This window comes from uncultured Pontibacter sp., from assembly GCF_947492645.1.
GTDB lineage: Bacteria > Bacteroidota > Bacteroidia > Cytophagales > Hymenobacteraceae > Pontibacter.
Genome location: NZ_CANLMZ010000003.1, coordinates 1 through 57,671 on the forward strand (window position 1 = coordinate 1; position 57,671 = coordinate 57,671).

54 protein-coding genes, 1 tRNA gene and 1 pseudogene (1 of these 56 running past the window's edge) are annotated in these 57,671 nt (G+C 45.4%); 20 read left to right on the plus strand and 36 right to left on the minus strand.

The features are described 5' to 3' along the window. The 13 genes and pseudogenes from Q1A23_RS02830 to mltG form a co-directional block, all read right to left on the minus strand. Positions 1 to 3,183, minus strand: a pseudogene (locus tag Q1A23_RS02830) (hypothetical protein); the annotation flags it as partial. 948 nt (positions 3,184 to 4,131) lie between these two features. Beyond that, positions 4,132 to 4,293 carry an AraC family transcriptional regulator gene (locus tag Q1A23_RS02835; protein ID WP_299819202.1) on the minus strand — a complete coding sequence of 54 codons (162 nt, stop codon included), beginning with the start codon at positions 4,291 to 4,293 and terminating at the stop codon, positions 4,132 to 4,134. A 3-nt stretch (positions 4,294 to 4,296) separates the two neighbouring features. Further along, entirely contained in the window at positions 4,297 to 4,545 is a 249-nt protein-coding gene (locus tag Q1A23_RS02840; RefSeq protein ID WP_299819205.1) for a hypothetical protein, read from the minus strand. 116 nt (positions 4,546 to 4,661) lie between these two features. Then, positions 4,662 to 5,111: a cyclic nucleotide-binding domain-containing protein gene (locus Q1A23_RS02845; RefSeq protein ID WP_299819208.1), complete on the minus strand. Its 450-nt coding sequence runs from the start codon at positions 5,109 to 5,111 to the stop codon at positions 4,662 to 4,664. Positions 5,112 to 5,693: 582 nt separating this feature from the next. After that, a complete protein-coding gene (locus tag Q1A23_RS02850; protein ID WP_299819211.1) occupies positions 5,694 to 6,170 on the minus strand; it encodes a hypothetical protein in 477 nt (158 codons plus the stop codon). Positions 6,171 to 6,182: 12 nt separating this feature from the next. Next, entirely contained in the window at positions 6,183 to 7,031 is an 849-nt protein-coding gene (locus Q1A23_RS02855) for a hypothetical protein (RefSeq protein WP_299819214.1), read from the minus strand. Between the two features lie 495 nt (positions 7,032 to 7,526). Further along, a complete protein-coding gene (locus Q1A23_RS02860; RefSeq protein WP_299819217.1) occupies positions 7,527 to 7,706 on the minus strand; it encodes a hypothetical protein in 180 nt (59 codons plus the stop codon). A 218-nt stretch (positions 7,707 to 7,924) separates the two neighbouring features. After that, positions 7,925 to 8,056, minus strand: coding sequence for a hypothetical protein (locus Q1A23_RS02865; RefSeq protein ID WP_299819220.1), 132 nt, complete (start codon positions 8,054 to 8,056; stop codon positions 7,925 to 7,927). Positions 8,057 to 8,064: 8 nt separating this feature from the next. Next, positions 8,065 to 8,259 (minus strand): Arm DNA-binding domain-containing protein, encoded by a 195-nt coding sequence (locus Q1A23_RS02870; RefSeq protein WP_299819222.1) that lies wholly within the window; start codon positions 8,257 to 8,259, stop codon positions 8,065 to 8,067. Between the two features lie 250 nt (positions 8,260 to 8,509). Beyond that, positions 8,510 to 8,594 (minus strand) — tRNA-Ser (locus Q1A23_RS02875). Between the two features lie 148 nt (positions 8,595 to 8,742). Then, entirely contained in the window at positions 8,743 to 9,714 is a 972-nt protein-coding gene (locus Q1A23_RS02880) for a YihY/virulence factor BrkB family protein (RefSeq protein WP_299819225.1), read from the minus strand. Then, positions 9,711 to 10,124 carry a thioesterase family protein gene (locus Q1A23_RS02885; RefSeq protein ID WP_299819228.1) on the minus strand — a complete coding sequence of 138 codons (414 nt, stop codon included), beginning with the start codon at positions 10,122 to 10,124 and terminating at the stop codon, positions 9,711 to 9,713. The genes Q1A23_RS02880 and Q1A23_RS02885 overlap by 4 nt, the downstream gene beginning before the upstream one ends. A gap of 87 nt (positions 10,125 to 10,211) precedes the next feature. Beyond that, positions 10,212 to 11,285 (minus strand): endolytic transglycosylase MltG, encoded by a 1,074-nt coding sequence (mltG, locus tag Q1A23_RS02890; RefSeq protein WP_299819231.1) that lies wholly within the window; start codon positions 11,283 to 11,285, stop codon positions 10,212 to 10,214. Between the two features lie 216 nt (positions 11,286 to 11,501). Here mltG and Q1A23_RS02895 point away from each other — a divergent pair, with 216 nt between their 5' ends. Beyond that, positions 11,502 to 12,128 carry an L-threonylcarbamoyladenylate synthase gene (locus Q1A23_RS02895; RefSeq protein ID WP_299819234.1) on the plus strand — a complete coding sequence of 209 codons (627 nt, stop codon included), beginning with the start codon at positions 11,502 to 11,504 and terminating at the stop codon, positions 12,126 to 12,128. A 56-nt stretch (positions 12,129 to 12,184) separates the two neighbouring features. On the opposite strand, the gene Q1A23_RS02900 is transcribed toward Q1A23_RS02895, so the two are convergent. Then, a complete protein-coding gene (locus Q1A23_RS02900) occupies positions 12,185 to 13,102 on the minus strand; it encodes a lysophospholipid acyltransferase family protein (RefSeq protein WP_299819237.1) in 918 nt (305 codons plus the stop codon). Positions 13,103 to 13,290: 188 nt separating this feature from the next. On the opposite strand from Q1A23_RS02900, the gene Q1A23_RS02905 reads away from it, so the two are divergent. The 5 genes from Q1A23_RS02905 to Q1A23_RS02925 all read left to right on the plus strand — a co-directional run bounded on the left by Q1A23_RS02905 (position 13,291) and on the right by Q1A23_RS02925 (position 20,665). Next, the gene (locus Q1A23_RS02905) at positions 13,291 to 13,896 is read left to right on the plus strand and encodes a WbqC family protein (protein WP_299819240.1); all 606 of its coding nucleotides are present in this window, start codon (positions 13,291 to 13,293) and stop codon (positions 13,894 to 13,896) included. Between the two features lie 111 nt (positions 13,897 to 14,007). After that, positions 14,008 to 16,608 (plus strand): ATP-dependent Clp protease ATP-binding subunit, encoded by a 2,601-nt coding sequence (locus Q1A23_RS02910; RefSeq protein WP_299819243.1) that lies wholly within the window; start codon positions 14,008 to 14,010, stop codon positions 16,606 to 16,608. A 224-nt stretch (positions 16,609 to 16,832) separates the two neighbouring features. Further along, positions 16,833 to 18,392 (plus strand): acyl-CoA carboxylase subunit beta, encoded by a 1,560-nt coding sequence (locus Q1A23_RS02915; RefSeq protein WP_299819246.1) that lies wholly within the window; start codon positions 16,833 to 16,835, stop codon positions 18,390 to 18,392. Between the two features lie 110 nt (positions 18,393 to 18,502). Continuing rightward, positions 18,503 to 19,573 carry a M42 family metallopeptidase gene (locus tag Q1A23_RS02920; protein WP_299819249.1) on the plus strand — a complete coding sequence of 357 codons (1,071 nt, stop codon included), beginning with the start codon at positions 18,503 to 18,505 and terminating at the stop codon, positions 19,571 to 19,573. A 312-nt stretch (positions 19,574 to 19,885) separates the two neighbouring features. Continuing rightward, complete coding sequence (locus tag Q1A23_RS02925) at positions 19,886 to 20,665, plus strand: helical backbone metal receptor (RefSeq protein WP_299820084.1); 780 nt, start codon at positions 19,886 to 19,888, stop codon at positions 20,663 to 20,665. 11 nt (positions 20,666 to 20,676) lie between these two features. Here Q1A23_RS02925 and Q1A23_RS02930 read toward each other — a convergent pair whose 3' ends face one another. From Q1A23_RS02930 to Q1A23_RS02945, 4 genes are all read right to left on the minus strand, one after another. After that, entirely contained in the window at positions 20,677 to 21,141 is a 465-nt protein-coding gene (locus Q1A23_RS02930) for a hypothetical protein (RefSeq protein WP_299819252.1), read from the minus strand. 62 nt (positions 21,142 to 21,203) lie between these two features. Further along, a complete protein-coding gene (locus Q1A23_RS02935; RefSeq protein WP_299819255.1) occupies positions 21,204 to 22,433 on the minus strand; it encodes a 3-phosphoshikimate 1-carboxyvinyltransferase in 1,230 nt (409 codons plus the stop codon). After that, on the minus strand, positions 22,430 to 23,467 hold the full coding sequence (aroB, locus tag Q1A23_RS02940; RefSeq protein WP_299819258.1) for a 3-dehydroquinate synthase: 1,038 nt from the start codon (positions 23,465 to 23,467) through the stop codon (positions 22,430 to 22,432). Before aroB ends, Q1A23_RS02935 begins: the two co-directional genes overlap by 4 nt. Before the next feature lie 53 nt (positions 23,468 to 23,520). After that, positions 23,521 to 24,609, minus strand: a complete 1,089-nt coding sequence (locus Q1A23_RS02945) for a bifunctional 3-deoxy-7-phosphoheptulonate synthase/chorismate mutase type II (RefSeq protein WP_299819261.1) — start codon at positions 24,607 to 24,609, stop codon at positions 23,521 to 23,523. 246 nt (positions 24,610 to 24,855) lie between these two features. Here Q1A23_RS02945 and Q1A23_RS02950 point away from each other — a divergent pair, with 246 nt between their 5' ends. Then, positions 24,856 to 26,040: a proline dehydrogenase family protein gene (locus tag Q1A23_RS02950; RefSeq protein WP_299819264.1), complete on the plus strand. Its 1,185-nt coding sequence runs from the start codon at positions 24,856 to 24,858 to the stop codon at positions 26,038 to 26,040. Between the two features lie 147 nt (positions 26,041 to 26,187). Here Q1A23_RS02950 and Q1A23_RS02955 read toward each other — a convergent pair whose 3' ends face one another. Next, entirely contained in the window at positions 26,188 to 26,379 is a 192-nt protein-coding gene (locus Q1A23_RS02955; protein ID WP_299819267.1) for a hypothetical protein, read from the minus strand. Positions 26,380 to 26,523: 144 nt separating this feature from the next. Here Q1A23_RS02955 and Q1A23_RS02960 point away from each other — a divergent pair, with 144 nt between their 5' ends. From Q1A23_RS02960 to Q1A23_RS02985, 6 genes are all read left to right on the plus strand, one after another. Continuing rightward, complete coding sequence (locus Q1A23_RS02960) at positions 26,524 to 27,099, plus strand: sigma-70 family RNA polymerase sigma factor (RefSeq protein ID WP_299819270.1); 576 nt, start codon at positions 26,524 to 26,526, stop codon at positions 27,097 to 27,099. A 43-nt stretch (positions 27,100 to 27,142) separates the two neighbouring features. Next, positions 27,143 to 28,228 carry a S1C family serine protease gene (locus Q1A23_RS02965; RefSeq protein ID WP_299819273.1) on the plus strand — a complete coding sequence of 362 codons (1,086 nt, stop codon included), beginning with the start codon at positions 27,143 to 27,145 and terminating at the stop codon, positions 28,226 to 28,228. A gap of 152 nt (positions 28,229 to 28,380) precedes the next feature. Continuing rightward, positions 28,381 to 29,043 (plus strand): fasciclin domain-containing protein, encoded by a 663-nt coding sequence (locus Q1A23_RS02970; RefSeq protein WP_299819276.1) that lies wholly within the window; start codon positions 28,381 to 28,383, stop codon positions 29,041 to 29,043. A 114-nt stretch (positions 29,044 to 29,157) separates the two neighbouring features. After that, positions 29,158 to 29,865: a fasciclin domain-containing protein gene (locus tag Q1A23_RS02975; protein ID WP_299819279.1), complete on the plus strand. Its 708-nt coding sequence runs from the start codon at positions 29,158 to 29,160 to the stop codon at positions 29,863 to 29,865. Between the two features lie 255 nt (positions 29,866 to 30,120). Beyond that, positions 30,121 to 30,657, plus strand: coding sequence for a hypothetical protein (locus tag Q1A23_RS02980; RefSeq protein WP_299820087.1), 537 nt, complete (start codon positions 30,121 to 30,123; stop codon positions 30,655 to 30,657). Positions 30,658 to 30,845: 188 nt separating this feature from the next. Then, positions 30,846 to 31,466, plus strand: coding sequence for a DUF4142 domain-containing protein (locus Q1A23_RS02985; RefSeq protein WP_299819282.1), 621 nt, complete (start codon positions 30,846 to 30,848; stop codon positions 31,464 to 31,466). Between the two features lie 29 nt (positions 31,467 to 31,495). Here the strand turns inward: Q1A23_RS02985 and Q1A23_RS02990 are convergent, their stop codons facing one another. Next, entirely contained in the window at positions 31,496 to 32,053 is a 558-nt protein-coding gene (locus Q1A23_RS02990; protein WP_299819285.1) for an arylesterase, read from the minus strand. A 222-nt stretch (positions 32,054 to 32,275) separates the two neighbouring features. Continuing rightward, positions 32,276 to 32,416 (minus strand): hypothetical protein, encoded by a 141-nt coding sequence (locus Q1A23_RS02995; protein WP_299819288.1) that lies wholly within the window; start codon positions 32,414 to 32,416, stop codon positions 32,276 to 32,278. Between the two features lie 445 nt (positions 32,417 to 32,861). Between Q1A23_RS02995 and Q1A23_RS03000 the strand changes: the two genes are divergently transcribed. Together Q1A23_RS03000 and ggt are read left to right on the plus strand one after the other, a co-directional pair. Beyond that, positions 32,862 to 34,970 carry a carboxy terminal-processing peptidase gene (locus Q1A23_RS03000; RefSeq protein WP_299819290.1) on the plus strand — a complete coding sequence of 703 codons (2,109 nt, stop codon included), beginning with the start codon at positions 32,862 to 32,864 and terminating at the stop codon, positions 34,968 to 34,970. Positions 34,971 to 35,220: 250 nt separating this feature from the next. Then, positions 35,221 to 36,807: a gamma-glutamyltransferase gene (ggt, locus tag Q1A23_RS03005; RefSeq protein ID WP_299820089.1), complete on the plus strand. Its 1,587-nt coding sequence runs from the start codon at positions 35,221 to 35,223 to the stop codon at positions 36,805 to 36,807. A 41-nt stretch (positions 36,808 to 36,848) separates the two neighbouring features. On the opposite strand, the gene Q1A23_RS03010 is transcribed toward ggt, so the two are convergent. From Q1A23_RS03010 to Q1A23_RS03020, 3 genes are all read right to left on the minus strand, one after another. After that, the gene (locus Q1A23_RS03010; RefSeq protein WP_299819292.1) at positions 36,849 to 37,247 is read right to left on the minus strand and encodes a hypothetical protein; all 399 of its coding nucleotides are present in this window, start codon (positions 37,245 to 37,247) and stop codon (positions 36,849 to 36,851) included. Between the two features lie 123 nt (positions 37,248 to 37,370). Further along, positions 37,371 to 40,772: a choice-of-anchor J domain-containing protein gene (locus Q1A23_RS03015; RefSeq protein WP_299819294.1), complete on the minus strand. Its 3,402-nt coding sequence runs from the start codon at positions 40,770 to 40,772 to the stop codon at positions 37,371 to 37,373. A 230-nt stretch (positions 40,773 to 41,002) separates the two neighbouring features. Continuing rightward, entirely contained in the window at positions 41,003 to 42,160 is a 1,158-nt protein-coding gene (locus Q1A23_RS03020) for an aminotransferase class I/II-fold pyridoxal phosphate-dependent enzyme (protein ID WP_299819296.1), read from the minus strand. 291 nt (positions 42,161 to 42,451) lie between these two features. Between Q1A23_RS03020 and Q1A23_RS03025 the strand changes: the two genes are divergently transcribed. Together Q1A23_RS03025 and lysS are read left to right on the plus strand one after the other, a co-directional pair. Beyond that, on the plus strand, positions 42,452 to 43,480 hold the full coding sequence (locus tag Q1A23_RS03025; protein WP_299819299.1) for a hypothetical protein: 1,029 nt from the start codon (positions 42,452 to 42,454) through the stop codon (positions 43,478 to 43,480). A gap of 305 nt (positions 43,481 to 43,785) precedes the next feature. Then, on the plus strand, positions 43,786 to 45,324 hold the full coding sequence (gene lysS, locus Q1A23_RS03030; RefSeq protein WP_299819301.1) for a lysine--tRNA ligase: 1,539 nt from the start codon (positions 43,786 to 43,788) through the stop codon (positions 45,322 to 45,324). Positions 45,325 to 45,399: 75 nt separating this feature from the next. Here lysS and Q1A23_RS03035 read toward each other — a convergent pair whose 3' ends face one another. The 3 genes from Q1A23_RS03035 to Q1A23_RS03045 all read right to left on the minus strand — a co-directional run bounded on the left by Q1A23_RS03035 (position 45,400) and on the right by Q1A23_RS03045 (position 47,074). Further along, the gene (locus Q1A23_RS03035; RefSeq protein WP_299819304.1) at positions 45,400 to 45,870 is read right to left on the minus strand and encodes a YtxH domain-containing protein; all 471 of its coding nucleotides are present in this window, start codon (positions 45,868 to 45,870) and stop codon (positions 45,400 to 45,402) included. Between the two features lie 274 nt (positions 45,871 to 46,144). Next, positions 46,145 to 46,504: a YtxH domain-containing protein gene (locus Q1A23_RS03040; protein ID WP_299819307.1), complete on the minus strand. Its 360-nt coding sequence runs from the start codon at positions 46,502 to 46,504 to the stop codon at positions 46,145 to 46,147. A gap of 165 nt (positions 46,505 to 46,669) precedes the next feature. Beyond that, complete coding sequence (locus Q1A23_RS03045) at positions 46,670 to 47,074, minus strand: YtxH domain-containing protein (protein ID WP_299819309.1); 405 nt, start codon at positions 47,072 to 47,074, stop codon at positions 46,670 to 46,672. Positions 47,075 to 47,270: 196 nt separating this feature from the next. On the opposite strand from Q1A23_RS03045, the gene Q1A23_RS03050 reads away from it, so the two are divergent. Next, positions 47,271 to 47,516: a Kazal-type serine protease inhibitor gene (locus tag Q1A23_RS03050; RefSeq protein ID WP_299819312.1), complete on the plus strand. Its 246-nt coding sequence runs from the start codon at positions 47,271 to 47,273 to the stop codon at positions 47,514 to 47,516. A 20-nt stretch (positions 47,517 to 47,536) separates the two neighbouring features. After that, on the plus strand, positions 47,537 to 47,908 hold the full coding sequence (locus Q1A23_RS03055; protein WP_299819315.1) for a cupin domain-containing protein: 372 nt from the start codon (positions 47,537 to 47,539) through the stop codon (positions 47,906 to 47,908). A gap of 106 nt (positions 47,909 to 48,014) precedes the next feature. Here Q1A23_RS03055 and Q1A23_RS03060 read toward each other — a convergent pair whose 3' ends face one another. The 9 genes from Q1A23_RS03060 to Q1A23_RS03095 all read right to left on the minus strand — a co-directional run bounded on the left by Q1A23_RS03060 (position 48,015) and on the right by Q1A23_RS03095 (position 56,332). Next, positions 48,015 to 48,827, minus strand: a complete 813-nt coding sequence (locus Q1A23_RS03060) for an SDR family oxidoreductase (protein WP_299819318.1) — start codon at positions 48,825 to 48,827, stop codon at positions 48,015 to 48,017. 303 nt (positions 48,828 to 49,130) lie between these two features. Then, positions 49,131 to 50,810 carry a DNA repair protein RecN gene (gene recN / locus Q1A23_RS03065; protein ID WP_299819321.1) on the minus strand — a complete coding sequence of 560 codons (1,680 nt, stop codon included), beginning with the start codon at positions 50,808 to 50,810 and terminating at the stop codon, positions 49,131 to 49,133. A gap of 237 nt (positions 50,811 to 51,047) precedes the next feature. Further along, positions 51,048 to 51,278, minus strand: coding sequence for a hypothetical protein (locus Q1A23_RS03070; protein WP_299819323.1), 231 nt, complete (start codon positions 51,276 to 51,278; stop codon positions 51,048 to 51,050). Between the two features lie 74 nt (positions 51,279 to 51,352). Then, positions 51,353 to 52,258, minus strand: coding sequence for a DUF4835 family protein (locus tag Q1A23_RS03075; RefSeq protein WP_299819325.1), 906 nt, complete (start codon positions 52,256 to 52,258; stop codon positions 51,353 to 51,355). Next, positions 52,251 to 52,913: a bifunctional phosphopantothenoylcysteine decarboxylase/phosphopantothenate--cysteine ligase CoaBC gene (gene coaBC / locus Q1A23_RS19570; protein ID WP_363322018.1), complete on the minus strand. Its 663-nt coding sequence runs from the start codon at positions 52,911 to 52,913 to the stop codon at positions 52,251 to 52,253. The genes Q1A23_RS03075 and coaBC overlap by 8 nt, the downstream gene beginning before the upstream one ends. Beyond that, complete coding sequence (locus Q1A23_RS19575) at positions 52,894 to 53,454, minus strand: flavoprotein (protein ID WP_363322019.1); 561 nt, start codon at positions 53,452 to 53,454, stop codon at positions 52,894 to 52,896. Before Q1A23_RS19575 ends, coaBC begins: the two co-directional genes overlap by 20 nt. A gap of 9 nt (positions 53,455 to 53,463) precedes the next feature. Next, a complete protein-coding gene (locus Q1A23_RS03085) occupies positions 53,464 to 53,793 on the minus strand; it encodes a DNA-directed RNA polymerase subunit omega (RefSeq protein WP_299819328.1) in 330 nt (109 codons plus the stop codon). A gap of 11 nt (positions 53,794 to 53,804) precedes the next feature. After that, positions 53,805 to 54,629, minus strand: a complete 825-nt coding sequence (gene bamD / locus Q1A23_RS03090) for an outer membrane protein assembly factor BamD (protein WP_299819331.1) — start codon at positions 54,627 to 54,629, stop codon at positions 53,805 to 53,807. Between the two features lie 83 nt (positions 54,630 to 54,712). After that, positions 54,713 to 56,332 carry an OstA-like protein gene (locus tag Q1A23_RS03095; protein ID WP_299819333.1) on the minus strand — a complete coding sequence of 540 codons (1,620 nt, stop codon included), beginning with the start codon at positions 56,330 to 56,332 and terminating at the stop codon, positions 54,713 to 54,715. Between the two features lie 123 nt (positions 56,333 to 56,455). Between Q1A23_RS03095 and tilS the strand changes: the two genes are divergently transcribed. Continuing rightward, positions 56,456 to 57,671, plus strand: partial view of a tRNA lysidine(34) synthetase TilS gene (tilS, locus tag Q1A23_RS03100; protein WP_299819336.1) — the 5' portion only. It continues 116 nt past the right edge of the window; the window shows 1,216 of its 1,332 coding nt (coding positions 1–1,216); its start codon is at positions 56,456 to 56,458; its stop codon lies beyond the right edge, outside the window.

Consider the following 57,671-nt stretch of genomic DNA (forward strand, 5'->3'; position numbering starts at 1 on the left):
ACCTACATGCGAGCAGTCAAATGCTGTCTGAGACAACACCATAGAAGCGATACCGCAGGCATCGGCAGAGCCATTGTCTACGTCAGCTGCCGTGATTGTCACATTGCCCGTTGCGTCCAGCTGCACGGTGATGTTCCTGGCTTTGGCCACAGGTGCCACATTATCCGCTATCGTTACGGTAGCAGTAGCCGTGTGTGTGTTGCCACTCTTATCTGTTATAGTTAGCGTAACCGTATTAGCTCCAACATTAGAGCAGTCGAAAGTGGTCTTATCCAGCACCATTGTTTCAACTCCACAATTGTCAGATGAACTGTCGTTTACATCAGCTGCTTCTATTGTCGCATTGCCATCGGCGTCCAGCTGAACAGTGATGTTCTTGGCTTTGGCAAGCGGCGCAGTCGTATCCTCTACTGTAACGATGGCTGTTGTTGTTGCTTCGTTGCCACTGGCGTCAGTCACGGTCAATGTAACCGTGTTTTCCCCTAGATTTGAGCAATCAAAAGTGGTTTTAGAAAGCGCTAGGGAAACAGAAGTGCAATTATCAGATGAACCACCATTCACATCACCAGCCGTGATCGTAGCCTTACCTGTAGCATCAAGCTGCACCGTAATGTTCTTAGCTACTGCTGCTGGAGCCATATCATCAACTACAGTTACTGTAGCTGTGGCTGTAGAGACGTTCTCATTTGCATCTGTAACCGTTAAAGTAACGGTGTTAGCACCAACCTTGGAGCAATCGAAACTGGTATTATCGATTGACAGTATCTTGATCCCGCAAGCGTCAGTGCTTCCGTTGTCAACATCAGCCGCTACAATCGTTGCAGTACCGTATGCGTCGAGCTGGACGATAATATCTTTAGCAGTTGCAACAGGTGCTGTGTTATCAACTATTGTAACTACTGCGGTTACGATAGATTCATTATCGCCCTTATCAGTCACTGTTAACGTTACAGTATTTTCGCCAACATTGCTGCAGTCAAAAGTAGTTTTGCTTAATGTAAGCGTCTTGATACCGCACAGGTCCGTACTGCCATCATTCACTTGTTCTGGAGTGATCGTTGCGGTTCCATCAGCTGCTAAGTTTACGGTAATATTTTTTGCCTTTGCGACTGGTGCAATTGCGTCCTGTATTGTTACAATTGCCGTAGCAGTTGTGACATTATTTGCAATATCTGTCACCGTTAATGTTACTGTGTTAGCGCCCAGGTTGCTACAGTCAAAAGAAGTTTTATCTAACGCAATTGATGCAATGCCGCAATTATCGGTTGATCCATTATCAATCTGAGACGGTGCTATAACTACAACTCCGTTGGCATCTAGCTGTGCTGTAATATTCTGCGTTTTTACTACTGGCACAGTTACATCTTTAATAATTACATTCTGTGTAGCTGTAGAGGTGTTACCTCCTCCATCAGTAAAGCTCCATGTAATTACATGGGTACCTTGTGTTGTGTAAGTCAGTGGATCAGTAGTTGTACCTGTGATAGTGCCTCCACAATTATCTAAGGCAGTTGGTACAGAAGTTACTGTTGCAGTACACTCCCCTTTAATATCAGGCATAGTCTCGTAATGCAAAATCAGGGTGCCACCTTCAAAATAGGCTATCCACCCACCCCATGTATCAAAATCTTGCCGCAAATAATTGTTGCCGCCATAAACATACCCAGGGATTTCTCCTGTATAGTTAATTGTGAAGCTTTGACTATAGCCGAGATACTGGTTGCCTCCAATTTGAGTGCCTGACACTACCATGCGGCTCCATTGTCCTGTGCCACCCCACCCCTGGTCTCTACCAGAATAAGTAAGTGTTGCACCTGTAACTTTGGCTCCTGCCGGAAGCGGGTCTGCAAAAGTATGCGTATACATCACCCAGTTTTGTGACTGACCAGCTGGAATCTGAATAATCTTGGTTCCTGTTTTAGTTATGACCGGAGCCTCGGTGTCGTTTACAGCAATCGACTTAGAAGCTGTTGTAATAGCCCCAAACGCATCAGTAACCGTTACAGTATATGAGCCGGCAGTTAAGTTAGAGATAACATCTGAAGTGCTTCCGCCTGGCGACCATGAATAAGTATAAGGCCCGGTACCTCCTGATACGGTTGCGGTTAGTTCTCCTGTAGCATCCCCTGCACAGGCAATAGACTGTGTCTCTGTGAGAGCAACAGAGTATAAGTTTGTTATGGTAACCTTGCCTTCACCTGCGTTGCGATTGGCGTAAAATAAGGGAGAATCGCTGTTATTGAGCGAACCACCACCACCTCCGTGCCCGCTGTCACTTGATGAAGTATAAACGGTTTGGCCTTGGATTTGGTAAGTCCCTCCTTGCCCTCCAGAATAGCCGCCGCCGCCGCCGCCCCTAACCAAGATATTTGAAGCGCCGCCGCCACCGCCGCCAAAACCTCCATCACCGCCGAAGTAGCTTCCTGTCCCGCCACTACCGCCAACTGCACCATTGAGGAAGGCCTTACCTCCTTGGGAATTGTATGACCCATTCTCACCGTCACTAAGATATCCGCCTCCCCCAGCTGCTGGAATATCAACTTGACCAAATTTACCACCATTACCGTTTGTACCGCCGCCACCTTGGTAGGTACTACTTCCACTTGAACCGGTATTGGCATGATTTCCAATCGTATTAGGATAAGATGGACCATAATCACCATTGCCGCCACCGCCGCCGCCGGCAATGATCAGGATTGAATTTTTGGTTTTATTTACGACGAAAGAAGCGCCGCCACCACCGCCGCTGTTAATACTTCCCTGTAGGCCAACTCCCTTCGTTCCTTGCTGCCCAACTACCACTTGGATAACCTCTCCTGCCGTTAAGTCAAACTCCCCAGACAAGATAGCGCCACCGCCGCCGCCTGCACCACCGCCTTTGGCGCCTACAGCCTCAATCTTGTATTTACCTGTTGCAGGAACAATCCACTCCTGAACACCCGGCGATTTGATTATAACGCCTCCGTGTAAAGAATTCCCCTCACCGTAAGCCGCATCTACCTGTAACTGGGTCGGACCAAACTTCCCCGTTGCTGTACAGGTAGTAAATGAATAAACAATTTGTGCGTGTGCCTTACCCAAGGCACCTATACATAAACTTATATACAATAGCACCCATATTGCCGGTTTAGCAAAATGGAGTAGCTCTCCCACTTTAGGTGGGGATCCGTAAAAGTGTTTCATATAAAAAGGTTGGTTGTTAATTACTTTAAAGAGGAATATACAGCCTGCTATTGTTCGAAATAAAGTGAACTGTAGCTATTATAATACACGTGGGTTTTAGATTCAATTGGACAGAGTGTCACTGCCAAAGGTCTTATTAGCGTTAATGGCTGTTGCTGGCTCACATTACGCGCACCAGCCCACTCATTAAAGAGTGCTGCAAATTGTTTCATAAGAAAGAGGTAAAGCTTCGGCTATAAATTGAAATTCTGATACACGAAATTTAATATTTCAGATGAGGTACTTTGTCCTTAAATGGTGCGGATAATTAGTGCCACTACTGAATAATTTTAACAAGATTGTTTTCTTTGGCAGGGTATGAACATATGATAAAAGCTGTGCTTCACAAGCATTACCATCGTAGAAGATATTGCAGGTGCACACTATATTCTATATAACTATTGGCTAATAAAATGATAATCCATACATAGCCAAAACACTAAACTCATTAATTAACAGCGTCTTAAAATATCTTGCAAGATACCTGCTAACAAAGGATCACACCAATTTGAAATCGTACTAATTTGTCCCGTTTTGAAAACGGAGACAAACTAATCGGGTGAAACCTCGTTTATCAGGAAACATATTTAGCAGAATAGAGTACATAATATGTTATTATTATTATGCATATACTGAATACCCCATATGCTTTCAAATCGAAAGGAATCTAAAAACCGTTTGATTATTTTTTCAAGAGGTTGATGCTCTTTGCAGGTTCGTACTAAGAAAAGTGTACCCGCCCCTGTCGTCAGAAACCTTAAAAGGCTTAAATTCTTAAACAGAAATGAAAAACTAAAGCTTATTACCTACATAAGTAGCCGGATTGCAACAACTTACAGCAGCAATGCAGACAGCAAGCTTTTATGTAAATAAACTGGGTAGTAGTAGCAGGCAGCACACCTAGCCTGATTATAGAAAATTTTTGATAGCCGCCAGGTAGGCTTTGGAAGTGATCCCTTCCGCTTTGTTAAACGCCTTGTAAAAACCACTCCTGGACGCAAACCCCGCCTGCAGGGCTAGTGCTTCCATGGTAAAGTTTTGTAAAACTCCCTCCTTTTCTAACTGTGCCATTAATTAAGCAATCCGGTACTGGTTAACAAAGTCTTTAAAGCTCTTCCTGAGATGGGTGTTCAGCACCAGTGAAAGCTTGTAGGCCGGAATGCCTAGCTGATCGGCGAGGTCCTGTACTTTAAGCGTCTTTTCTTTGAAGCACCCGGTATCGTGCATATACTGCTCCACTTGCTTAAGTATGCTTTCAGCTTCGTTGCCCTGTAGGTATACCCGGTCCTGTTTTCTGACACGGGAAAGCGTTTCCGGCTTCATGTCCAGAAAGGAGGCAACGCTTTCCAGGGGAAGGCGATAGATATACCCTGGCTTGGATTTGACAAAGTATAAATAACGCTCCTGGCATTGCCTACACGAACGATGTGGGAACGCTCCTAGGCATCGCGGTAATAATCTTCGTATACCTTGCGGATAATGAAATTCAAATCGAAGAAGCGCTGGTACCAGTTTTGCAATGTAGCTGTGTGCACTCCTAAGACCATTTTCGGCTCTACCGCAACGATTGCCTCCCAGGAAGGCTCCTCGCCGTAAAGCCCGGACAAGGAGCTGACAAACTCATTTTCTACTGAAATATAGGTTGTTATTTTTTTATGCTTGTGCAACGAGTAAGCCATCAAGGCACCTGCCCGAATAAAATAAATATAATGGCATCGTTGCCCTTGGTGGAGCAGATGCTTGCCTTCCGCTAATTGGACAGCAATGGCATGTCTGTGAAATTCTTCTCGCAACTCCGTGCAGAGAGGGTGTTGGGTTTCAAACAGGCCGATGATGTAGGCAATATCTTCCGGGTTTACTGGTGTGAAGGCGAGAGGTTTTTCAAGCATCAGCTGGTGCAGGTCATCAATCTACAATATCTAGTGTCATCAAAATTCACGTCTGGAAAAAGTATTAGTTGTAAATGTAAATAATTTAATGAATAAATGTAAACCTGATCTTCCTCTAAATTTACTTACCTTCTATTGGCTTCATCTGTTCTGTGCCTTGAGCGCCGTTACCGCTGAAGCACTGTTTGGTGCAGGAGAGTTTCCAGGGTATAGGTGAGAATCTCTTCCTCCTCGTCCAGTAAATGATCCTGTAGCTTTTCATCCGGCCGGACACCGGCTAACGTTTCACCCCCACTGGGGCGGACGATGTAGCCTTTGGGTATCTTTATCGGGAGGCCTGTTTTCGGCAACGGGAACAAAACTAAGAGGCGTACCAGGTGGGCACATCTTTTTAGTCATTAGCAGCTGTTAAAAGCACTTTGAAGGATGGTCTCAGGAATCATAGACCTGCAGAAGCCCCTCCTCAACAGTAGTGTAGGTATTAACTCCCTACAACTAGGTGACAAGTATACCATTTCCCTGAAATAAAAAAAACAGGAAGCAGTCTTTAACCGCCTCCTGCATCAATCAGGCAAGGTTACCTTACATTCTAGTAAAAACCGTAGTGCGCCTCACGCCGTTAGTGGATACCTCGGTCACAAGTTCAGCCCCGCCATTCTGGCACGTGAAGTTAATGGTATAGCTTCCGGTCGGCACATTAGGGCGACCCTGGTTCTGGCCGGAGCAAATTACATCATCGGTGCGGGTATAGCTATAAGAGATCGTATTGCCGCTAACTGTGTATTTAAAGTGGAACCTGAGTGGCGTGCATATACCGTTGCAGTCCGGGTTCTCACTATAGCCTTCTCCATTGCTGCCAAAGTTGTAGACCAGGGAACCGGCGCCATTACAGGTAGCGGTTTTCCATTTTCCCACCGGGCAAGAGCCGCTGCCACCTGAGCCTTCCCCCTTGATCTTATCGGCAATCAACATGAAGTCTTCTTCGGCATCGCTTACACAACCGGAAAAAGCAAACGAAACAAATAGGATGAGCAGGTATATGAATGATCTGTTTTTCATTTTCAGAGTGAATTAAAAGCTGATAGATAAGTTTGCACCCAACGTACCGTTAGCGTTGGACATTAAAAACATGTCGTAGCCAAGACGTACCAGAGACGTTGGCTTGCCCGAAGCACCGGTAGTAAGGGCGCGCTGCGCGAATACGCCTAAGTGAGCGCCCCCACCAAACACGCCCGCAGTCTCTCCGGGGTTTACTTCGTTGTTCTCGTCTGCTTTGCCGCGGGTATAACACATACCGCCACCAGCCAGGCCCCCTAGCGTCACGATCTTCTTCACAGATAGTTCCTTGAACAGGTAACCGGTAAGATAGTGCCGTGACCCGGTGTAGATCTCCTCATCAATAGGCTCGGAGTACCCGAAATAATTGGTCGAGGCTACACCGTATCCCATGGAAGGCCCTTTTGTGCTACCCTGTTTTGGCTGAAAATACTTTTCCAGCAGCACATTGAAACCAAAGATCGGCTTTGTCTCAAAGTCATAGCTGTCTGTAGAGAAGGTCAGGTGCCGGGAGAAGGTCACTCCGATAAACGTGCGGCCTGGCTTTTCAGTCGTGGGTTGTGCCTTATCCGCCAGGTTATCCAGCAGGCTACTCTCCTTTGGTTCTGTGCTTGCAGGAGCGGCTCCTGAGACATTGAACTTCTCTTCTCTACCGTTTGAATACACAATTTTTTGTACCTCAACCCGCTTCAGGTTATGAACCGGCCCTCCCTGAAAATCAAATAACTTGTATTTAATGGTCTCGTCCGTGATCTCGGTAACCAGGGCCTTTATCTCGGTTTTGTCAGTTTTGGTGATGAGATCCTGTGCCTGCAAAGCATATGCCGTCAGGAGTGTAAAAAATAACACGTAAAGTTTTTTCATTTTAGCGTTTTAAGGGTGAATAATGAACTTGATCATAGTTGTGCTGCGGCTGCTAGTATAAGCGCTTTCATGCCGTAAAAACTACAGGTAGGGGTATTGTGGCAGATATAGACAGTAAATCGGGTAGTTTGAAGTGCCCCAGGAGTTACTCCCAGCTAAAGAACAAGGAATACAGCATTAGTAACTCTTTCTAAAAGTTGTAGGCTTCACCTGAAACATCGCCTACAAAGAACAAATATAGTGTCCTCTGCTTATTCTCCCAATACCTAAAAATAGGTATATTTAAGCTTTCCTGGTCCTGCCCAAACAGTTGCCAGCAGCCTAATTACTAACATGTTACGCAATAGCACACTTTATCAATTACACCCCAGAAAAGAAACAAAGAATGTCATCCTCATAAGCTATCCCACCACGGTTTTAAGAGAGACCAGTAAGGAAAGCATAGAGTAACAGGTAAGCCGCCCACTCTGGTTAGGCTGGCCTGAATGGGTTTCCTTATTTTTTGCTTTGCTTTAAGCCGGCAATCATTTCATCAATATCCTTCATTTTGTGGTGAATAGGCTGGGTAACCGGGAAAGTGTAGGAAACCTCATTGACAAGGTTGCGAAGTTCTTTTCGTTCATAATCCGGAAGCCTGTCCTCTACTTTTACCAAGGAATCGCGCACCTCTGTCACGATCCCCTGCAGGTAAGCAATCAGTAACTGTTTTTTAAAATAGGATTTACATAGTTAGCAGTATGAAATCTTTAATATGCATTAAATTTAAAAAGTACAAAAACACAAATTAGTTTTAATTTAATGATACATTAAATCCTGCTTCCGGACGGGAAACAAGAAAACAAGGCCAGGGCAGGTCCCCTCTACTGCTTTCAGCTCCCTCCCACATGATCCTCCTATACCAGCAGCATTTTCCCCTGCTCTTCTTTTCCCAGGAACCTGCCTTTGATACTTTCGGCCGTCACAGGCTTACCAGCCTCTACTAACTGGCGGTGTGCCTCATAGACCTTTGCCTGCAGGTTATCCAAATAGGCATTCAGGGTTTAGCAGTCGCCTTTGTACCAGCGGCTCGTCCGGCCGCCGCTACCCATCTGTCTGGTTCAATCGCCCTGCCTGTCGCCAGCTCGGCCCGTTTGCCCGAGACAGTAATGCGCATATAGATGGGCACAGGCCCTGTCCGATAGTTTTTTTGTTTCTTAAGGTAGAAAAGGAGACTGAAGTTGATATTCATAATCGTGACTTTAAAGGTTAACAAATGCAGCCTTGCAGTCAACCGCGGTCAAGATATACAGCAACTGTACATCTTATTAATCAGACAGTTACATATCCAATCGGTGCGTAGAAACTTTGCTTTTGTGAACTCACCGATCTACTCACCTGTTTTATGCGAAAAAATGAATAATTCAGCAGTTTTGTAAAAGCAAAAAAGCCTGCAAATACTTAATTTGCAGGCTTTTAAGTTGTTGTGGTATTGCTACCAGCAGAGAGTGAGGGATTCGAACCCCCGGACCTGTTACAGTCAACGGTTTTCAAGACCGCCGCGTTCGACCACTCCGCCAACTCTCTAACGATTTCGAATACAAAAGTAGGGTACCGCTCTGAATTATCAAAACTATCTGTTAAGATTTTTCTTTGGCTTGAGCCTAATAAAGTATAAATAGCTGATTTTAAGCTCGAAAATTTTCAAAGGCACTACCTGAATACTAAAGCTGATTTATACTTTGCCAGCAGCAACATGCGGTACCTTGCCACCTGCACGCACAAGGCGCTTGGTAACAGTATCGATGCTCACGTTAATCTCAAAGCCAAGTATGAGGATCATGGATACAAAATCCAGCCAGATCATCAAACCTATCAAAGCCCCTATCGAGCCATAAAACTTATTATATGTGTCAAAGGCGCTGATGTAACTGGAGAAAATCATGGACACCAGGAAAATTAACGCTGTAGCCACCACGGCACCAGCCGAAAAGAAGGGCCACTTATCTTCTATTGCCGGTACGAAGTAATATACTATTGATGTCGCCAGCAAAAACAGCAACACAATGGCAATATACTTCAGGATAACAATCAAAGTATAAGTATAGCTCTCAGTCACCACCTCGTAGAACACCAGCACATCCAGTATCCATTGCCCAAAGAAAATTGCTGCTACCGCCGTAAATAGTATGAGCGACAGAACCACGGTAAGGGCGGTTGCCATCAAGCGCTTTTTAATATAGCTGCGCTTATAAAAGGTGTGGTACTTTTTATCGAAGGCATCCATCAACGACATAATGCCATTCGTAGATAGTATAAGCGCAAACAGAAAACCAAACGAAAGCAAGCCTCCCCGTGGTTTGTTTACAATATCTTCTATAGTGGAATACGCCGCCGCATACATCTCCTCGGGCATAAAATCACCTAAAAAAGACAGAATGCTCTCGTCCAGGTCGAGGGAAAGTATGTTAGGGATGTAAGGTATAAGCGTGAAAAGGAAAATGATGCTCGGGAATATGGCCAACGTAAAGTTAAAAGCCATGTAAGAGGCCCGCTTGGTAACCGAGTCCAAGCGCAGCTCCCCTATCAGCACATCGGCCACATCATATACCGAAGACTGCCCGTTGTTGAACCGCCACCGCTTCAGAAAAACGATAAATTTACGGTACGCTCTGCGGCGCTTCAGGTATTGCTGATTAAGCCTCATGCACTAAAGTATGGGTCCAGTTTCTCATGAATCAGCGCTGGCACAGCTGTAGGCCTCCCCGACTTCATATCCACAAAAACCATAGTAGTTTCCCCTATGTTCAGCAGGGTTTGTTCTTCGTTGTACACCTCGTACTCAAAAAGTATACGAGAGCCCTTTGGCTTTTGCTTTAACAGCAGCTTGATGGTAAGCAGATCGTCGTACTTGGCAGGGCGCAGGTATTTGCACTTCAGCTCCAGCACAGGCATCATGGTACCGGTTGCTTCCATCTCTTTGTAATGGATGCCCAGCCTCCTGAACACTTCAGTACGCGCTACTTCATAGTATGCGCCATAATTGCCATAGTACACATAGCCCATTTGGTCTGTCTCGGCGTATCGCACACGTATCTGTACTTCTGATTCGAACATTTTTTTGCTATTGACAAAGGATTTCCGAAAAAACAAAGGACTGAAATACTAGTTTCTCTTCTGTCCTTAGTCTTTTGTTTTGGTGAATTACTTCATAATATTTCTAGCTGTAAGAGCCTGCTGGTAACGGCGGGCATTGGCAATGTGCTCAGAGTGCGTTACGGCAAAGCTGTGATAGCCTGAAAAGTCCTCTTTGGCGCAGAAATAAATATACTTATGCTCCTCAGGGTTTAGCACGGCATCAATACTGGAAATATCGGGTACATTGATCGGCCCAGGAGGCAGCCCGGCGTACTTATAAGTATTGTATGGCGAGTCGTGCTGCAGGTGCACGTTTAGCACGCGGCGTATCGTAAAGTCTCTTACAGCAAATACCACCGTAGGATCGGCCTCCAGGCGCATGCCCTTCTGCAATCGGTTAAGGTAAACACCGGCAACGCGAGGCTTTTCATCGTTTTTGATGGTTTCGGCCTGCACTATGGAGGCAAGTGTGCTTACTTCTTTTTGCGACAGCCCCAGTTGCTCGGCTTTAGCCTTGCGTTCAGCAGTCCAGAATTTGTCGTATTCCTTTTTCATGCGCGCCATCAGTTCCGGCGCTGTGGTTGTCCAGTATACTTCGTAAGTATTCGGGATAAACATACTCACAATGGTAGCGGTATCAAAACCAAGTGTAGCCAGGTATGCTTCGTCGCTTAACAGGCTGTCCAGTTCCTGCTCGCTTGCTTCTATTTCGGTGGCCAGTTTTGTTGCCAATTGTGTACGCAGGCGCACGTTGGCAAACGTAAGGTTTACTGGTGTTTGCTGCCCAATGCGCAGCACACCAATTAACTGGCGGTTACCCCAGCCATGTTCCAGTTTATAGCGGCCTGGTTTCACCAGTTCGTCGTAATCCATCAGCTTTGCCATAAAGCGCAGCGATAGCTTGTCAATGATTACTTCGGATGCCTCAATAGAGTCCATTGCCTGTTCGTAAGTGGCTCCGGTGGGAATGGTAACAAAGGTGTCCCGCTTTTTAGTATCCACGTTAGGCGTGTACACAATCTGGAAAGCGTAGTACGAGAAGCTTACAAACAGAAACAGGAAAAGCACGATCAAAGCAGGAATAACCATGCTCCTCTCCTTCTTTTTTCTTCTTGGGGTGATATTTGGGTCGATAGCCATAATGTAAATGAAAGGGCGGAAACAACTGTTAGGTTCCGTGCCAATTTGTAATCCGGAGGCAAAAATAACACTTATGTCTTTAATTGTGAATTCGCAAACCGGCAATGAACGAATTTAAAATTCGTAAACTTCTGATTTCGTGCGTAGCTTCGCTGAAACGCATATTATCAGAATCAAGTAAGAGTACTTTATACTTTGTAACTTAAAGATAAAACTATGAGCAATGCCACTTTTATACAGATACACCCTGACAACCCACAAGAGCGGAAAATACAGGAGGCCGTTGAAATCCTCCGGAACGGCGGCGTGATCATCTACCCAACCGACACGATTTACGGCATTGGCTGCGACATCCACAATACAAGAGCTGTAGAGCGGGTGTGCCAGATAAAAGGTGTGAAACCAGACAAAGTAAACCTATCTTTTATCTGCTCAGACCTTACCCACATATCTGACTATGCAAAAATAGACACGCCAACCTACAAAGTGATGAAGAAGGCTTTGCCCGGCCCTTTTACATTTGTACTGGATGCCACCAGCAACGTACCTCGGTATGCAGGTAACAAAAAGAAAACTGTTGGCATACGTGTACCTGATAATAAGATTGCCTTGATGCTGGTTAAGGAGCTGGGCAATCCTATACTTTCCACGTCTGTGCGTGATGAAGATGAAGTAATAGAGTATAGCACCGACCCTGAGTTAATCTATGAGAAGTATAGAAACCTGGTGGATTGTGTGATTGACGGTGGCTATGGCAACAACATAGCCTCTACGGTTGTGGATGCCAGCAACAATTTTGAAGTGTTACGCGAAGGCGCCGGGGACATAGAAGAATACCTGTAGAGTAAAAGTAAGGGAGCAGGGTATAAATAGATCCAAGTATAAAGTTGTGTCTGTTTCTATTGTATTATCTCAGTAGCTGTAGGTTTCTTGTGTTTCCAGCGCTTATGTGTCCAGAGGTAATCTGCGGGGTTTCTACAAATGGCGGTTTCCAGTTTCCGAGCAAAGGCTTCTGTTATAGAAGGTTGCTCCGGAGCATTCGGTTCTTGAGGTTTACCGTCAGAGAGCAGTTCGAAAGTAAGTGTATAGTGGCCCCGCTTGGTTCGTTCTACGTTCAGGAACAACACAGGGTAGTTAAACTTCTTTGCCAGCTTTTCTGCTCCCTCATAAAAAGGTGTATCCTGGTGCAGAAAAGTGGTCCAGAAAGTAATCTCGCTTTTAAGGGGAGTTTGATCGGATAACATAGCCACCACACGCGGTATTTTACGGTTTGCAGCAAAGTCGCGCAGGGTATCTTTCATTTTTATAAGCCTTGCACCTAAACGGGCACGCGTCATCAGCATGAAGGCCTCAAAAAACGGGTTGTTTAGTGGTTTGTAAACACCATAGGCCGGAAACCCGAATTGTACTGCACCAGCCGAAAGCACCCATTCCCAATTACAGGAATGCGAGCCCATGGTTATAACTGTTTTCCCCTGCTGTACAAAATCATCGAGCAACTCCTGGTTAGTAAATATAATGCGCCGTTTCATTTCTGCAGCATCCATAGAGTGAAGCCTAAGTGTCTCCACCACCACATCCATAAACTGCTTGTAAAATGCTTTGGTAATCTGATGTATTTCTTCAGCGCTTTTTTCAGGAAAAGCATTTGTTAAATTGTTATAGACTACTTTCTTTCGATAACCTATTATATAGTACACCAAAAAGTATAAAACATTGGACAGCAGGTACAGCAATGATAGCGGAAGCAACGACATTCCCTTCAGCAGTAGCCAAAGCGGGTAGTAAAGCGGTGGTATTTTTATACTTCTATCCATTCATTTAAGGGCAGCTGCAAATGTACAACCAAGCAGTCGCATTATGAAATCTCAGAATTCGTGCTTATTTAGCAGCCAAGCAAAACCGTAAGTTCGCAGAAAAAGATCATCTGACAAAAGAATTTATACTTCATCATACTTCCTTTGTCGCAAGGTCAACTTTTCAACTTTAAACACTTAACACAATAGTGGTTCTACTTACAGAAACAATGTATAACCCGCCAGTAGCTTACTTCTGGCACGCACTCCGGGCAGAGGGCATACAACTCGAAACGCATGAAAACTATGTAAAGCAAAGTTACCGCAACCGTTGCCACGTGCTTACGGCACAGGGTGTGCAACCACTAAGCATCCCTGTACTTAAAGGCAACAGCAAAGCCAAAACCCTTATCACCGAAATAGAAATAGATTACAGCCAGAAGTGGCACAATGTGCATTGGCGCACCATACAGGCAGCTTATGGGCGGGCGCCTTATTTTGAATTTTACAGCGACTATATCAAAGCGGTGTATGACCGGCAGCCAAAATTTTTATTCCAGCTAAACGTTGATTTGTTACAGCTTTATTTTAAATTACTAAAGCTGAACAAGCCGCTTCATTTTACAGATTTTTACAGCGAACAGCCTCAGGAAAACGTATTGGATTTAAGAAATAAAATTCACCCAAAAATCTATCCTGACAATTTGCACGTAAAACCCTATACACAAGTTTTTGGCAAACATTTTGCACCAGAGCTAAGTATAATTGACTTGTTGTTTACCCAAGGGCCAGCATCACTTTCATATCTGCAATAAGGTTTAGGGATACGAAACATTTGTACTGCACAGCTTGTTTAAAAGTAACGTTCGAAGTAAGCTTCAGCCGATTATCAATTTTTGACTTTTTTTAGATTATATAAAGTATACATGGAAGCTAAATTCTCAAACAGAGTGAAAGAGGTTATCTCTCTTAGCCGTGAGGAAGCTATTCGACTTGGGCATGACTACATTGGCACCGAACACCTGGTGCTGGGCATGATCCGGGAAGGAGAAGGTACAGCCATTGCTCTGCTTAAAAAGCTGGGCGTTTCGATAGATGAATTAAAGTACGCTTTAGAGCAGGCTACACGAAATACAGCTACGCAAAGCAGCAACATCACAGGCAGTATCCCGCTTACAAAGCAGACTGAGAAGGTGCTGAAGATAACATACCTGGAGGCAAAGATCTTCAAGAGTGATATTATCGGTACAGAGCACCTCTTACTATCCATCCTCCGGGATGAAGACAATATTTCTTCACAAATATTAGCGAAATTCAACGTGAACTACGAAGCCATAAGAGACTCCCTGGATTATCATAGCAATAATCCACTCGCATCGTCTGACACAGACGATTCTGATGACTCAGATAAATTTTTGGGCAGTTCATCGTCCCGCTCCGGTAGCACCAGCAAGAAACCCGGCGAAAAATCGCGTACACCTGTACTTGATAATTTTGGCCGCGACCTTACCAAACTTGCCGAAGATGACAAACTAGACCCGATTGTAGGCCGCGAAAAAGAAATTGAGCGTGTAGCCCAGGTACTGAGTCGCCGTAAAAAGAACAACCCTATACTTATAGGTGAGCCAGGTGTTGGTAAAACAGCCATTGCTGAAGGCCTAGCCCTGCGCATCATACAGAAAAAGGTAAGCCGTGTGCTGTTTAATAAGCGTGTGGTAACCCTGGACCTTGCCTCTCTGGTAGCGGGCACAAAATACCGTGGCCAGTTTGAAGAGCGCATGAAGGCGGTGATGAATGAACTGGAGAAATCTCCGGATGTGATCCTGTTCATTGATGAGCTGCACACGATTGTGGGTGCTGGTGGCGCTTCTGGTTCTCTGGATGCCTCTAACATGTTTAAGCCTGCCCTTGCCCGTGGCGAGATTCAATGCATCGGTGCCACGACCCTGGATGAGTACCGCCAGTACATCGAGAAAGATGGTGCCTTGGCCCGTCGTTTCCAGGTTGTAATGGTAGACCCGACTACACCGGAAGAGACAATCGAGATATTGAACAATATCAAGGACAAGTACCAGGACCACCACCACGTAAACTATACAGATAAGGCCATTGAAGCCTGCGTTAAGTTAAGTGACCGCTACATGAGCGACCGCTTCTTACCAGACAAAGCCATCGATATTTTAGACGAGGCTGGTGCGCGTGTGCACATCAACAACATTATCGTACCGGATGATATCCTGAAGCTTGAAGAGCAGATTGAGAACATCAAGGTAGAGAAAAACCGTGTTGTGAAGAGCCAGAAGTATGAAGAGGCTGCTCAACTGCGTGATAAGGAGAAAAAACTTATCGACCAGCTTGAAACAGCTAAGAAAGACTGGGAAGAGGAGACCAAAAAGAAGCGTTATACTGTAAAAGAGGAAAATGTGGCAGAAGTTATTGCCATGATGACAGGTATTCCGGTAAAACGTATCGCTCAGAAAGAAGGCGTGAAGCTGCTGAACATGGGCGAAGAGCTGAAAGGCAAAGTAATCGGCCAGGACAAAGCTATTTCGCAGTTAGTGAAAGCTATTCAGCGTACACGCGTAGGCCTGAAGGATCCGAAAAAACCAATCGGTTCATTCGTGTTCCTGGGTCCGACTGGTGTAGGTAAAACAGAGCTCGCTAAAGTGCTTGCCACTTACCTGTTCGATAAAGAAGATTCGCTGGTGCGTATCGACATGAGTGAGTACATGGAGAAATTCAGCGTATCTCGCTTAGTGGGAGCGCCTCCAGGATACGTGGGTTATGAAGAAGGTGGCCAGCTGACTGAAAAGATCCGCCGTAAGCCATACTCTGTAGTGTTACTGGATGAGATTGAGAAAGCGCACCCGGATGTTTACAACCTGTTGTTGCAGGTACTTGACGATGGTATACTTACCGATGGTTTAGGCCGTAAGGTTGACTTCCGTAACACCATCATCATCATGACCTCCAACATAGGTGCCCGCGACTTGCAAGACTTTGGAGCCGGTATTGGTTTCATGTCGAAGAGCAAGCAGGAGAACGTAGACGATATTATGAAAGGCACTATTGCCAGCGCCCTGAAGAAGACGTTCTCACCAGAGTTCCTGAACCGCCTGGATGATGTGATCGTGTTTAACTCGCTTAACCGTGAGGACATGCACAAAATCATCGAGCTTTCGCTTGGTAAACTGTTTAAACGCGTGGAAACGTTGGGTTATACTATCGAGCTTTCAAAAGAGGCAAAAGACTTTGTAGCCGAAAAAGGATATGATCCGAAGTATGGCGCACGTCCTTTAAACAGAGCTATCCAGAAGTATATCGAAGATCCGATTGCCGAGGAAATCCTGAAAGCTGAAGTTAACCAAGGCGACACGATCATGGTGGACTACAAGGAAGGCGAAGAGAAACTTATCTTCAAGTCTAAGAAGAGCAATGGCAAAAAAGCCAAAGGCGCTTCCGACGAGACAGAGGAAGAAAAAGAATCTTCTAAGTCATCCGGATCAGATAAAACCGATAAAGAATAACACCATCTGAGTAATAAAATAAGGGCTACCTGCACAGGTAGCCCTTATTTTTTAGTTCACCAACCACCTCACTCTTAAAATCATAAGACAATAGCTATACTTGTAAAGTCGCGTTGGCAGCTATATATTCAAAAAATGATGTAATAGTACCGAATTTAGGTGCAGAGTTTTTAAATTTGAGGATTAATCAATCTGAATCGCTTAAATAGTTATACAACATATACATGGCCGGAGAAATTAGACAAGCCCAATTAGAGACACTCGAGCGTAAAAATGCGGAAGCCTTGTTAGGTGGCGGAGAAGACCGAATTGCAGCACAGCACAAAAAAGGAAAGCTGACAGCCCGTGAGCGTATACACCTGTTGATGGATGAAGGCTCTTTTGAGGAGATTGGCAAGTTTGTGATGCACCGCTCCAAAGACTTTGGCTTAGATAAGCAATACTTTTTAGGCGATGGCGTAGTAACTGGCTACGGCACCATAAATGGGCGCTTAGTTTACGTTTTCTCTCAGGATTTTACTGTACTGGGCGGTTCGCTTTCTGAAACGCACGCCGAGAAGATCGTGAAGATAATGGAGCTTGCCATGAAAAACGGCGCTCCGGTTATTGGCCTGAACGATTCTGGTGGTGCCCGTATTCAAGAAGGCGTTGTATCGCTGGGCGGATATGCAGACATTTTCTATCGCAACACCTTAGCTTCTGGCGTTATTCCTCAGATATCGGCCATCATGGGCCCATGCGCAGGTGGTGCAGTATACTCACCGGCCATCACCGATTTTATCATGATGGTGCAGGATACGTCGTACATGTTTGTTACTGGGCCAAACGTAGTAAAAACCGTTACACACGAAAACGTTACCTCAGAAGAACTAGGCGGTGCCAGCACCCACAGCTCTAAGAGTGGTGTAACCCATTTCTCCTGCGCCAACGAGGTAGAGTGCATCAACTACATTAAAACACTTTTAAGCTATGTGCCGCAGAACTGCGAAGAGTTGCCGCCATCGCTGCCTTACGAGCCACAAGCCGACGAAACTCGTAGCGTACTGGATACCATTATACCAGAAAACCCAAACCAGCCTTACGATATCCGCGAGGTAATTGAAGGAATCATAGATACGGATTCATTTTTTGAAGTACACAAGAACTTTGGAGAAAACATTGTAGTTGGTTTTGCCCGACTTGCAGGTAGAAGTATAGGCATTGTAGGCAACCAGCCTGCTGTGTTAGCCGGTGTACTGGATATTAATGCCAGCACCAAAGCCGCACGCTTTGTTCGTTTCTGCGATAGCTTTAACGTGCCTTTGCTTGTTTTAGAGGATGTACCGGGTTTCTTGCCAGGCACCGACCAGGAGTGGCGCGGCATCATTACCAACGGCGCTAAATTACTTTATGCTTTCTGCGAGGCTACTGTGCCGCGCATTACCGTAATTACCCGCAAAGCTTACGGCGGCGCATACGATGTAATGAACTCAAAGCACATAGGTGCTGATATGAACTTTGCATGGCCAACTGCCGAGATCGCCGTAATGGGTGCACAAGGCGCTGCCGAGATCATCTTTAAGCGTGAAATTGCGACCGCTGAAGACCCTGCTGCTAAACTGGCTGAGAAAGTACAGGAATATAAGGACAAATTTGCAACGCCTTACCGTGCCGCACACCGTGGTTTTATTGATGAGGTAATTACGCCATCCGAAACAAGAACCAAGTTGATCAAGGCATTTAAAATGCTGGAAAATAAGGCCGTGACACTTCCGCGTAAGAAGCACGGCAATATTCCGCTTTAATTAAATTATGAATGCCGGATTAGAAAGTATGAATAGTGCGTATAACCACTTCATACTTTCTGATTTCAATCGTTCATAACTTACATTTGTAATTCATAACTAGCGCAAGCATGAGACAAGAATCTTTCGATTTTTTACAGAAATACCTGAATAACTCCTCTCCTACCGGCTTCGAATCTGAAGGTCAGAAATTATGGCTGGAGTATGTAAAGCCATACATCGATGAATATTTTGTAGATACTTACGGTACAGTTGTGGGGGTTATTAACCCACAGGCAGAGTACAAGGTCGTGATTGAGGCACATGCCGATGAAATTAGCTGGTTTGTGAACTACATCACACCGGAGGGCTACATCTACCTGAAGCGTAACGGCGGCTCTGATGCGTTGATTGCACCGTCTAAGCGAGTGAATATTTATACTTCTAAAGGCATTGTTAAGGCTGTTTTCGGATGGCCTGCCATACATGTGCGCAAAGTAGAAAACGACAAAGCCCCAACCATCGAAACCGTGTTTCTGGACTGTGGCGCCAACAACCGCGAAGAAGTGGAAGCCATGGGCATACATGTTGGTTGCGTAGCTACTTTCGAGGATGAGTTTACCGTGATGAACGACCGCTACTACGTAGGTCGCGCGTTAGACAACCGCATTGGTGGCTTTATGATTGCCGAGGTAGCACGCCTACTGAAGGAGAACGGAAATAAACTGCCGTTTGGCCTGTACGTTGTAAATGCGGTGCAGGAAGAAATTGGTTTGCGTGGCGCCGAGATGATCGCCCACCGCATCAACCCGGATGTAGCCATCATCACCGATGTTACCCACGATACGCAATCGCCGATGTACGACAAGAAAACCAGCGGCGACATCCATTGCGGCAAAGGTCCTGTTATTGCTTACGGTCCTGCTGTACAAAACAATGTGAGAGACCTGATCATAAACACAGCCAAAGAAAAAGATATCCCGTTCCAGCGTTCTGCTGTTTCGCGTGCGACAGGTACTGATACCGATGCCTTTGCCTACTCTAACGCCGGTGTTGCCTCTGCGCTTATTTCGCTGCCATTAAAGTACATGCACACTACCGTAGAAACCGTGCACAAAGACGATGTGGATAACGTGATCAAAATGATATACGAAACCATACTTAAAATACAGGACAAGCAGGATTTCCGCTACCTGAGTTAAGAAGCCATACTTATACTTCAGAAGCCTCACTTACCGCACAGGTTTGTGAGGCTTTTGCTTTATTGCGCTGCTGTTTGTATCTTATACTTAAAACAAACTTTATACTTATGAACCTATTGCTGCAACACTCAAGTCTATGGCCCCGTGCTTTAGCTATTATAAGTGGAAGCGGTTATACTTTGCCAAACCTTAAATACCTATAAACTTCCCGAAATATTACGAGATAGTTTACTGACGTTTTTAGGTTATAAACACATCTCCGATTCATAACTCAACAATTTATAATTCATTAGCGTGCTTTTCACCGACCAAATGGGCTACAGCATTGAGCTGGAGCAACGACCGCAGCGCATCATATCACTTGTGCCCTCCCAAACCGAACTTTTGTTTGATTTAGGCTTAGGAGACAGAGTGGTAGGCATCACCAAATTCTGCATTCACCCGAAGCAGCAGGTAAAGCAGGTAACTAAAATTGGCGGCACCAAGAACTTTAACTTTGATGTAATCGATCAACTCCAGCCAGACCTGATCATCGGAAACAAAGAAGAGAATTACCAGGAGGGCATTGAGCAACTGCAGGCAAAGTATAAAGTATGGATGGGTGATATTTATACGTTGGAGGATGCTTTGGAGATGATTACCCAAATGGGCCAAATAACGGGAACAGCGGCCAAGGCTCTAGCATTTACGCGTGGTATAGCATCCGGCTTTAAACAGCTGCCCCCCCTGCAACCAAGTATAAAAACAGCCTACTTTATCTGGCGCAACCCTTACATGGTCGTGGGCAGCCATAACATCATAGACCACATCCTGCAGCGCTGCGGTTTTGTGAACGTTTTTGGCCAACTATCCCGCTACCCTGAAATAACCACAGAACAACTTCAGCAGGCAAACCCGCAGCTTATACTTTTATCATCAGAGCCTTATCCTTTTAAAGAAAAGCACTTACAGGAATTTCTGGAGATTTGCCCAAAGGCATGTATAAAAGTAGTGGATGGCGAAATGTTTAGCTGGTACGGCAGCAGACTGGCACATGCTCCGGCTTACTTGCAACAAGTATTGGAAGAGGTGAAGCGGGAGCTAATAGTATAGCTGGCGTTCCTCTACAACTTGTCCAGCAATTTCAGCGCATTTTTAGATACAGCCTCAAAGTAAGCTGCGTCGGCTTTTAGCTGGTTCAGGCTTTTTCCTTTAACCTCACGTTTATTTGTTGGATCTGCTAAAGAGGTAAGGGTAATGATCTTCCGGATCCGCTGTGTTTGTGCTGCCGTTATACTTTGCGGGTCCAACTCCTGCAGCCGCGCTACAAGCAAATGCCTAAAATCTTTTTTCTCTAGTGCCTCTTCCTCTAGCAGGCGCATGATGGCCGCCACCACTTCATCTTCATGAGGTGATTCGAGCGCGGCAGAGATAAGCTCGTTAGTCTTGGGCAAAGGCAGTTTTATAAGTAACTCGTACGCGCCTTGCTGCTCCCCTGCTGTTGTGTAGCACTTCATCCAAAACCTACCCGAGGCTGTATCTTTGTATACTGCAGCCCACCCTCCTGCGGCCTCTTCCATCAGCTGCATACTACCAACAAATTCATTTATAAGCTTGGCATCGCCATACAGTTTCCGGCTTTCAATGGCAATCAGGTGGTATAGGTTATTTCAAATCCGGCTTTTCCCAGGTCTTCCCAAAACCTTGGGTACGATTTCCGGACCACGTTTGGTTCCTGTATTTCGACAGGCTCGAGTAGGGCAAGTGGTGCAAAAGCCATGGCCATGCGGTGGTCCTGGTAGGTGCGGAAGGAAAGTTGTTTTTTGGTGATGATCCCTGGCTCCATCCTGAAAACGCCCGGTGTTACTTCTTCCATGGTAGAGCCCATACCAAGTAATTCTATCTGCAGCGCCTGTATGCGGTCTGTTTCTTTTATACGGAGACTCTCCAAACCAGTAAGCTCCAGGGTTACGCCTAAGGCGGCACATAGGGCAACTATTGTTTGGGCAAGATCGGGGCATTGGCTAAAATCATAGGAAAGGTGCTTCTCCAGCCGCTTTTTGGATAGCGTTATACCTGCTTCAGAGTAGGTAGTATAAACACCTAGGTGCTGCATTATTTCAGCCACAGCGCTATCACCCTGAAAAGAATTCTCTTTTAAACCCAGCAACGTTACTTCGGCTTCTTTAGCCAACGCCACTATACTATACCAATAGCTCGCCGCCGACCAATCGGATTCCACGTGGAAGCTGTTAGGTTTATACTTCTGGGCTGGAACAGTAATGGTATTTTCCTCGAAAGTAGCCTCTACACCAAAGTGCTGCATCAGCGAGAGCGTCATATCTATATAAGGCTTAGACCCTATCTTGCCTTCCAGGTTAAGCACCAAGCCCTCCGGAAGCAGCGGCGCCACCATCAACAAAGCCGAAATATACTGGCTGCTGATATCTGAGCGGATAGTAAGCTCGCTTTTGCCACTACCACTAAAGCCATTTATTTTAAGAGGCGGGTAACCTTCCTCGCCAAGGTAATTTATACTTGCTCCAAGTTCACGCAGCGCATCCACCAATACCTTAATAGGCCGCTGACACATGCGCTCAGTTCCAGTTAAAACTTTCTGCTGTCCGGTAATGGCATAATAAGCAGTTAAGAAACGCATAACAGTACCTGCATCTTCTGCATTTATCTCTTCAGCATCGCGCTGTAGCAAGCGCTGGAGCAGCTGTGTGTCGTTTGCTTCAGAAAGGTTATCCACCTGAGAAGTGGCCCCAGCAAGTGCTGAGATGATAAGCGCGCGGTTTGCCTCGCTTTTAGAGGCAGGCAATTTTATACTTGTATGTATATGGCCGGTTTGGTGGCTAAGTGTAAGGCTTTGGCTCATAGCAAAGAGTAATAGCGTAACGATTCGATTATTTGCTGCACCGTTACAGGCTGATCGTAAACGGCTTTACCGATACCGTTAAGTAAAGTACAGTTTATTGTAGTGCGGGAATTCTTTTTATCCTGAAGCGCGAACTGTGCTATGCTTTGAATGTCTGCTTCCGTTAAAGGCACCTTTTCATAAATTGATACCAGGAAAGTCTCGATCTTATCCAGCGCCTCCTGTGGCAGCAGCTCATGGTTAACGGATAGCCAGGCCTCGCATAGCATGCCTACAGCCACGGCTTCGCCATGTAAAAGCTCTCTTCCAGGTTTATCCATCAAGTAACTTTCTACGGCATGCCCTACAGTATGGCCAAAGTTCAGCACCTTGCGGTAACCTCTTTCTAAGGGGTCTGCCGCTACAACTTCAGACTTTATACTTACTGAGTGGCGTATCAGCTCTTCCCAATCCTCTGTAAACAAACCTACATGGCGCTGCTCCTGAAAAGCTGCTGCATCTGCAATAAGCCAATGCTTTATAATTTCGGCATAACCGGATTTCAGTTGCTGCGGCGAGAGTGTCTGCAGAAAACCAGGATTGATGAAGACTGCCTGGGGCTCTTTGTACACGCCAATATGGTTTTTAAGCCCATGAAAGTCAATGCCGGTTTTGCCTCCCACGCTGGCATCTACCTGCGCGAGTAAGGTAGTAGGCACTTGCACAAAGTATAAACCACGCTTAAAAACTGCGGCACAGAATCCACCCATATCGCCAATAACACCACCGCCTACGTTTACCAGCACCGACCAGCGGTCCAGGTTTAGCTCTGTCATGCGCTGCCATATATACTCGCAGGTTTGCAGGGTTTTGTTTTCCTCTCCGCTTTTTACCTGTATAAGCTCATGCTCAGGTAAGTATGGTTTTAGGGCGGGGTAGCAATGGGCCAATGTATTTTCATCAACCAGTACGGCTACTTTACTAAAGGCTCTGTTTTGCAGCACCGTCGTTAACTCCTGCAAGGCGTCTTGGCCAATATAGATAGCTTCTGTCATTTTAAATCAGGAAGTATAAGAGTTGGGATACTGCATCGGGCAGCAATATATGCCTAATCCTCGTTTAGAATTTGCGTTTGCTTTCGAATAGATTCAACGTGAATCAGTTTATACAGTTCAGCTACAAAGTCCGGGGTAATACCAGCTTCTTCGGCCCACTCGGCACGGCTCCTGAAAATTTCTTTCCAGCGCTCCAGCTGCAGCACCTGCACATTATTCTGCTTTTTATACTCCCCGATTTGCTCTACCAGGGCCATCCGCTTTGCCAGCGCAGCAATAATATCGTGGTCGGCAGCGTCTATTTGCAAACGCAGTTCTTCGGCGCGGTTTACCAGCTCCACATCATCGTAGTTTGTTTTGCGCACCTGCAGCTTTTCAAATATCTCAGCAAGCCTTGCTGGGGTTACCTGCTGCTCTGCATCACTAAGGGCATGGTCGGGGTCTGGGTGTGTTTCGATCATCACACCGTCGTAACCTAAATCCAATGCCTTCTGCGATACCGGAAATATAAGATCCCGATTGCCGGCAATGTGGCTGGGGTCAACAATAATGGGCAAGCTTTGGAAACGGGCTTTCAGTTCGATGGGTATTTGCCACACCGGCGCATTTCTATACTTTGATTTCTGGTAAGAGGAAAAGCCGCGATGTATGGCCGCCAAATCGGTAACACCTGCGTTGTAGATCCGCTCAATGGCACCAATCCATAGTGCCAGGTCTGGGTTTACAGGGTTTTTCACCATTACCGGCACCTGCACTCCTTTCAGGGCATCGGCAATCTCCTGCACCGCAAATGGGTTAACGGTTGTGCGGGCGCCAATCCAAAGCACATCAATGCCATAGTTCAGGGCCTCTTCTACGTGGCGTGCTGTGGCTACTTCTGTTGTAACTTTTAAACCGAATTCCTGCTTTACCTGCTTCAGCCAGGCCAGGCCTTTAAATCCAACACCCTCAAAAGAATTTGGCCTGGAACGTGGCTTCCAGATACCTGCCCTGAACAAGTGTATGTTTTGTTGTGCCAGCGCCTGCGCTGTTTGCATTACCTGCGCCTCACTCTCCGCACTACATGGGCCTGCAATCCTTAGCGGCCTGTTTTCTCCTGCACGTAGCTTCGCAAAAAAAGACTCTTTATAATTAAATTTCATTTGTCCGCGTTAATGCTGTAAAGTTAACCTTTGTTGAGACAAATGACCACTAAATATGTGTTTAAACAAGTTCACACCTATTACTATAGTTATACTTTAGCCGCCATAGCTCTTCCTAACTTAGAACATGCTGCCACCCAGAACTGTTTCTGTTTTAACTTATGCACAAAATAAGTCGTACTTGGGCCTCTAAAAGGTTGTGAACTATACCTGAAGCAGTATCTTTGCAGCGCAAAATTTCTTTACATGAATCCGATTACAAAAGTCTCTTTCGATAATACAGCCGTAGCCTTTTCATCAAAATCCGACGCTGAATTATACAAAATGTACCTGCTGTTTAAGTCCATGAACAGCAACACCTTTGTAAAGGTAGGCGGCAATCTTCTGAACCTGGCCCTTAACCTGCACCTACCTGTAAGCTTTATTATCAAACCCACCATCTTCAACCACTTTTGCGGAGGCGAAACAATAGAAGAATCAGAGCGTGCCATACGTGAGCTTAGCAAGTATAACATAGGCACCATTCTGGACTACTCCGTAGAGGGCGAGGGCGATGACAAAAGCTTTGATGCCACCCGCGACGAACTGCTTCGTGCCATTGAGAAAGCCCATGGCAATAAGAACATTCCTTTCGCAGTATTTAAGATTACAGGCTTAATCGATATCAACCTGCTGGAGAAGGTACAAAACAAACAGGAGTTATCTGTTAATGAGCGAGCAGCGTTTGAGCGTGGCCGTGATCGTGTAAACGAGATCTGCAAGAGCTGTTACCAACGCGACGTTCGTGTTTTTGTGGATGCCGAGGAAAGCTGGATACAGGAAACGATAGATAACCTGACTTACGAAATGATGGCGCTTTACAACAAAGAGAAAGCCAACATCTACAACACTTACCAGCTATACCGCCACGATCGCCTGGATGTAATTCAGCGCGATTATGATACTGCTGTGAAGAATGGCTACTACCTGGGTGCAAAGTTGGTACGCGGGGCTTATATGGAGAAAGAGCGCAAGCGCGCGCAGCAGGAAGGCTACGAAAGCCCGATAAACCCAACCAAGCAAGCATCAGACGATCTGTTCAACAAGGCACTCCTGTTCTGCATGGAGCACATCGACAGAATATCTTTCTGCAACGGCACACACAACGAGGACAGCTGCTACCTGCTGATGGACCTGATGGAGAAGCATAACATTGCTCCTAACGACCCACGCGTATACTTTGCGCAACTATTTGGCATGAGCGACAACCTATCTTACAACCTGGCTGATGCAGGCTACAACGTAGCTAAATATGTGCCATACGGCCCTGTAAAAGAGGTTATGCCATACTTGCTTCGCAGAGCAAACGAAAATACAGCCATTGCCGGACAAAGCAGCCGCGAGTTTCAGCTTATAAGAAGCGAGATAGAGCGCCGCAAAGCAAAAAAATAGCCAAGAGGCCGGTTGTTACAGCTGGCCTTTTTAAAGCACTATGGTATAGATTGGCAAAAGAGAACAAAAAAGCGGGACCCCGCACTAAGTACGAGGTCCCGCTTTGTGTTTCGAACTATAAGCTATTCGCTGTAGTTCTTGCAGAAATTACTGTACTGGAGCAACAGTAGTGTCAGCGTCAACAGCAGTAGTATCTTCTACTACAGTCTCTTCTACAACTGGAGTCTCTTCTACGATCTCAGTTTCAGTAGCTTCAGTTTCAGTAGTTGCTTCTTCGCTAGTGCAAGCTGTGAAAGAAAGGGCAAGAGCTACGATTGCGAAAGTGAATAAATTTTTCATTTTGTGTTTGTGATTAAGTGTTTTGTTTCGATTTTGGAACTTTATACCGAGACGGCGAATAGGTAACCCGCCTTTTTTAAAAAATTAAAATTATTTTTTTCGTGGGTTACAATCCTGCTTTTAATGTATTAAAAATTGACTGGAATGAAGAAGAGTTTGTATGAGACGGATGAGGCGGTGATGGAAGGTATCCGGCGCAGCGATGACCGTGCGTTGGCCTATCTATACAAACTTCATTTCCCGATGATCTCTCATTTTATTTTGAATAACAGCGGAACCGAAGACGAGGCCAAGGACATTTACCAGGAAGGCGTTATCGTGTTCTACGAAAAAATAAAAGACAACAGCCTGGAGCTTAGTTGCCAGATAAAAACCTACCTGTACTCTGTGTGCAGGCGGTTGTGGCTAAAACGCTTGGCTGAAAAAGGGAGATACGCTACAAAATTAGAGGACACAGATAATTTTGTAGCTGTAGAGGAAGACACAGACCAGCACGAGGAACAGGAAAAACAGTTCGGCGTGATGGGCGAAGCGCTGGGACAGTTAGGAGAACCCTGCAAATCGCTTCTGGAAGATTATTATATACATACGCATAGCATGCAGGCTATTTCGGATAAGTTTGGCTATACCAATTCTGATACAGCTAAAAACCAAAAGTATAAATGCCTGCAACGCCTGAAAAAGTTATTCTTTGCCACCTATAAGCCAGGGGTTAGATAAAGGGCTTACTATTAAACTGGTTGAGGCCAAATATTAGAAGAAGATGTTAGAGTACCGCGCTTACGAACAAATTGAACGCTACCTGAACGGCGAGATGGCAGTAGAAGAACAACAGGCTTTTGAAGCGCTGTTGCGAACAGATGTGCGCCTTTCGGAGCAGGTACGTGAGCATAAGCAACTGCTGGACTCTATGCAGCAGTACGGGCAGCGCCAGGCGCTGAAACAGAAGCTCCAAAACATCCATTCTGAAATGGAGGCTGAAACCATGGAGGCCTCACCAAACACCTGGAGAGTATTCTGGAACCGCCACATGCAAACCGTTGCAGTAGCCGCCAGCGTATCTTTGCTATCAGTATTTGGCACACTTTGGAGCGTACAGCAGTTAAAGGCACCGGTACAGCAGCAGACTGCCCGATACGTAGAGCTTCGCCGCGAAGTGGAACGCCTCAAGAAAACGCAAACAGCTATCATGAACGGCATAAACGATGCCTCTAAACCTGCGCCACGTGCAGCAGCCTTTAGCGGCACCGGCTTTGCTATATCCGCCGATGGCTACCTGGTTACCAGTTCTCATGTGGTAGAAGGTGCAGACTCCATCATGATCGAAAATAAAGCCGGCCTGAAGTATAAAGTAAGCGAAGTATACCGCGACGAAATACATGACCTTTCTATACTAAAGATAGCTGATTCTACATTTGGCGGGTTCGGGAAACTGCCGTATACTTTTAAAACAAATGAGTCTGAACTTGGCGAGAAGGTGTTTACGCTGGGTTACCCGCGCGAGGATATCGTTTTCGGGGAAGGATCGCTTAGCTCCGGCTCCGGTTTTGAAGGCGATACTACCTCTTACCAAATTTCTATTCCGCTTAACCCGGGCAACAGCGGTGGACCTTTACTAGATGATAAAGGCAATCTGATTGGCGTAATTAGCGGCAAGCAGGCAGGCCAGGAAGGGGCTGCATTTGCAGTTAAGTCTGCTTACTTATTGCAGATGATCAACGAATTGCCTGCATCTACAACAATGGCCCCCATGGTGTTGCCAAAGTATAACTCGTTGTTAGGCAACCCACGACCGCAGCAGCTGAAAAAACTTAAAGACTACGTATTCGTGGTTAAAGTATACAACTAAGAGGTTAGCGCGTTTAACTATTTAGCAAAGCCCTTTTTCTAATATTGTTCCTTACCAGCTAGCCTCTCTGAAGGTTAACATTTTCATTTTGTTTCAGTTTAACAATAGTTGTGCGGGGCACTAACCCCAATACTAAACTATAGAATTGAGCTATGAAACAAAGATTTTTAACACCAATAGTTGCAGTAGCAGTTGCCTCCCTCTCACTTTTTAGTTGTGCGGGATCGAGCGAAACCACAGCCATGGAATCTACAACCATGAGCGAAACACAGACCATGGCTGGCAGTACCGAAACAGGCACAGACATGTCTGCTGAACTCTCTGTAACTGATGACCTAGAGTATGATGAGATGTTTAGCGACATTACAGAAACGAAGCAATACGACCTCATTTCACTCGCCAAAACCAGTCCTAACCTTTCTACTTTTGTCCGGTTAGTAGAGGCAGCGGATATATCAGATGCTTTGACTCCTGATGGAAAGTTCACAATTTTTGCGCCTACAAATCAAGCGTTCAGTTCGATGCCTACGGATGAACTTAACAACCTCCTGAAACCAGAAAATAAAGCCGACCTGCTGCGGGTACTCCAATTGCACATCCTGCCTAATGAGGTGGCCTCCACCCGGTTTAACAATGACCAGCGCATCAAAGCAGGCGAAGACCGGTACATAAATATCACAACCAACGACCTTACCAGCCAGGTATCAATAGGCGGTGCTACCATTGTGCGCCCAGACATTGAGGCATCTAACGGTGTTTTGCATGTAGTAAATGGTCTTATAACCACCACAACCGATACCCTCCCAGGTAACTGATCACCCGCACCGACATATTATACTTTCTGGAAGCACAGAGGTATAAAGTCATTTTAAGACGAAGACTCTATAAGAAGCTTCGCGATAGTGTTTATTAACTTTAAATGTATGATTATGAAAAAGATAAAAGCATTGGCTGCCATGGCATTAGCATCGGCTACTTTTTACAGCTGCGCTACTTCCGATACAACAACCGATACAACTGCTATGGACGATACCATGACAACTGACACAAGTATAGCCATGGATGAACCTACTGACATGGCAACAGATGAAACTGTATCGATAAATGAGACGCAGACGATGGGAGGCTACGCTGACCTTGATTTTGAGGATGCGGTGCCATACGATGAAATGTTCACGGACATTGCCAACACAGAAAGCCAGGATATTATGTCGCTTGCCCGCACCAGCCCGAACCTTAGCACCTTTGTAAGGTTAATGGATGCCTCCGGACTTTCACAAGGATTAATGCAGGATGGCGAGTATACTTTATTTGCACCTACTAATAAAGCTTTTGCAGAGCTATCACAAGAGCAGCTTAACATGTTGCTACAGCCAGAGAACAAGGCTAAACTTTCAGAAGTGTTGCAGGTACATGTACTGGCATCAGAAGTAGCTGCTAACCAGTTTAACAACAGCCAGCGCATTTCGCTTTCTAACAACAGGTACTTGCCAATAAGCTCAGAAAATAATTTGATCACCGTTGGTGGTGCTACTGTTATCGTTCCAAATGTGGAGGCTTCTAACGGAATTATTCATGTGGTTGATCGTGTGATTATACCTAGCGAAGCCCCTATGGATAATGGCCCGGGAAGATAAGCTGAAGTATAATTTATGTTATGAGAAGATAGCCCTCTGCTGAAGAGGGCTATTTTATTTTACAACAAGCCAAGCCTGCCATACTAGTTGTACAAAGGCTGTATAACATACTTATATCTTAGCAGAAATCAGGGCTAATATACTCCATAGAATGGCTCTACCGTAACTATACAGTTTAAACGTCGTTAGTAATAACCTATGCAGGCTGCTGATCGCACCTGTACAAAACCATAACAACTAAAAATAAAAGCTATGATGGACAAAACAGATAACGCTGGCATGATGACTGCCATGTTCCGTGACAGAGAAAGTGCAGAACGTGCTTACAACGAACTGCGCGCACGCGGTTATGATAAAGACGATATCAATGTAGTTATGTCGGATAAGGCGCGTGACCGCCACTTTGGAAACGATGTAAACGAGGATGGAGATACTGAACTTGGAAACAAGTCTCTTGAAGGTACTGGTGCTGGATCTGCAATCGGTGGTACGCTAGGTGCTATTATCGGTGCTGTTGCCGCCATTGGTACATCAATCGCCATACCTGGTTTAGGTCTGGTGGTAGCGGGTCCGTTGGCAGCTGGTTTAGCTGGCGCAGGTGCAGGTGGCTTAACAGGTGGCCTTATTGGTGCCCTGGTAGGAGCCGGTATTCCTGAAGAACGCGCTAAAGTATATGAGTCTGGTATCAAGGAAGGCAATATTGTGGTAGGCTTTAAGCCTCACTCTCCTGAAGATGCCCGTTACTTTGAATCGCATTTCCAGAACAACAGAGGCGAGCATATCTATTACTAAACCTCGCATTTAGATAAAACACTAGCCCGCCTGCCCTGCTTTACTGCAGGGCAGGCGGGCTTATTTTGTGGCACCGGCAATAGTACCAGGCTACACTTCTACCGCCCTCAGCAAAGCAACAAAGGCAAACAATTTATACTTGTTGCGTATGCACAGGTAAATACAACACGAATCTAAAGTATAAACCTATGAAAAAATACCTGATAGGCGCATTTTGCCTTGCCCTATTAACCGGGACAACAGCATGCGACTCCGGAAATAGCGAACAAACAATTGACGCAACCGCTACTGCAGCGGCACCTGACTCTACCTTGTCAGAAGACAGACAGAAGTTGCTAGCTTACACCGCACGCCATTTTATACTACAGCAGGAGCTTGCCTCCCTGGCACAGCAAAAGGCGCAAACCGATAGCTTAAAACTTTATGCTGAAGAAATGAAAAGTTGGGCTACCACCAAGCAGAACGAGCTAAAAGACCTGGAGCAGCAATACAGCTTTACTTTACCCCAGCAACTTTCAGAGGATGAACAAGAATATTTAGAAGAGCCTAGAAAAGCAGACGCCAAAAACTTTGACGCGGAAATGTGGGATAACCTGGTGGATGCACAGAAGGATGCCATCGACCATATCGATGACAACACAAAAAACATAGCGTCGAGTGATGCCTCGGCTTTTGCAATTTGGGAGCGCAACACGTTAAAAGAGCTAAGAGCGCGCATGGAGCGAGCCGCAGCTTACGAACTGGAACTTAAGAACAGAAACGAAGGTGGCGGTATATCTAAACCTATAGTGGATGAAATAAACAATTAGAAGTATAAAGGCAGCCTTAAAGGCTGCCTTTATACTTCTAAAGCATCTTTAAGTACTGCCCAAGTATGGTTTGCCAGCAACTTTTGCCCTTCTGCATTGGGGTGCAAACCATCCTGCAGGTTAAGGTGCCGCATGCCTGCCACGCCTTCCAGCAAAAAAGGTATAAACGCGATGTTGTTCTTTAATGCCAGCTCCCTGAACAGTTTTCTAAACTCTGCCGCATAACGCCCGGGCACTATATCAGGTATCTCCATTCCTGAAAGTATAATTTTGGCGTTTGGATGATGCAATTTTACCTTATCAATGATTTGCTGCAGGTTTTGCGCAGTTTCGCGGGTTGGTATGCCTCTTAGTCCGTCGTTTGCACCCAGGGCCAGCACAAAAATATCAATGGGCTCTGATAGCCACCTGTCCAACCTGTACAGGCCACCTGATGTAGTATCGCCACTTAAGCCAGCATTAAGCACCTTGTAATTTGTGTAACCCTCCTGCTTCAGTTTTTCCTGTATCAGGCTAGGGTAAGCTTGTGCCGCTACCAGGCCATAACCTGCCGTCAGGCTGTCACCTAAAAAAAGTATGTTCTTCATTTTAATATTAAGTATAAAGGGTGCCAAAGTATATTATGAAATAAACAAAAAAGGGTTGCCTTAGTTGGTAACCCTTTTAATAGTACGGTTTGTTTTAGTCAACTGCGTTCTTCATTTAGCGTAGGCGCTTGCAGGTTGCTAACGAGGCATTTTCTGTTTCTCAACCATCTGCACCACTTTTGGCGGCAACTCCCCTGTATGCTCTAAGGCATCATTATAAGCTTATTGCGCCCACTCCTCACCGTATATATTTGATGCAATCACAGATTCTTTATCGCGGCCAACTGCTGTATTTTTAACATCCATCCAGCCACAGTAAATTTTACCTTTGGCAGTAGTACCTGCTTCTGTGCTGCCACCCAAACTGCTGATGCTGTTTATCTCGTTCTAAAATTCAGTACTTTGGTTTACCAGGTCATTTTAATAAGACTTGCGCGCAGAGTCTTCTGTAAGATTAGCGGCCTGCCTGTACCCCTCCACCCTGTCGTTCACAAATTGGTTTAACTCTTGTTAAAACATCTACTGCTTTATTGTTGTTCATAGCACTAGAAATTGTTTCCATAATCGGAAACGAAATAAAGTCGCCCACAGTTATAATATTTGTACGCCTTACACCGTACTGTATAGATAGGGTATGCGCAACCACAGCGGCTAAAAAATATACAAATATAAAGCCGGCGCCTATTTTATGAATTGTTTTGTATTTGTGCTACATTACGATTTAATACAAGCACAAACAAGCAACGAAGCATGCCAATAGCGGCATTACTTTTGCACAGACTATACTTGGTTCAACTAACTTAACTAGATGCTATCATTGACAACCAGATTCAAAATAATATTATCAGTACTTGCAGTTGTCTTACTGACAGGCTCATTTATAATTTATAAGTCAAGCGGTGTTCCCGAAGGCAAGAATGAGATTCTGATAAAAGCGTTAATGCAAGGCCTGAGCACAGGGCATTATAAACCAGAAAAAGTAGATGACTCTTTCTCTAAAAAAGCCTTTGGTTTATACCTGGAGCGCCTGGATTACAATAAAAAGTTTTTGCTTGCCTCTGACGTAGATAAGCTGCGCAAGTATGAGACTGCCATAGATGACCAACTGAGAGAAGGTTCTTACGAATTCTTCGATCTTTCTGCTGCTCTTATTGAGCAGCGTGTAAAAGAAACAGAGGCATATTACAAAGAGATTCTTGCTAAGCCATTCGATTTCGAGAAAGACGAAGTGATTGAGTTGGAAGGTAAAAAGTTGTCTTACCCTAAAGACAAAGCTGCTCTAAAAGAAGAGTGGCGCAAGCAGCTAAAGTATCAAACGTTGGTACGTTTGGCTGATATGCAGAAGGACCAGGACAAGGCAATTGCAAACGGCGAGAAAGTTGAGAAGAAGACTTTTGAGCAGATGGAAAAAGAAGCACGCGAAAAACTTACCAAGAACTACAAAGACCTGTATGATCGCCTTTTCCAGATAAACAAGGAAGACCGCCGCTCAACCTACATCAACGCCATTGCCAATGTATATGACCCACATACCGGGTACTTTCCACCTAAAGCCAAGTCTGATTTCGACATCAACTTTACGGGTAGGTTAGAAGGCATTGGCGCTTCTTTAACTGAAAGCGACGGACAGATTAAGGTAAACGAAATCGTACCGGGCAGTCCGTCATACTTGCAAGGCGACCTGAAGCCGGGTGATGTTATCCAAAAGGTAGCGCAGGGCAAAGAGGAACCTGTTATTGTAATGGGCATGCGCCTGGATGATGCTATCCAATTGATCCGTGGTAAAAAAGGGACAGAAGTACGTCTTACTGTTAAGAAGCCAGATGGCTCAAACAAAGTAATTCCGATTGTGCGTGATGTGATCGTGTTTGAAGAAACCTATGCACAGTCTGCCCTGATCGAGGATAACGGTAAAATAGGATATATTAAGCTGCCAGGCTTTTATGCTGACTTTGAGCGTAACGGCGGCCGTAATAGTGGTGCTGATGTTAAAGCTGAGGTAGAGAAACTAAAAGCTGCCGGCATGAAAGGCCTTATACTTGACCTGCGCAACAATGGTGGCGGTTCTTTGGCTGATGCTGTAGAAATGGCTGGTTTGTTTATCGAGAAAGGCCCTATCGTACAGGTTAAAACATCATCTGGCAAAGCGATTGTGTTAGATGACCGTGACCCGAAAGTACAATATGACGGACCACTTACTGTACTTGTAAACGCAAATAGCGCCTCTGCCTCCGAGATTCTGGCAGCAGCCCTGCAGGATTATAAGCGTGCCGTTATTATTGGCAGCCCAACGTATGGCAAAGGTACGGTGCAGCAGTTTATTGAATTGGATGAGGCCTTGCCTGCTCAGTTTAACACCTATAAGCCTTTTGGCGCACTTAAGCTTACTACCCAGAAGTTCTACAGGATTAACGGTGGTACAACACAACTACGCGGTGTAACGCCTGATGTGCTGCTTCCGGATGCGTACAGTTACATGGAGTTTGGCGAGAAAGAGCAGAATTACCCTTTGCCTTTTGATGAGATCTCTCCGGCAAACTATAAAACCTGGATGAACAACAAACTGAACGTTGCGAAGATACAGGCAAACAGCAAAAGCAGAATTGCTCAGAACAAGTCTTTCTCTTTAATCAAAGAAAGTGGCGAACGCCTTAAAAAGCAATCGCAGAATACAACTCGTTCGCTGCAGTTTGCAAAGTATTTAGCCGAAGAAAACAAGGCAGAAGCTGAGGCAAAACGTTACGAAGAGGCTCAGAAAGATGTGCCGGTGCTTAACGTAAACCGCTTGCCGCAAGACCTGAAAGCCATTGGCAGCGATACAGCGCAGGTAGCCCGTAACAAGGAGTTTCTGAAGAGCATCCGAAAAGACATTTACATTGAGGAGGCTGTTGCTGTAATCCAGAACGACCTGAAATAATCCTTTAATACCCTATAAAAGCGGCCGCTATGTTGAACATGGCGGCCGCTTTTTTTATATTACCTGTTCAAACCTTATCATGACTATGCAAAATAAAATTACCCGCCTCTACAGTTGCCATACTTCTGTGGCTAATCTTAAAGTATGGCTTCTGTTCATTGCTTTTCTTCCAGCCTTAATAAGCAGTTGCAGCCAACGTGTTAAAGCTCCGGAAGTACACGCTGAGCAAGGTTATACTTCCGATAAGGCCATGGTGGTATCAGCACACCCGGATGCTTCCAGGATTGGTGTGGAGATACTACGCAAAGGTGGCAACGCTTTTGATGCAGCTATTGCCACACAGTTTGCACTTGCCGTAGCACACCCGGCTGCAGGCAACCTGGGTGGCGGGGGCTTTATGGTGTACCGCCAGGCAGATGGCAGCGTTGGCTCTTTGGATTACCGTGAAAAGGCGCCTGGCACCGCAACTGAAACAATGTACCAGGATGCAAAAGGCAACGTTATACAAGGCCTTAGCTTAACCAGCCATATGGCATCAGGGGTGCCAGGCAGCGTAGCCGGCCTGTACGAAACTCACCAGAAACTAGGCTCATTGCCATGGGAACAGCTGGTGCAGCCTGCCATTGATCTAGCCAGAAGCGGTGTAGTATTAACAGAGAAAGAAGCTGCCGGCCTGAACAGCAACCGCGAAAAATTTATATCCCATAACAAACACCTGCCATACTTAGCCACCCAAGTATGGCATCCCGGCGATACCCTCAAGCACCCCGACCTGGCGCGTACGCTGGAGCGCATCCGCGATAAGGGCCGCGATGGTTTCTACAAAGCCGAAACAGCAGACCTGATTGTAAAGGAAATGCAGCGCGGCAATGGCATTATCACGCATGAAGACCTGGAAAACTATACCCCAACCTGGCGCCAACCCATTACAGGAAAGTATAAAAACTACAAGGTTATCTCTATGGGTCCGCCTTCTAGTGGTGGCGTAGCTTTAATGCAATTACTTACAATGATAGAGGGTTTTGAAATAAGCAAGTATGGCTGGCAAAGTTATGCAACAGTACACTTAATGGCCGAAGCAGAACGCCGTGTATACGCGGATCGTGCTACTTACCTCGGCGACCCAGACTTCGTTAAAGTGCCGGTGGAGCAGCTACTGAACCAGCAATACCTGAATAGCAGGATAAAAACCATTAACTTAAGTAAAGCAACTGCCTCTGCAGAAGTAAAAGCAGGTGTGTTTCCGGGATATGAGTCGGAGCAAACTACGCATTTAAGCATAGTGGACGAAGCCGGCAACGCCGTATCTGTCACCACCACCTTAAACGACAGCTACGGTTCTAAAATAGTAGTAGAGGGTGCAGGCTTTTTACTGAATAATGAGATGGACGACTTTAGCTCAAAACCGGGCGTACCCAACATGTACGGCCTGGTAGGCGGCAAAGCCAATGCCATTGCACCAGGTAAGCGCATGCTCAGCGCCATGACGCCAACTATACTGGAGAAGAACGGGAAACTGTTTATGGTGGTAGGTACACCGGGAGGTTCTACCATTATCACCTCCGTTTACCAGACTATCCTGAACGTGATCGAGCACGACATGACGATGCAGCAGGCAGTAGCCGCACCTCGCTTTCACCACCAGTGGTTACCCGACGCCATACAGCACGAGCCTAAAGCCATTGCCCCTGAAGTTAGAACCACCTTACAAAACAGCGGACACAAATTGCAGGAGCGTAACCCCTACGGCCGCGTAGATGCCATACTTGTACTGCCAAACGGCAAACTGGAAGGTGGCGCAGATCCGCGGGGCGATGATAAAGCGATGGGATATTAAGCTATTTATACTTCGGGATTTCATACTTAGGTTGATCATATCTATACTTCCCGCTGCTTTCGCTTTTGTATAAAGCCTGCCACATAAACGCCCGTTGCGGCAATACCTGTCAAGGTCATCAACCCGAAAATGGCAGCCCTGCGGTTCCTTACTTCTGCTGTAAACTTTTCTTTGGCTTCTGCTGATGGCACTATGGCCTTGGTAAACAGGCTACCCGTCATCATACTAAGCAAAGACGTTAAACCTACTGCGGCATGTGCTACGTTTTGGTTTCCTGCTTTTACACCTGAATTAAGCAACAGCAAGGCCCCGCCTACTGCCGGCGGGATAAGCGCTGTTTTGGGCCTGCTCTCGTTTAGCAGGTAACCTGCCAGTCCGGCGCCAATGAGTGTGGCAGCATGTGTAGTGTTAGCTATGTCTGGTCTGTCAATGATGTTCATGATGCCTCTGAATTTATACTTATACTTTACCACTTCTGGCGGCTCTGGGTTTTACAGAAAGTATAAAAACAAAAGAGCCTGCCACAAATGCGGCAGGCTCTTCTTATGTATAAGCGTTAGAGCTTAGTTCTTCATTAATCGGGTCTGGTATACTTCTTTGCCAGCCTGAACTTTGATGATGTAAACACCTTTTGCCAGGTTGCTTACTTTGCTGTTCAGGTTTTGGTTAGCTGCATCCATGTTACCAGCTGTCTCAAACACTTTTCTGCCATCCAAAGCCCAAACGCTTAAGTTTACATTGCCTTTAGCAGCTTTTTCTGGGAGCACCAGGTTTACGTGGCTCGTAGCCGGGTTAGGGTAAACGCGGAACTGGCCTTTTGTTGCATCTGCAATGCCAGTTACCATATCGTTGTCAGTAATAGTCAAAGTATATGTCTTTGCCTCACCGATAACAAGGTTCGCGCTGTTGTTCGTGATCTGGAAGGTAACTGCCTCTGTCTCCTCTACCAGTTCATCATCAACTATGGCTAGCTCAAATGTAGCTGTAGTAGCATTGGCAGGAATAATTACTGTAACAACACCGTTAGTTGCACCTGTTACGGTGTAATCTGCTGCTGATGCTGTACCTCCGTCTACTACACTTACAGTTACAGTTTGCTCAGTAGCCTGCGCTTCAGACAACGTAAGGCTTACGGTATACTTGCCGGCATCTTCTGCTTTCGTAGCAGTTGCCTCAGTAAATGTTACTAACGAAGTAGCAGACAGGTTAAAGCGCGCTGATACTGGCATGTGGTCTGAAGTTGTGTTTCTGAAGTTGCCAATGCTGTTCAGGAACTGGTCTTCGATGGTGATCGTCTCTGCGATGTAGTCATTAGAAAGAGAAGACGACACGATGATATGATCAAGGAAGCTTTCGTACTGGCCAGAGGCATACGTAAAGGCGCCTGTTTTGCTTAATTCTAAGGTTAATGCGTTATAGTCGGCATCCTCAACAAATGGAGCAAATGTAGATGGCAGGTTATTTACCACAGATACATCCACATCATCGTTGTAATCGCCAAGTATAACAACATGCTTATTGCTATAGTAAGCATCTAAAGAGTCTTTCAGCACTTGTACATCAAACTTACGCTGTGTATGCTTCGAAACATCCGTGCCGCTGTTAGCTCTTGTGTGCAGGTTTACCAGGCTTATGCTTTTCTTCACGTTGTTTACAGTTGTCTCAAACTCTACCATGAAAGGCAGGCGGCCACTCGCCCAGAACTTTGCAGCTCCTTCAGGATATCCTGTAAATGCTTCATCATACACACCTTTTCTGGCATCTTCGTAGAACTTGCTAAGCAGCACTTTTTGCTTTTTAACCTGCGCTACTTCTGGCTTGTAAAGGAAGTATAACTTCTGAGGCACCAAGTCTCTGCTTGTATCCCAAGAGTAAGAATATGCGCTGGATGCAACGTATTCGTAACCTAGTTCGCCAGCCAAACGCTGAATATCAGCATCGTTAGAAACCTCCTGTAGCGCCAAGATGTCAGCATCCAGGTCAGCGAAAACTTTCTTTGCATTAGTATACTGCAGCTCTTCATTAGCTGGCCCTAATTCGTTGCCTTTTTCGTCTTTATCAGCACCAAACCATTCCATGTTCCAGGTAACGATATCTAGTGTTGCATCCTTTAGAAGTGATGAACCTGTAAGTGTGCCAAGCTCCATTGTAAAGCCATTGCCTGATATAGCCGTTAGTTTACCCTCGAAACGAGGCGCTACAGACTTAGGCAGGAAGCGCACGAACAACTCGGCACCTTCGGCAGCCTCTTCAGCTGTGTAAGTTACAGACTGAGCAAACGTTTTATTGTCTTTAGATACCTCAAAATCGATCAGGTCGCTGGCGATAACGATTTCTTCTGTAAAGCCAAGAGCTTTGAATTTAACATACTCGGCTTCGCTGTAATTTCCTGGCTCTAATGCTCCAAAATCAAAAGTAGCGTTATCAGCTACAAATTTGAAAGGCTCATCTGTAACAGAGAAATCATCCAGGGTCCAGCGTGCTGCTTCAGCTCCGTTTCCTGAACTATAAACAAAAGCAATATGAACAGTTTCTCCTTTATACTTATCCAGCAATAACTCAGACTTTGTCCATACATCTGAAGCAACACCTGGTAGTGTTACATCAACTTCATCCCATGTTGCAGCATCTACATCTGTGCCGTTATAGTTTGCAGAAATAAATAATGTCAGTCCAGGACCATTGAAAGCTGTTCTTGTCCAGAAAGTAAGAAGCGGCACATTAAATCCAGTTAAATCGAGTGCAGGCGAAATCAACGCGTCAACATTGTCTTTGACAGAGCCATTATACCCGTTAATTTGTACTGCATTGCCAGTTCTGCCATACGTAGTGCACTCCCATACTTCGTCACCTAATGCATTATCGGTTGTCCAGCCTCCTGGTAAGGTAGTGCCGCAGTTGTCGAAGTTTTGAGTATATGGGCTAACCACAGTCGCTTTTACATTCACAACCAGATCAGTTGCTCCTGCTGCAGTATGTGTGATATTACCATTAACCTGGCCAATAGCAGTAAGCTTAGCGCGTACATATATTGTTCTTTCTGTTTCCAGATCAGCACCAGTAAAAGTATACGTACTTCTGAAGCCTTCCAGTTCTGAGGTCGAAATCTCAAAAGGAGCTGCAGCAGTAACAGTTACTTCTTCACCTTCTGCAATGTTAACTGCAGATAGTTTGTATGAACCCAAGAATGTAGTATTGGCTACGTTTTCACCTAGGTCTAGAGAATTAGCATCTGTCCTGATAGTTGGTGTTGTGATCTGTGAATCATAAACTGGAGAGAACTCAAAGTCGTCTACAGAAAGTCCGTGGTCACTACCAGAATCATTCGCATCAATCCACTTGATGACGATGAACTGACCATCTTCTATGTTAACATTGAATGTATGTTCAATAGCCTTCCTGTTAGCACTTGCATTTCCATCAAGTGCAGCTGCTGAGGCACCGGTTATAGGGCTAGTAAAGTCCAGCTCTGAAACTCTTGTAAAGTTATCTAGTGTGTTTGTGATTTCAGTACTAGCAGAAGTAGTTACTTCGTAGCTAAACTCAAGTAACTGGGGCGAAGTGTTACCTCCGTTTCTCCATTGCTCTCCGGTATACTTAACTTTAACAGAAGATATTTTGCCTCCAGAAGTATTCTTAAACTGCACACCGTATGCTACTGCACCAGTAGAGTTTGACTGGATAGCACCAAGAGCTCTGTCTGCACTATTTCCAAAACTGTAAAGGGCACCCGCATTTGAACTACCTGGGCTAGCCTGATAGTTCTCACGAGTTGAGTACCAGCCAGCAATTGTGGTGTTATTAGTCCATACGTTAGCTGTACCTGTAGTTGCTAACGTATTAAAATTTTGTGAGTAATTTGTTCCTTCATTAAGAAGGACCTGCCCCCGCGCTTCACTACTGCTACCTAAAAAGGCACAGCAAACCAGCACAAGAGCGGATAGCTTTTGTAAATGTTTGACCATAAAAGTTTAATATTAGATATAAATTGGGTTGATTTTCAGAGATAGTGAGGCACTCCTGCCTTAAGAGGAAAATAGACTGCGGAAGAAACTGGAGTACCTGAATCATCACACAAATCTAAGCCTAAATTCAATACTATCTATTATCTATATATTAAGAAAAATATTAATATCTTAAATTCATGGTTAACACCAAATATTTACCAAAAAAAGTATACTAAAGTATTCAGCCGCTAAACTTCTTCTAAAGCTTGTTCCAGGTCTTTTATCAGATAATCAGCATCTTCCAAACCAATGTAAAAGCGCACAAGCGTAAAAGGTAAAGCTGGTTTAAGGTTACTGTCGGTATAGGTAGCTGCCATTGGGTAAATAAGCGATTCGTGTCCGCCCCACGAGGCAGCCATCAGGAAGTGTTGCAGTTTGTCGCAAAATGTTTCTACGCGCGCTATATCTTCTGTATTAAGTAGTATGGAGAACTGCCCTGTGTTGTTGCGCAGTTGTTTATGCGCCAACCCTTGCTGCGGGTGCGAAGGCAGAAACGGAAAATTAACGTGTTTTACCTTTGGGTGCTGCTCCAAAAAAGAGACAACTTTCCTGGTTGTCGCCGCCACCCGCTCCATGCGTAACGGCAACGTTCTAAGCCCCCTTATCAGCAGCCATGCATCGTGCGGCGAAAGCACAGCTCCCAGGGTCATATACTCGCGTTCAAAAATCTTGTTTATACTTTGCCTTGCGCCGCAGATAACACCACCCATCACATCGGAGTGCCCTCCTATATACTTTGTACACGAATGGACCACAAAATCAACACCGAAGGCAATAGGGTTTTGGTTGATGGGGCTGGCAAAACTATTATCTATGATAGTTGTACAGTTATGCTCTCTCGCAATAGCTACTACAGCCGCAATATCCTGTAGTTCGAACGTATAAGAGTTAGGGCTTTCGAGGTAAAGTAACTTTGTGTTTGGCTTGATCGCTTTTCTGTAATTCTCCGGATCGGTGCCATCTACCATACTTACCTCCACTCCAAACCGTGGCAGAAATTTATTCATCAACGTATCCGTCCAGAAGTATGGCTTTTTAACACTTACTATATGGTCTCCTGCGCTTACCTGCGATAGAACAGCTGCAGCTACTGCCGCGATGCCACTACCAAAGGCAATGGCGTGCTCGGCTCCCTCCAGGGCTGCTATTTTTTTCTCAAGTATGGTTACAGTTGGGTTGTTGCCGCGCGTGTACAGGTGCGCTTCTGATTCGTTAAACAATTTCCGCCTGAAGTCAGCTACGGTATCTGCCGAAAAGTTGCTTGTCTGTAAAATTGGGGGCGCAACTGCATTAAAGTAGTGCTCTCGCTCTTCGCCCAGCTCGTTTAAAATATAAGATAGATCCATAGTACAGGCCTTTGTTTAATCTACTTACTTGTATTTGGCAAGGGTTGTTCTACGCCTTTAAGTATGCTACCTTCTAATAGGCTTTCTAGCTGTTTTATGCTCCTTTTTCCTGGATCAAATCCTTGCTTCCCCATCGTTCTTCAATAGAGATTCCACTACAAACATCAGATTACTAAAAAAATTTGCAATATTATATTAACATACTGTTAATCAATAACTTAAATACACTAAAAACACTAGTATTTATGGGTGTTTATGCAACTGTAGCGGCCCTATAATTGTTGGGTATATATGAAAGAGAAAGAAGAAGAAAACGTATTTCTGCTTAATCAAAATGAGCAAAACGAGCAGGATAAAGATTGGCAAAAATCCATCCCCGCTCAGGTGTTTCTCAATTACTTTTTCGCCATAAACTATCACTTACAAAACGGCGATACAAGTGGTATGGAGCAACTTGCTTTTTTGAAGGAATCGCAGGCTGAGCTAACTGAACAAGACATAGAAAAAGTGAAACGCTACCTGCTAAATAGCTGGAGTACCGAGTATGCCTTACGCACAACGGCTGCTCTCGGCGACGAAGCTTACATGCGCAATGCCCTGTACTGGACATTTCCGCAGGCGTATTATACGGTGTTCTCTGGTTTGCAGGCTTTCTTGTATACGCGTGGTGTAAAGTCTCCTAACGAGGCGCTTGTACTTAGGGAGGCAGGTAGATTGGTGGTTAAAAATGCTTATCCGAAAGCAATTGGCTTTTACGCCTCTGGCCATTACGATGACTTTAACATACACCGTTTGCCCTTGTCGCATTACAAGCCTGGCTTACAGATAGCAGGTAAAGAACTGGAAGCGCAGGCACAGATTGGGCAGTTTTTGCGCACCACCCGCCGCCAAAAAGCTAAAAGTATAAGACAGCAAGTACAGGCAAACTCAGCTACTTCCATTCGTAGCGCTAAAACAGGCGAAGTGCTGCAGAAGTTTGGTCCCCAGCATTGGCAGCAACTCACCTGGCGCATAGGTTATACTACGCTGTTTGATTTGCTGGCACGATTGCGCATATCCTCTTCACACCGCGAAATAGAACGATTCGTGCAGGCTGAGATTGACTTTAAACTGTTTCATGAGTCGTTGCTGGAGATTGTAAGCTACCTGAACGGCATACATGAAAGCTATGTGGCACAGGCCATGGGCATACAACAGTATGAGGCATTTGTAAAAGACTTACCTGGCTATTTACAGAATTCGTTTGCAGCAGCCAGGCTACAGCAGCACATCAAGCCGCTGTTCGGAGATGAGGATTACCAGATGGGGCAGGCAGCATAAATCGCAATCCCTGTTTATACTTTAGCCTTCTGTAAGTTTATACTTGCAGGAGGCTTTTGTTTTAAGCTTTACAGTCAAATGTAAGTCACTCAGTCAGCACCCGCCTTTTTATTTTAACCTATAGCTTACCAGATGCTGATTTACTACTGGTCCTGCTGCGGCTTATGCGTTCCATTCAGAATTTCAATCTTTTATACTTTCATTATCCTCCTGCCAAACTATCAGTAATTAACTCTTTAAAAGCTGCCGATTATTTACGAATTTTGCAACTTGATTTTGACAAAACACTTTTAGTATAAAATCGCATGCAACTGAGCGAACAGGAACTACGCCGTAGACACGAGCGTGAAGAACTGGAGAAAATGGGCATCAACCCCTATCCATCTGAAACATTTGAGGTTACGGCAACAGCCAAAGAGATAAAAGAAAACTTTGACAAGGAAAAGGGCAACTATCAGGAAGTAACCCTGGCAGGCCGTTTAATGAGCCGCCGCATTATGGGTAAAGCCTCTTTTGCGGAGCTGATGGACAGCACAGGCCGGATCCAGATATACGTTTCAAGAGATGACATTGCACCAGGCGAGAACAAGGACATGTATAACACCGTGTTCAAGAAAATGCTTGACATCGGTGACTTCATCGGAATCAAAGGCTATGCTTTCGTAACGCAGGTAGGTGAGATCTCGGTGCATGTTACAGAGCTAAAAGTACTTACAAAATCGCTTAAGCCACTACCAATCGTAAAGCGCGAGGTGGACGAAAATGGCGTAGAGCATGTTTACGATGCCTTTAGCGACCCTGAGCTTCGTTACCGTCAGCGTTACGTGGATTTGATCGTGAACCCACATGTACGTGAAACTTTCCAGAAGCGCACCAGGCTGGTAAACACCATGCGTAACTTCTTATCTGATAAAGGTTACCTGGAGGTGGAAACACCAATTCTGCAGCCTATACATGGTGGCGCGGCGGCACGTCCGTTTAAAACGCACCACAACACCCTGGACATGACGCTGTACCTGCGCATTGCCAACGAGTTATACTTAAAGCGCCTGATAGTGGGTGGTTTTGATGGCGTGTTCGAGTTTGCAAAAGACTTCCGTAACGAAGGTATGAGCCGTTTCCACAACCCGGAGTTTACTGTGATGGAGCTTTACGTTACTTACAAAGACTATAACTGGATGATGGACCTGGTAGAGGAAATGGTGGAAAAAGTAGCCCTTGCCCTGCATGGTACAACAGAAGTGCAAGTTGGAGAGAACGTAATTAACTTCGCCCGCCCTTGGAAGCGTTATACAATGTTTGAGGCTATCGAGCACTTTACTAAAATCGATATCACAAACATGGATGAGCCAGCGCTTCGCCAGGCAGCAGAGAAGCTAGGCATCCATACAGACCCAACCATGGGCAAGGCTAAGCTTATTGACGAGATCTTCGGAGAAACGGCAGAGCCATACTTGATACAGCCAACATTTATTACGGATTACCCTGTAGAGATGAGCCCATTGGCTAAAAAGCACCGCAGCAAACCAGGGCTGGTAGAGCGTTTTGAGGCTATTTGTAACGGTAAAGAAATTTGCAATGCCTTCTCTGAGCTTAATGACCCTGTAGACCAGCGCGCGCGCTTTGAAGAGCAACTTGAGCTGGCAAAACGTGGAGACGTAGAAGCCATGGTACTGGATGAAGACTTTCTTCGTGCCTTGGAATACGGTATGCCGCCAACAGCAGGCTTGGGTGTAGGTATAGATCGCCTGGCCATGATTATGACCAACTCTAACTCTATCCAGGATGTGTTGTTCTTCCCGCAAATGAAGCCGGAGAAGCAAGATAAGAAAGAAGAGAAATAAGCTTTTGCTTAGTTACTTTAAAAAGGAAGGGCCTGCTACACATAGCAGGCCCTTCCTTTTTATACTTTAGCTTTTCTATAAGCCTGGAGTTTTACGGGAATCGTTAATCATTCTGTTCACCTCGTCATCATCCCATTTAGCTTTATCGGTATAAGGGCTGCTCTGTACGTTACCAGTTTGTGCCTGCTGGTTTTTGCTTAAATTGGGGTTAATGTAAGGCTCTTTCTTTTTACCAGTCCAGGAATCCACTTTAGATTTTGTAGAAGTATAGCCTTTACTTACCTGGTCGCCAAGTTTGGAAGCAGAGTCAGCTACTTTTTTACGGGTAGTGGTTCCTTTATCAGGGGCAAGCAATACACCTGCAAGCGCGCCTGCCGCAGCTCCTGCAAGCAGGCCCAAGGCCACAGCCCCATTTCCGCTGCTACTCTTTTTGCTCTTCATTTTCTTACCAGTAGTATCGTTCTGCTTCATCTGCCGCACAGACGAGTTAGTAGCAAATGTTGATCTTTCCTCTCCTAGCGATCTGCATTCCATTTTCGTTCTCATAGTTGTATCTGTATTTTGTTTAAATTTTAAACTCATAACTACAGCAGTATATTGCACTTGCTGTACATTTAATAACGGGAGAGCAAGCGGAAGGTTAAATTAGGTTTGGCATAAATAACGGCGCCTGCCCCAGAAAAAGGGGCAGGCGCCGTTGCACGCAATGCAAATTTTAGCCGCCTCAGCAACTATAAAATAAACTTATAGTTACGGCAAGGCCCGAAGGCCTTTTTACATTGCATGTATAAATTTAATGTGTTTTTACTTTTGTTTATACTTAGGCGTTACCACCAGTTGCATTACCGCCTGTAGTACCACCAGCTGATCCAGTACCTGTGTTACCAGCGCTGGAACCACCTGTTGAGCCAGAACCGCCTTTGTTACCACCTGTGTTGCCAGATGAATCGCCGCCGTTGTCGCCACCTCCGGTTTTACCGAACGTGCCGCTCATGTTCTTGATCTCGTCAAGTCCAGCCTGCAGGTTTTTCTCCAGGTCTTGGCTAAGCTTGCCAGCCCATTTTTTTACGCTTCCGCGTGTTACCTCACCAGTATCTGGTGCCATAAGCAGACCTGCAATTACACCTGCACTTGCACCTGCCAGAAGGGCCAAAAGCACTTTTCCGCTATTGTCTTTCATAGTTGTTATGATTATAATTTTTGTTTACTCTTTTATGTGTCTACTAATAACGTTGTACATAGCATTAAGTTATATCTATACAACAGAATACTATTATACTTAAGCTAAAAGTATAAAATTATAGCAACTATTTTATTTAACTGGACTAACGAAGTGTATATGCTTTTAGCTTCTGAAGTCAGATAATAGCTTCAGAATTTCGTCTTTCGTTTTGTTGAGGCGAGTCTGCAATCGGCTCAGCAGTTCATTTTCGCTTCCCTGCTCATAGTTTAGATCATCCTCCGTAAGCTCCTCATAATTATTTCTAAGCAGGCGTTTTACGTCTTCCCAGGAGCCATGCATCACAAGTTGGTCGTCCCCCTGTCCTGATGCTTTTCCTGACTTGGATCTTAAATTCTCTGTCCAGCTTTTTATCGTTGCATTCAGGTCGTCACCTGCTTTTGTAAGGGTGCGCTTAAGCTCATCGCGGTTATTGCGGCCATTGTTCGGCGATAGCAGCACGCCAGCTGCAATACCAGCGCCAATGCCTGCCAGGGTTGCCATTAGAATTTTGTTGTTGTTGTTTTTCATGTTATCCATGTGCTTGATCATTTTATTTATCATTATTCATCTAAGCGCGACCCGTAGTGTACTTCATTTTCACAAAAAAGCTTACTTCAGATATATTTAGATATTTTTGCGCTTCAAATATCATACGGTTGCTGCCACACTTGGTTAATTGCAGCCACAAAACGTATAACACCAATCAACTTAAAGTTTAAAAACTATGAAGAGAATTCTTGCCGTACTTGCTGTAGCGGCCATGTTTACGGGCAGTTCCTGCACAAAACCTACCCAAACTGCCACCATCTCCAGCTGCATAGACGAAAGCAAAATAAACCCCGACATCATGTGCACCATGCAGTACGACCCTGTTTGCGGCTGCGACGGCAAAACCTACGGCAACAGTTGCGAAGCAAACCGTGCTGGTGTTACTTCTTACACAAAAGGCGAGTGTACAGAAAAAAGTTAGAATTATAATTTGAATGCGTGATGAGCGAAAAGAAATACATAAAGCAAACCAAGCCGTTCCGGGTTCCTACCACGGATGGCAAATTAATTGAAGAGCATTTTGGCCATGCCTCTACCCGCACCTCCGGCTTTAGCGTGGCACATATGGTGGCCCCTGCTAACTGGAGCGAGCCACACCAAAACCCGGAATTTGATGAAATAACCATTATGGTGAAAGGCAGCAAGCTAATTGAAATTGACGGGGAAGCGGTAGAGCTTAAAGCCGGAGAAACCATACTTATAAAAGCTGGTGCCCGTGTGCGCTATTCCAATCCCTTTGACCAGGAAACCGAATACTGGTCTGTTTGCATACCGGCTTTCGATATCAATACCGTTAACCGCGAAGAAGAATAACCTGAAGGTACAAGCAAGCCCCCCTTAACACATAAAAGCCGCTGCTATAGTATAGCAGCGGCTTTTATGTGTTAAGGGGTATTTTTGCAGCTCCTGATAAAAATTATTACTTGCTGATCAAATCTACGATATCTTCTGAGATACCCATGCTGCTAAACCCGCCATCATGCATCAGGTTCTGCATCGTTACGTAACGCGTAAGGTCTGAGAATAGCGTAATAGTATAATCCGCACATGCCTCTGCTGACGCGTTGCCCAGCGGCGACATTTTATCTGCATAGTCGTAGAAAGCATCGAAACCACCTACGCCGGTACCGGCTGTTGTTTTAGTCGGCGACTGCGAAATAGTGTTTACACGGATCTTTTTGCTGCGGCCTAAGCGGTAACCATAGTTACGGGCAATAGACTCAAGCACCGCCTTCGCATGCGACATGTCAGTATAGTCAGGGAATACACGCTGTGCTGCAATGTAAGATAGGGCAACTACAGAACCCCACTCATTCATGGCGTCCTGCTTTTCGGCAACATGCATCACCTTATGGAAAGAAATGGCAGAGATATCCAGCGTTTTCAGGAACCAGTCGTAGTTCAGGTCTCCGTATGCTTTGCCTTTGCGGATGTTTGGGCTAGACCCGATAGAATGAAGCACAAAATCAAGTTTGCCACCTAAAATCTCCTGCGCTTTTGTAAACAGGTTCTCCAGGTCTTCTACAGAAGTTGCATCGGCAGGTATAATTTGTGCGTTGCACGCTTCTGCTAACTTGTTTATTTCACCCATACGCATGGCAATAGGCGCGTTCGTCAACACAAACTCAGCACCTTCTTCTTTGGCACGCATCGCTACTTTCCAAGCTATAGATTTCTCGTCTAACGCTCCGAAAATGATTCCTTTCTTTCCTTTAAGCAGATTATAAGACATGTCTTTATCGTTGTTTAATACTTTCAAAGATTTGAGCTGGCAATATAGCAATAACTAAGTATAACTCAAGATGCAAGGCCGGCACAACTGGCGAACAAACAGCAAACCTTCGTGGAGCCAGGCCAAACCACCCTGCCCCTCCTTGTCTAAGGTTGTGCAGAGATGATTGAACCAGATACTGAAGAAACAGGGATAAAGGTATTACTGCTAGACAAGTTTCAAGTCAGAGGCTTATGATTTCAGCAAACAAAAAGCCCATTCCTAAGCGCAGGAATGGGCTTTTTATAAAGATTGTACATTATACTATAACGACAGCAGCTCCTTCGCGCTTTTGTAAGCACTAGCACTTGGGTTAGCGCCGGCAATCATATGGGCTATTTCGTTAACACGTTCCTCGTTATTCAGCTTCTTAATACGGCTGATGGTACGGTCTTCTGTATCGTGTTTGTATACAAAGTAATGGGCATTGCCCTGAGCAGCAATTTGCGGCAAATGCGAAATGGCAATAATCTGGTGTTTCTGCGCCATCTGCTGCATCATTTTTCCCACCTTCACAGCTACTTCCCCGGATATACCCGTATCGATCTCATCAAAAACGATGGTTGGCAAAGCAGTTTTATCAGCCAGCATATACTTCACGCTCAGCATCAACCTTGAAAACTCACCACCAGAGGCGGCTTTTACAAGCGACTGCGGTTGTGCTCCTTTGTTGGCGCTGAAAAGTATACTAATCTCGTCGGTACCTGTGGCAGAAGGAGTCGTGTCTGCATGCTGAATAACAATGCGTGCATTTGGCATACCCAGTTCGGCCAGCAAAGTATAAAGTTCTTTTTCGAACTGCCCGAACGATGATTTTCTGCGCTCTGAAAGTATGGCTGCCTTGGCTAGCACATCTTTCTCCGCTGCCTCCATTGCCTTTTTAGTGTTCGCGATAGCAGTATCCAGATTAAGCACGCTGCCTACCTTGCCTTCCAGGTCGCGCTGTATCTCCAGTAGCTCTGCATTAGACTGCACCTGGTGCTTGCGCTGCAAGGTATAAATCATGTTCAGGCGTTCCTGCACCTCTACGGTGCGCTCTGGGTCTGCTTCTGTTTTGCGTTCTGCATCTTCCAACTCACCTGCAATATCGCTCAGCTCTATCATGCAGCTCTCGGTGCGGGTGCGCAACTCATCATACTTCGGCGAGAAGGCAGCCAACTGACCGATAAGGTGCGCTGTGTCTTTTAATGCTGATGTGATGTTGAACTCTGACTCTGTAAGGTACTGAACCGCCTGGGTTAACTTTACTTTGATGTCTTCGGCGTTTTCCAGTTGCTTTAGTTCATTCTCCAGTTCTTCCTGCTCGTTCTCCTGTAGGTTTGCCTCCTCCAGCTCATTCAGCAAAAAAGTATTGTAATCCAGCTCTTTCTGTGCTTTGGCAAGTTGGTCTTCCAGCTTCTTATAGTCAGATTCCAGCTTTTTATACTTGCGGTAAGTGTCGTTGTAGTTTTTTAAATAAGACAGATTGCCTGCGTAAATATCAAGCGAAGTGTTACCGGCATATACATCCAGTATATTAAGTTGATAGCTGGTGTCACCTAACTGCAGCGTGTCGTGCTGCGAGTGTATGTCCATCAGGTTCTCGCCTATCTTACGAATCACGTCCAGCGTTACAGGCGTGTCGTTTACAAAGGCACGCGACTTACCGCTGGGGCTTATCTCGCGGCGCAGAATGCATTGGTTATCGTAATCCAGGTCCTCGGCAGTAAATACCTCTTTCAGGTTGTAAAGCGAAATATCAAAAACGCCTTCTATCACGCACTTCTGCTCCTGGTTAAACAGCAGTTTTGAATCGGCGCGGTTGCCCAGTAGCAAACCGATGGCCCCCAGCATAATGGATTTTCCCGCACCTGTTTCGCCTGTAATGATATTAAGTACCGGAGAAGGGTTCATCTCCAGCTTCTCGATCAGGGCGTAATTTTTAATTTTAAGATCTATCAGCATATATGTAGTCTCGAGACTATAGACATAAGATGTAAGACTTTTTGCCTATGCTAAAGTTCGCTAATTCTGTTATTATTTTAAATGCAGTTAAAGTATAGTTTATACTTTGGATTGCTCGTTAAGATAAGGGAAATTTTCTTTTGCTCCAGTTAAAAAATAAAGCTTTACTAATCTTAATAGCCAAATAGCTTTCAGAGGCTCTTTTTAAAAGGGGAAAAGAGAGATGCAATTTATACTTTAATAAGGCGCTTCCAGGTCGTAAATAATTTCTTCAATCTCGCCTAAAGTAAACTGATGCTTGCCACCCCGAAAATCTTTAAGCTGCAAAACACCAGGGTTTATACTTGATAACGAACCAGCTAGCACCACTTTTGTGCGCAACACTACCTGTACTACAGGTTGCTGCAGTAGTTCTTGCAAGTGTTTTTCTAAATCTTTTTGGAAGATGCGGACCTGGCGTTTGCCCATAGTATAAAGTATAAAAACATGCAGCTTGTTCTGCCGCCGTGAAGTTACACCGTTTTAGCGAAATTCTAAAAATTTTAGCGTTTTAGCAATACCTCGTATTTGCTGTTGTTGGTGGGGTCGGTTTGTGAGAGCAAAGTATACGCCTGCTGCTTTTGTGCAGGTATAGCCGTTTTAAACATGTTTACCAACTCATCTGCTTTGGCATCGAAAAAGGAGCGGACTACTGCCGAGTTAGGCTTTTGCTGCTGCAGGCGCTGCATACTTTCTAATACTGTTAGCACAGATTGCCTTGCCTTCTCTGGGTTCTCCACCATGATATCAAGCCCCTGGCGGTGCATGTTGTAAAGCCCCTCCCGGAAAGGGATGAACTGTGGGTCCTGTAAGTTGTCTATTAACCAGTAGCGGTTGCGGTTGCTGTCAAACGCTTTCCAGCCTTGGTAACCTGCTCCCTGCGAGGCGGCCATATTAACCACGGCTCTTGCTTTATCGAATGCGGCAGCGCCACCTAAACGGCCAAAGCTATCATTGTCTATGCCGATGATCATGTAAGCATAAAATGCCAGCATCGACGACAGGTTGGAAGTATAATTGTTTTCAGCAAAATCCAGCGGCTGGGCAGTATTAAACTGGAAAGTCCAGTCTTTATCAATGAAAGAAAATAGCGTTGATTCGTAACCTGTGCCATAAGCCGGCCTAACCGATACTACCTGCACATTTGCCTTGAAGACCCCAATCTCGGGCATCTCAGTCAGGTTAATAAGCAGGCGGCACTTTATTCTTTCGTCTGTTCTGTAGGCTTGGTCAGTCCAGCGGCGGTTGTTCATAAACTCGAAAATGCGTGTCTGCATATCCGAGAAAAGTTGCCGATCGGTGTACTGCACTTGTTCGCTGTTAACAACAACATCGCACTGCAGCTCCTGGGCATTGGCTGTCCAGGTTGTCAGGCAAAACATCAGCAAAACAAGTATTTTCTTAGCCATTTAGTCTTTCCCAGATCAGGTTTACAATATCTTGAGCCACCTCTGTCTTTTGCTTTAGCTCAAACGCGGTGGTAGCGTCTTTTTCTATAATGGTTATCTTATTCGTATCGTGCTTAAAGCCTGCTCCCGGATCGTTGAGTGAGTTCAGCACAATCATGTCAAGGTTCTTTTTCTGCAGCTTTTCACGGGCATTGGCACTTTCGTTGTGCGTTTCCAGGGCAAAGCCAACTGAAAACTGACCTTCCTTTTTCTCCTTGCCCAGCGCCGCTGCTATATCAACGTTCTTAACAAGCTCAATTGTAAGATCATCGCCAGTTTTTTTTATTTTCTTATCGGCAACTACTTTAGGCTTATAATCGGCAACGGCTGCGGCGTACACTATAATATCTGCCTCGGGTGCCAATTGTTTTACAGCAGCATACATTTCGTCAGCACTTGTTATGTGCGTAATATGTATACTTTGGTGTCGAGCCTGCAGGTTTACAGGGCCCGACACTACGTATACGTTAGCGCCATGCGCCGCAAAGCACTCTGCTAAAGCGTAACCCATTTTGCCTGTTGAGTGGTTCCCGATAAAGCGCACCGGATCGATGGCCTCGTAAGTCGGGCCTGCTGTTAAGACTACTGTTTTGCCTTTAAACGAGTTTTCTGTCACCTGCAAAGTAATTCTGAAGCACTTGAACAATCTCTTCCGGCTCTGCCATACGCCCCTGCCCCACCAGTCCGCTTGCCAGCTCGCCATAACCGGCCTCTATAATGTTGTTGCCATAGCCGCGCAATTTTGTAAAATTGCTTTGTACCGATGGGTGCTGATACATATCCAGGTCCATGGCTGGGGCTACAAAAACGGGGCAGCGCGCCGAAAGATAAGTGGCACTAAGAAGGTTATCGCAGAAGCCGTTTGCCATTTTGGCCACGGTGTTGGCACTTGCCGGGGCTACAACCAAGGCATCAGCCCAAAGGCCCAGGTCCACGTGGTTGTTCCATACGCCGGTTTCATCTTTCACAAACCCGGTAAGTACCGGCTTTTTAGAAAGTGTAGCCAATGTAAGAGGGGTGATAAACTCAGAAGCAGAAGTGGTCAGGATTACCTGTACTTCTGCTTCTGCTTTTATGAGCTGCCGTACAAGTAAAGCCGCTTTATACGCAGCTATACTTCCGCAAACTCCTAATATGATCTTTTTATGCCGGAGCATATGCCCTTATTACAGGGAAATTTCTTCTGAAGTCTCCTCGTCTGGTGAACGGAAGTATACTTTACCCTCCAGGAACTCCTCGATTGCAAGGCTGGTAGGCTTTGGCAGACGCTCGTAATACTTAGAAATCTCGATCTGCTCGCGGTTCTCAAATACTTCTTCCAGGTTATCAACTGTAGTTGCAAATTCAGCAAGTTTAGAGTTTAACTCCTCCTTTATCTTAACTGCAACCTGATTCGCTCTTTTAGAAATAACAGACACAGACATGTATACATTGCCAGTTTGCTCTGCAAAATCGGCCATGTTGCGCGTAACGATAGATGATGGAACTGATGCCATATATTTTATACTTAAGAATTTGCTTGTGTTGATTTTTTAACTTTCTCGATCTCTGCCAACGTATTTTCATACACCTGCAGGGCATTACGGGTAAACTTGCTATCAGGATACTGATCGATGAAGTTCTGATAATAATCTACTGCTTGTAAAAAGCGTTCTTCCTGCTTATTTGGTACGCTTTCCAGCGCAAAGCGGTACTGCGCATCCAACTTTAAGTATGCTGCTTCTTCGCTGTATGGCGATGAGGCATGCTCCTTCTGAAAGTTATCAAAAGCCACAACTGCTGCTCTCCAGTAACGCAACTGGTAGTACAAGCGGGCATTATCAAACGATTTTTTATCCAGCTTTACCATCAGCTCCTCAATAAGCTGGTTGGCTTCAGGTATGCGATCGCTGTTTGGGTAACGTACCGAAAACTCCTGCAATGCCTCAATGGCAGTAAGCGTTGCTGTCTGGTCCTGCTCAAAACTAGGCGATTGGTTATACAACGATAGTGCCTGGTTATACATTGCCTGCTCAGCTAACGGGCTGCGCGGGTAAGTCTGATAAAAGCTTTTGAAGTGGAAATCAGCTAACAGGTAATCTCCCAGCTCATAGTACGTGTCTGCGAGGTAGAACTTTGCCTGCTCGGCCTCTTCGCTACCGGTAAGCAAAGGCGATACCTGCTCCAGTAACTGGTTGGCGCGGTAGTAGTCCTCTTTCTTGTGGTACTCAAGGGCAGCCTTGTATTTCTTGTCAACGTCGTCGCTCTTTAAAAGCTTCTGAAAATTGCTGCAGCCGGAAATAACTAACAACAAACCTACTAATACGACGGTATGTAAAAAGCCTCTATTCATGAACGGGCAAAATTATACAATATCTGTGTGATTTACAAAACTGAAATAACAAGGCGAAACTCCTTGTGTAAGCTTAAGGTATTTTAATTCTTTTTGGCAGCAGCTTTCTTTTTAGCCTGTTTCTTTGCTGGCGCCTTTTTGGGCGGCACAGCTGCCTTAGGTTTTGCCGGTACGCGTGTTGCAAAAACATCTTTACGGGTAGGCCTTAATTTTTCCATCCAGCTAAAACCATCTAACTGCCGCTCTGACTCCTGCAACTCGTGCGGAGGTATAAAATTTGCATCTGGCTGCACCAAGAACGAGATTGTCTGCAATTTATTTTCTCCGAATTTAAGTACCATGTTGCTGCAAATGGCTTTGTTCATTCCCGTCAGCACGCTATCCCCTTCTAAAGCATAGTATAAACTTTCGCCATTGCCGTTCACATTTACCCGCCTTATGTCGCCGTTCTGGAAATAAGCCACCATGTTGCGGCCTTTTACCTGGTTGTAATTTTTGAGGGAGTCTTCTGAGGCAATAAATGCGTTGCTGTACATGTACATTCTGTCGATGGTCTTGTTGCGCAGCTGCACATGTATGGTATCGGATACTAGTTGGCTGTTTTCGCTCCAAAGCACAGGCTTGCGGTTCAGGTGCATTACAGAGTCAGTACGGTTATAACTTAGCGAGTCGGCTTTGCCCTGCAAATCGGTTTTAAAGATTTTTACATTAGGATAGGCAAACAACATACTTTTAACCCTTCCCGCCCTTGCCTCTTTAGAGTAAAGCGTATCAGCCGACAAGTATAAAGTATCGTTGTCAAGTATGGTTTCCATTACCGGGCTGCCGTATACCTTGGCCTCACCCCTGTCGCGCCAGTAGCGCCCTATCTGCCCTCTTATAGTCACGTCGTCTTTCAGCGCCCGCAACGATACGTTTTTCTCAGCATATCCGTAACCGGTGTTTTGGTCATAGTAAAGTTTATCTCCACCCAGTCTGTATTCTTTTGTAAGGATGTAGGCATTACGGCCAAAGTTCGATACTTTGGTTAAGGTGTTGTACGTACCCTCTTCGGCATACAAGTCGCCTTGCTCACCTTTTATAAATGTTGGCCCCTGGAAGTATACAATCTTACTTAGGGTATTGTACCGCATGTTCTGGGCGGTGATATTGTAGTCTTTGGTAAATACTTTTACATCCTGCTGAAAGGTGAACATTTTAGAACGCGTGTCATAGGAGCCACGGCGGCTTTCCAGGCGGTTCTCCGGGTCTATAATGGTGCCTCCTTCGGTATAAACTGCCGTGCGGGTACCCAGATTATAATCAAGGCTTGGAGTGGTTAAGGTCATGCGTGGATCGCTCATCACCACATTTCCCGTCATTTTGGCTAGTCGGCTGTTGCCATCGTAAGTGGCCCTGTCGCCGCGCATGGTTACAGTATCGGCCTGGTTAATGCGCACATTGCCGAACGCTTCCAGAAAGTTACGCTCTTTGTATTGATAAACAGAGTCAGCAAAAAGAATCGCATCACGTTGCTTAAACTTTACGTTACCTATCAGCTTATCAATCCGTTGACCATTAAAAGTACCGCCCACTAAAGAGTCGGCACCCTGCAGTTCTACTCTGCTGCCTTGCGTTTGTGCCTGCCGCGGCGTCTGCTGCCCGAAAACCACCACCGAAAGCAGCGTAAAGACAATAGAAAAGAGTAATTTTGTATACTTCATTTAGATTCTTGACAAAGGACAAAAGACATTGAGACAAAGGACTTATTTCTTTCACCTATCATCTAACAGTCTTTCGTCTAATTTATACTTCAAAATTATAAAAAATTTACCAGCCGCTGCTTTATGCTACAGAAAGTTTCAGGTTTTATACAAGCGCAAAACCTTTGCCAACCCGACAATAAAATTTTAGCGGCCGTTAGCGGCGGCATAGACTCTGTAGTACTTTGCGAAGTACTGCACCAGCTTAAGTATACGTTTGCCATTGCACATTGCAACTTTGGCCTGCGTGCAGAGGATGCTGAGGCAGATCAGCTTTTTGCCAGAAAGCTTGCCAAGCAATATGAGGTGCCCTTTTATACAGAGAATTTTAACACACAGGCTTTCGCCGAACAGGAAAAACTCTCTACGCAAATGGCTGCCCGCACATTGCGCTACGAGTGGTTTGAACAGGTGCGCAACCAAGAAGGCTACGATTACATTGCCACAGCCCACCATAGCAACGACCTTGCCGAAACCATATTGCTTCACCTCACAAAAGGCACAGGCATAGCAGGTTTGCACGGCATTCCTGCTAAAAATGGCAACATCATCCGCCCGATGCTCACGGTTACCAAAGATGACATTTATGATTATGTGACTAGCCGCAAACTGATCTGGCGTGAGGACAGCTCTAACATCACCACCAAATACCAGCGCAACAAGATAAGGCACGAGGTGATTCCGGTGTTAAAGGAAATAAACCCGAACCTGGAAGAAACCATGCAGCATACCGCTGAGCGCGTTAGCCATGCCGAAAGTATAGTGGCAGCCTACATCGAGCAACTACGACAGCAAAGTATAAAACAAACCGACGAAGCAGTATACCTGTCACTAGAGCCATTGCTACACGCTACCGGCCTGCCGGTGGTACTCCACGAACTGCTGCGCCCTTACAACTTTAGCTATAGTGTAGTACTGGAACTAGCAGAGGCACTACAAGGCATTTCAGGAAAGCAATTCGAGTCGCCAACCCATACTTTAGTGAAAGACCGTGAACAGTTGGTTATAACGCCTCGCAACCTGAGTAGCTTTGGAAGTATACTAATAAACGAAGGCGATACCGAGGCAGCGGCTGGCAATTTAAGCTTTACTATAAAATATGTACCTGCTGACAAGTATAAGTTGAATACCAAACCGCATGTAGCAGCCCTGGATGCCGAACAGTTAAAGTTTCCGTTGAGGCTGCGCAGCTGGCAGGAAGGCGATTGGTTTGTACCGTTGGGCATGAACGGAAAGAAAAAGATAAGCGATTTTCTGATAGACAAAAAAGTACCGGCCAACCTAAAATCCAAAACCTTAG

Bases quoted from the DNA above. Each gene is read 5' to 3' on its own strand.
- Q1A23_RS02835 (WP_299819202.1), bottom strand. From the start codon at position 4,293: ATGGCACAGTTAGAAAAGGAGGGAGTTTTACAAAACTTTACCATGGAA.
- Q1A23_RS02840 (WP_299819205.1), bottom strand. From the start codon at position 4,545: ATGAAGCCGGAAACGCTTTCCCGTGTCAGAAAACAGGACCGGGTATAC.
- Q1A23_RS02845 (WP_299819208.1), bottom strand. From the start codon at position 5,111: ATGCTTGAAAAACCTCTCGCCTTCACACCAGTAAACCCGGAAGATATT.
- Q1A23_RS02850 (WP_299819211.1), bottom strand. From the start codon at position 6,170: ATGAAAAACAGATCATTCATATACCTGCTCATCCTATTTGTTTCGTTT.
- Q1A23_RS02855 (WP_299819214.1), bottom strand. From the start codon at position 7,031: ATGAAAAAACTTTACGTGTTATTTTTTACACTCCTGACGGCATATGCT.
- Q1A23_RS02870 (WP_299819222.1), bottom strand. From the start codon at position 8,259: ATGAATATCAACTTCAGTCTCCTTTTCTACCTTAAGAAACAAAAAAAC.
- Q1A23_RS02880 (WP_299819225.1), bottom strand. From the start codon at position 9,714: ATGAGGCTTAATCAGCAATACCTGAAGCGCCGCAGAGCGTACCGTAAA.
- Q1A23_RS02885 (WP_299819228.1), bottom strand. From the start codon at position 10,124: ATGTTCGAATCAGAAGTACAGATACGTGTGCGATACGCCGAGACAGAC.
- mltG (WP_299819231.1), bottom strand. From the start codon at position 11,285: ATGGCTATCGACCCAAATATCACCCCAAGAAGAAAAAAGAAGGAGAGG.
- Q1A23_RS02895 (WP_299819234.1), top strand. From the start codon at position 11,502: ATGAGCAATGCCACTTTTATACAGATACACCCTGACAACCCACAAGAG.
- Q1A23_RS02900 (WP_299819237.1), bottom strand. From the start codon at position 13,102: ATGGATAGAAGTATAAAAATACCACCGCTTTACTACCCGCTTTGGCTA.
- Q1A23_RS02910 (WP_299819243.1), top strand. From the start codon at position 14,008: ATGGAAGCTAAATTCTCAAACAGAGTGAAAGAGGTTATCTCTCTTAGC.
- Q1A23_RS02915 (WP_299819246.1), top strand. From the start codon at position 16,833: ATGGCCGGAGAAATTAGACAAGCCCAATTAGAGACACTCGAGCGTAAA.
- Q1A23_RS02920 (WP_299819249.1), top strand. From the start codon at position 18,503: ATGAGACAAGAATCTTTCGATTTTTTACAGAAATACCTGAATAACTCC.
- Q1A23_RS02925 (WP_299820084.1), top strand. From the start codon at position 19,886: ATGGGCTACAGCATTGAGCTGGAGCAACGACCGCAGCGCATCATATCA.
- Q1A23_RS02930 (WP_299819252.1), bottom strand. From the start codon at position 21,141: ATGCAGCTGATGGAAGAGGCCGCAGGAGGGTGGGCTGCAGTATACAAA.
- Q1A23_RS02935 (WP_299819255.1), bottom strand. From the start codon at position 22,433: ATGAGCCAAAGCCTTACACTTAGCCACCAAACCGGCCATATACATACA.
- aroB (WP_299819258.1), bottom strand. From the start codon at position 23,467: ATGACAGAAGCTATCTATATTGGCCAAGACGCCTTGCAGGAGTTAACG.
- Q1A23_RS02945 (WP_299819261.1), bottom strand. From the start codon at position 24,609: ATGAAATTTAATTATAAAGAGTCTTTTTTTGCGAAGCTACGTGCAGGA.
- Q1A23_RS02950 (WP_299819264.1), top strand. From the start codon at position 24,856: ATGAATCCGATTACAAAAGTCTCTTTCGATAATACAGCCGTAGCCTTT.
- Q1A23_RS02955 (WP_299819267.1), bottom strand. From the start codon at position 26,379: ATGAAAAATTTATTCACTTTCGCAATCGTAGCTCTTGCCCTTTCTTTC.
- Q1A23_RS02960 (WP_299819270.1), top strand. From the start codon at position 26,524: ATGAAGAAGAGTTTGTATGAGACGGATGAGGCGGTGATGGAAGGTATC.
- Q1A23_RS02965 (WP_299819273.1), top strand. From the start codon at position 27,143: ATGTTAGAGTACCGCGCTTACGAACAAATTGAACGCTACCTGAACGGC.
- Q1A23_RS02970 (WP_299819276.1), top strand. From the start codon at position 28,381: ATGAAACAAAGATTTTTAACACCAATAGTTGCAGTAGCAGTTGCCTCC.
- Q1A23_RS02975 (WP_299819279.1), top strand. From the start codon at position 29,158: ATGAAAAAGATAAAAGCATTGGCTGCCATGGCATTAGCATCGGCTACT.
- Q1A23_RS02980 (WP_299820087.1), top strand. From the start codon at position 30,121: ATGGACAAAACAGATAACGCTGGCATGATGACTGCCATGTTCCGTGAC.
- Q1A23_RS02985 (WP_299819282.1), top strand. From the start codon at position 30,846: ATGAAAAAATACCTGATAGGCGCATTTTGCCTTGCCCTATTAACCGGG.
- Q1A23_RS02990 (WP_299819285.1), bottom strand. From the start codon at position 32,053: ATGAAGAACATACTTTTTTTAGGTGACAGCCTGACGGCAGGTTATGGC.
- Q1A23_RS03000 (WP_299819290.1), top strand. From the start codon at position 32,862: ATGCTATCATTGACAACCAGATTCAAAATAATATTATCAGTACTTGCA.
- ggt (WP_299820089.1), top strand. From the start codon at position 35,221: ATGGTGGTATCAGCACACCCGGATGCTTCCAGGATTGGTGTGGAGATA.
- Q1A23_RS03010 (WP_299819292.1), bottom strand. From the start codon at position 37,247: ATGAACATCATTGACAGACCAGACATAGCTAACACTACACATGCTGCC.
- Q1A23_RS03015 (WP_299819294.1), bottom strand. From the start codon at position 40,772: ATGGTCAAACATTTACAAAAGCTATCCGCTCTTGTGCTGGTTTGCTGT.
- Q1A23_RS03020 (WP_299819296.1), bottom strand. From the start codon at position 42,160: ATGGATCTATCTTATATTTTAAACGAGCTGGGCGAAGAGCGAGAGCAC.
- Q1A23_RS03025 (WP_299819299.1), top strand. From the start codon at position 42,452: ATGAAAGAGAAAGAAGAAGAAAACGTATTTCTGCTTAATCAAAATGAG.
- lysS (WP_299819301.1), top strand. From the start codon at position 43,786: ATGCAACTGAGCGAACAGGAACTACGCCGTAGACACGAGCGTGAAGAA.
- Q1A23_RS03035 (WP_299819304.1), bottom strand. From the start codon at position 45,870: ATGAGAACGAAAATGGAATGCAGATCGCTAGGAGAGGAAAGATCAACA.
- Q1A23_RS03040 (WP_299819307.1), bottom strand. From the start codon at position 46,504: ATGAAAGACAATAGCGGAAAAGTGCTTTTGGCCCTTCTGGCAGGTGCA.
- Q1A23_RS03045 (WP_299819309.1), bottom strand. From the start codon at position 47,074: ATGAAAAACAACAACAACAAAATTCTAATGGCAACCCTGGCAGGCATT.
- Q1A23_RS03050 (WP_299819312.1), top strand. From the start codon at position 47,271: ATGAAGAGAATTCTTGCCGTACTTGCTGTAGCGGCCATGTTTACGGGC.
- Q1A23_RS03055 (WP_299819315.1), top strand. From the start codon at position 47,537: ATGAGCGAAAAGAAATACATAAAGCAAACCAAGCCGTTCCGGGTTCCT.
- Q1A23_RS03060 (WP_299819318.1), bottom strand. From the start codon at position 48,827: ATGTCTTATAATCTGCTTAAAGGAAAGAAAGGAATCATTTTCGGAGCG.
- recN (WP_299819321.1), bottom strand. From the start codon at position 50,810: ATGCTGATAGATCTTAAAATTAAAAATTACGCCCTGATCGAGAAGCTG.
- Q1A23_RS03070 (WP_299819323.1), bottom strand. From the start codon at position 51,278: ATGGGCAAACGCCAGGTCCGCATCTTCCAAAAAGATTTAGAAAAACAC.
- Q1A23_RS03075 (WP_299819325.1), bottom strand. From the start codon at position 52,258: ATGGCTAAGAAAATACTTGTTTTGCTGATGTTTTGCCTGACAACCTGG.
- Q1A23_RS19575 (WP_363322019.1), bottom strand. From the start codon at position 53,454: ATGCTCCGGCATAAAAAGATCATATTAGGAGTTTGCGGAAGTATAGCT.
- Q1A23_RS03085 (WP_299819328.1), bottom strand. From the start codon at position 53,793: ATGGCATCAGTTCCATCATCTATCGTTACGCGCAACATGGCCGATTTT.
- bamD (WP_299819331.1), bottom strand. From the start codon at position 54,629: ATGAATAGAGGCTTTTTACATACCGTCGTATTAGTAGGTTTGTTGTTA.
- Q1A23_RS03095 (WP_299819333.1), bottom strand. From the start codon at position 56,332: ATGAAGTATACAAAATTACTCTTTTCTATTGTCTTTACGCTGCTTTCG.